Source organism: Pseudomonas urethralis, assembly GCF_021602465.1.
Lineage (GTDB): Bacteria > Pseudomonadota > Gammaproteobacteria > Pseudomonadales > Pseudomonadaceae > Aquipseudomonas > Aquipseudomonas vlassakiae.
Genome location: NZ_BQIJ01000011.1, coordinates 55,580 through 111,914, shown reverse-complemented (window position 1 = coordinate 111,914; position 56,335 = coordinate 55,580). Strand labels below are relative to the sequence as shown.

53 protein-coding genes and 2 tRNA genes (2 of these 55 cut by a window edge) are annotated in these 56,335 nt (G+C 63.3%); 28 read left to right on the top strand and 27 right to left on the bottom strand.

Annotation, left to right across the window (positions count from 1 at the left end):
* Both upp and L6D64_RS18410 read left to right on the top strand, forming a co-directional pair.
* Positions 1-524 carry the 3' portion of a uracil phosphoribosyltransferase gene (gene upp / locus L6D64_RS18415; protein ID WP_176506862.1) on the top strand. It extends 115 nt beyond the left edge of the window, so 524 of the gene's 639 nt are visible here — the last part of the coding sequence; its start codon lies off the left edge, out of view; it ends in the stop codon at positions 522-524.
* A gap of 2 nt (positions 525-526) precedes the next feature.
* Positions 527-1,792, top strand: a complete 1,266-nt coding sequence (locus L6D64_RS18410) for a uracil-xanthine permease family protein (protein ID WP_176506863.1) — start codon at positions 527-529, stop codon at positions 1,790-1,792.
* 45 nt (positions 1,793-1,837) lie between these two features.
* Here L6D64_RS18410 and hemH read toward each other — a convergent pair whose 3' ends face one another.
* Entirely contained in the window at positions 1,838-2,851 is a 1,014-nt protein-coding gene (hemH, locus tag L6D64_RS18405) for a ferrochelatase (RefSeq protein WP_176506864.1), read from the bottom strand.
* Positions 2,852-2,864: 13 nt separating this feature from the next.
* Entirely contained in the window at positions 2,865-3,770 is a 906-nt protein-coding gene (locus tag L6D64_RS18400) for a TIGR01777 family oxidoreductase (RefSeq protein WP_176506865.1), read from the bottom strand.
* Between the two features lie 187 nt (positions 3,771-3,957).
* On the opposite strand from L6D64_RS18400, the gene L6D64_RS18395 reads away from it, so the two are divergent.
* From L6D64_RS18395 to L6D64_RS18375, 5 genes are all read left to right on the top strand, one after another.
* Positions 3,958-4,944 carry an NAD(P)/FAD-dependent oxidoreductase gene (locus tag L6D64_RS18395; protein WP_176506866.1) on the top strand — a complete coding sequence of 329 codons (987 nt, stop codon included), beginning with the start codon at positions 3,958-3,960 and terminating at the stop codon, positions 4,942-4,944.
* Positions 4,945-5,051: 107 nt separating this feature from the next.
* Positions 5,052-6,020, top strand: coding sequence for a YbgA family protein (locus tag L6D64_RS18390; protein ID WP_176506867.1), 969 nt, complete (start codon positions 5,052-5,054; stop codon positions 6,018-6,020).
* Positions 6,010-6,909: a MerR family transcriptional regulator gene (locus L6D64_RS18385; RefSeq protein WP_176506868.1), complete on the top strand. Its 900-nt coding sequence runs from the start codon at positions 6,010-6,012 to the stop codon at positions 6,907-6,909. Before L6D64_RS18390 ends, L6D64_RS18385 begins: the two co-directional genes overlap by 11 nt.
* Positions 6,900-8,342 carry a deoxyribodipyrimidine photo-lyase gene (phrB, locus tag L6D64_RS18380; RefSeq protein WP_176506869.1) on the top strand — a complete coding sequence of 481 codons (1,443 nt, stop codon included), beginning with the start codon at positions 6,900-6,902 and terminating at the stop codon, positions 8,340-8,342. The genes L6D64_RS18385 and phrB overlap by 10 nt, the downstream gene beginning before the upstream one ends.
* Complete coding sequence (locus L6D64_RS18375; protein ID WP_176506870.1) at positions 8,339-9,037, top strand: SDR family oxidoreductase; 699 nt, start codon at positions 8,339-8,341, stop codon at positions 9,035-9,037. The genes phrB and L6D64_RS18375 overlap by 4 nt, the downstream gene beginning before the upstream one ends.
* Positions 9,038-9,100: 63 nt before the next feature.
* Here L6D64_RS18375 and L6D64_RS18370 read toward each other — a convergent pair whose 3' ends face one another.
* The 6 genes from L6D64_RS18370 to hemA form a co-directional block, all read right to left on the bottom strand.
* Entirely contained in the window at positions 9,101-9,619 is a 519-nt protein-coding gene (locus L6D64_RS18370) for an acyloxyacyl hydrolase (RefSeq protein ID WP_054887466.1), read from the bottom strand.
* A gap of 103 nt (positions 9,620-9,722) precedes the next feature.
* Positions 9,723-10,520 (bottom strand): glutamate racemase, encoded by a 798-nt coding sequence (gene murI, locus L6D64_RS18365; protein ID WP_176506871.1) that lies wholly within the window; start codon positions 10,518-10,520, stop codon positions 9,723-9,725.
* On the bottom strand, positions 10,513-11,268 hold the full coding sequence (locus L6D64_RS18360) for a molybdopterin-synthase adenylyltransferase MoeB (RefSeq protein WP_054887464.1): 756 nt from the start codon (positions 11,266-11,268) through the stop codon (positions 10,513-10,515). Before L6D64_RS18360 ends, murI begins: the two co-directional genes overlap by 8 nt.
* Positions 11,262-12,092 (bottom strand): peptide chain release factor N(5)-glutamine methyltransferase, encoded by an 831-nt coding sequence (prmC, locus tag L6D64_RS18355; protein WP_176506872.1) that lies wholly within the window; start codon positions 12,090-12,092, stop codon positions 11,262-11,264. The genes L6D64_RS18360 and prmC overlap by 7 nt, the downstream gene beginning before the upstream one ends.
* Positions 12,092-13,174: a peptide chain release factor 1 gene (gene prfA / locus L6D64_RS18350; RefSeq protein WP_054887462.1), complete on the bottom strand. Its 1,083-nt coding sequence runs from the start codon at positions 13,172-13,174 to the stop codon at positions 12,092-12,094. Before prfA ends, prmC begins: the two co-directional genes overlap by 1 nt.
* Positions 13,171-14,448, bottom strand: a complete 1,278-nt coding sequence (gene hemA, locus L6D64_RS18345; RefSeq protein ID WP_176506873.1) for a glutamyl-tRNA reductase — start codon at positions 14,446-14,448, stop codon at positions 13,171-13,173. The genes prfA and hemA overlap by 4 nt, the downstream gene beginning before the upstream one ends.
* A gap of 454 nt (positions 14,449-14,902) precedes the next feature.
* Between hemA and L6D64_RS18340 the strand changes: the two genes are divergently transcribed.
* The 10 genes from L6D64_RS18340 to ychF all read left to right on the top strand — a co-directional run bounded on the left by L6D64_RS18340 (position 14,903) and on the right by ychF (position 23,699).
* Entirely contained in the window at positions 14,903-15,391 is a 489-nt protein-coding gene (locus tag L6D64_RS18340; protein ID WP_176506874.1) for an Hcp family type VI secretion system effector, read from the top strand.
* Positions 15,392-15,401: 10 nt separating this feature from the next.
* Entirely contained in the window at positions 15,402-16,376 is a 975-nt protein-coding gene (locus tag L6D64_RS18335) for a hypothetical protein (RefSeq protein WP_176506875.1), read from the top strand.
* 530 nt (positions 16,377-16,906) lie between these two features.
* Positions 16,907-18,619 (top strand): tetratricopeptide repeat protein, encoded by a 1,713-nt coding sequence (locus L6D64_RS18330; protein WP_176506876.1) that lies wholly within the window; start codon positions 16,907-16,909, stop codon positions 18,617-18,619.
* Between the two features lie 4 nt (positions 18,620-18,623).
* Positions 18,624-19,241 carry a lipoprotein insertase outer membrane protein LolB gene (lolB, locus tag L6D64_RS18325; protein WP_176506877.1) on the top strand — a complete coding sequence of 206 codons (618 nt, stop codon included), beginning with the start codon at positions 18,624-18,626 and terminating at the stop codon, positions 19,239-19,241.
* Between the two features lie 3 nt (positions 19,242-19,244).
* Positions 19,245-20,105 (top strand): 4-(cytidine 5'-diphospho)-2-C-methyl-D-erythritol kinase, encoded by an 861-nt coding sequence (gene ispE / locus L6D64_RS18320; RefSeq protein WP_176506878.1) that lies wholly within the window; start codon positions 19,245-19,247, stop codon positions 20,103-20,105.
* A 20-nt stretch (positions 20,106-20,125) separates the two neighbouring features.
* A tRNA-Gln gene (locus tag L6D64_RS18315) sits at positions 20,126-20,200 on the top strand.
* Between the two features lie 48 nt (positions 20,201-20,248).
* Complete coding sequence (locus tag L6D64_RS18310) at positions 20,249-21,190, top strand: ribose-phosphate pyrophosphokinase (RefSeq protein ID WP_003247410.1); 942 nt, start codon at positions 20,249-20,251, stop codon at positions 21,188-21,190.
* A gap of 120 nt (positions 21,191-21,310) precedes the next feature.
* Positions 21,311-21,910 carry a 50S ribosomal protein L25/general stress protein Ctc gene (locus tag L6D64_RS18305; RefSeq protein WP_054887457.1) on the top strand — a complete coding sequence of 200 codons (600 nt, stop codon included), beginning with the start codon at positions 21,311-21,313 and terminating at the stop codon, positions 21,908-21,910.
* An 81-nt stretch (positions 21,911-21,991) separates the two neighbouring features.
* Positions 21,992-22,576 (top strand): aminoacyl-tRNA hydrolase, encoded by a 585-nt coding sequence (pth, locus tag L6D64_RS18300; RefSeq protein ID WP_009686183.1) that lies wholly within the window; start codon positions 21,992-21,994, stop codon positions 22,574-22,576.
* Positions 22,577-22,598: 22 nt separating this feature from the next.
* Positions 22,599-23,699, top strand: a complete 1,101-nt coding sequence (gene ychF, locus L6D64_RS18295) for a redox-regulated ATPase YchF (RefSeq protein WP_176506879.1) — start codon at positions 22,599-22,601, stop codon at positions 23,697-23,699.
* Positions 23,700-23,792: 93 nt separating this feature from the next.
* Here ychF and L6D64_RS18290 read toward each other — a convergent pair whose 3' ends face one another.
* A complete protein-coding gene (locus L6D64_RS18290) occupies positions 23,793-24,059 on the bottom strand; it encodes a hypothetical protein (RefSeq protein ID WP_176506880.1) in 267 nt (88 codons plus the stop codon).
* 390 nt (positions 24,060-24,449) lie between these two features.
* Here L6D64_RS18290 and L6D64_RS18285 point away from each other — a divergent pair, with 390 nt between their 5' ends.
* Positions 24,450-26,171, top strand: coding sequence for a SulP family inorganic anion transporter (locus tag L6D64_RS18285; protein WP_176506881.1), 1,722 nt, complete (start codon positions 24,450-24,452; stop codon positions 26,169-26,171).
* A 109-nt stretch (positions 26,172-26,280) separates the two neighbouring features.
* On the opposite strand, the gene L6D64_RS18280 is transcribed toward L6D64_RS18285, so the two are convergent.
* The 7 genes from L6D64_RS18280 to ycaC all read right to left on the bottom strand — a co-directional run bounded on the left by L6D64_RS18280 (position 26,281) and on the right by ycaC (position 33,784).
* Positions 26,281-27,291 carry a DUF2955 domain-containing protein gene (locus L6D64_RS18280; RefSeq protein WP_176506882.1) on the bottom strand — a complete coding sequence of 337 codons (1,011 nt, stop codon included), beginning with the start codon at positions 27,289-27,291 and terminating at the stop codon, positions 26,281-26,283.
* Entirely contained in the window at positions 27,281-28,372 is a 1,092-nt protein-coding gene (locus L6D64_RS18275) for an HlyD family secretion protein (protein WP_176506883.1), read from the bottom strand. The genes L6D64_RS18280 and L6D64_RS18275 overlap by 11 nt, the downstream gene beginning before the upstream one ends.
* Entirely contained in the window at positions 28,369-29,883 is a 1,515-nt protein-coding gene (locus tag L6D64_RS18270) for an efflux transporter outer membrane subunit (RefSeq protein WP_176506884.1), read from the bottom strand. Before L6D64_RS18270 ends, L6D64_RS18275 begins: the two co-directional genes overlap by 4 nt.
* A gap of 3 nt (positions 29,884-29,886) precedes the next feature.
* Positions 29,887-30,984, bottom strand: coding sequence for an AI-2E family transporter (locus L6D64_RS18265; RefSeq protein ID WP_176506885.1), 1,098 nt, complete (start codon positions 30,982-30,984; stop codon positions 29,887-29,889).
* 40 nt (positions 30,985-31,024) lie between these two features.
* Positions 31,025-32,215 carry a monovalent cation:proton antiporter-2 (CPA2) family protein gene (locus L6D64_RS18260; RefSeq protein WP_176506886.1) on the bottom strand — a complete coding sequence of 397 codons (1,191 nt, stop codon included), beginning with the start codon at positions 32,213-32,215 and terminating at the stop codon, positions 31,025-31,027.
* 34 nt (positions 32,216-32,249) lie between these two features.
* The gene (gene ppk2 / locus L6D64_RS18255) at positions 32,250-33,068 is read right to left on the bottom strand and encodes a polyphosphate kinase 2 (RefSeq protein ID WP_176506887.1); all 819 of its coding nucleotides are present in this window, start codon (positions 33,066-33,068) and stop codon (positions 32,250-32,252) included.
* Between the two features lie 95 nt (positions 33,069-33,163).
* Entirely contained in the window at positions 33,164-33,784 is a 621-nt protein-coding gene (ycaC, locus tag L6D64_RS18250; RefSeq protein WP_236192525.1) for an isochorismate family cysteine hydrolase YcaC, read from the bottom strand.
* Between the two features lie 237 nt (positions 33,785-34,021).
* Between ycaC and L6D64_RS18245 the strand changes: the two genes are divergently transcribed.
* The 3 genes from L6D64_RS18245 (at position 34,022) to L6D64_RS18235 (ending at position 37,449) form a co-directional block, all read left to right on the top strand.
* Positions 34,022-34,411, top strand: a complete 390-nt coding sequence (locus L6D64_RS18245; protein WP_176506889.1) for a YybH family protein — start codon at positions 34,022-34,024, stop codon at positions 34,409-34,411.
* 94 nt (positions 34,412-34,505) lie between these two features.
* A complete protein-coding gene (locus L6D64_RS18240; protein ID WP_176506890.1) occupies positions 34,506-36,005 on the top strand; it encodes a purine-cytosine permease family protein in 1,500 nt (499 codons plus the stop codon).
* Positions 36,006-36,018: 13 nt separating this feature from the next.
* Positions 36,019-37,449: an aldehyde dehydrogenase family protein gene (locus L6D64_RS18235; RefSeq protein ID WP_176506891.1), complete on the top strand. Its 1,431-nt coding sequence runs from the start codon at positions 36,019-36,021 to the stop codon at positions 37,447-37,449.
* A 1,143-nt stretch (positions 37,450-38,592) separates the two neighbouring features.
* Here L6D64_RS18235 and L6D64_RS18230 read toward each other — a convergent pair.
* On the bottom strand, positions 38,593-39,114 hold the full coding sequence (locus L6D64_RS18230) for a GNAT family N-acetyltransferase (protein WP_176506892.1): 522 nt from the start codon (positions 39,112-39,114) through the stop codon (positions 38,593-38,595).
* Complete coding sequence (locus L6D64_RS18225; RefSeq protein WP_176506893.1) at positions 39,072-39,362, bottom strand: type II toxin-antitoxin system TacA family antitoxin; 291 nt, start codon at positions 39,360-39,362, stop codon at positions 39,072-39,074. Before L6D64_RS18225 ends, L6D64_RS18230 begins: the two co-directional genes overlap by 43 nt.
* Before the next feature lie 209 nt (positions 39,363-39,571).
* Between L6D64_RS18225 and L6D64_RS18220 the strand changes: the two genes are divergently transcribed.
* On the top strand, positions 39,572-40,789 hold the full coding sequence (locus L6D64_RS18220) for a DUF3422 domain-containing protein (protein ID WP_176506894.1): 1,218 nt from the start codon (positions 39,572-39,574) through the stop codon (positions 40,787-40,789).
* 31 nt (positions 40,790-40,820) lie between these two features.
* Here the strand turns inward: L6D64_RS18220 and L6D64_RS18215 are convergent, their stop codons facing one another.
* The 6 genes from L6D64_RS18215 to L6D64_RS18190 all read right to left on the bottom strand — a co-directional run bounded on the left by L6D64_RS18215 (position 40,821) and on the right by L6D64_RS18190 (position 47,846).
* Positions 40,821-43,223, bottom strand: coding sequence for a DUF3772 domain-containing protein (locus tag L6D64_RS18215; RefSeq protein ID WP_176506895.1), 2,403 nt, complete (start codon positions 43,221-43,223; stop codon positions 40,821-40,823).
* A gap of 56 nt (positions 43,224-43,279) precedes the next feature.
* Entirely contained in the window at positions 43,280-44,332 is a 1,053-nt protein-coding gene (gene ada, locus L6D64_RS18210) for a bifunctional DNA-binding transcriptional regulator/O6-methylguanine-DNA methyltransferase Ada (protein ID WP_176506896.1), read from the bottom strand.
* A 98-nt stretch (positions 44,333-44,430) separates the two neighbouring features.
* Complete coding sequence (locus L6D64_RS18205; protein ID WP_176506897.1) at positions 44,431-45,057, bottom strand: DNA-3-methyladenine glycosylase family protein; 627 nt, start codon at positions 45,055-45,057, stop codon at positions 44,431-44,433.
* An 83-nt stretch (positions 45,058-45,140) separates the two neighbouring features.
* Positions 45,141-46,301 carry an MFS transporter gene (locus tag L6D64_RS18200; protein WP_176506898.1) on the bottom strand — a complete coding sequence of 387 codons (1,161 nt, stop codon included), beginning with the start codon at positions 46,299-46,301 and terminating at the stop codon, positions 45,141-45,143.
* An 88-nt stretch (positions 46,302-46,389) separates the two neighbouring features.
* On the bottom strand, positions 46,390-46,533 hold the full coding sequence (locus L6D64_RS18195) for a hypothetical protein (RefSeq protein ID WP_176506899.1): 144 nt from the start codon (positions 46,531-46,533) through the stop codon (positions 46,390-46,392).
* 101 nt (positions 46,534-46,634) lie between these two features.
* Positions 46,635-47,846, bottom strand: coding sequence for an MFS transporter (locus L6D64_RS18190; RefSeq protein ID WP_176506900.1), 1,212 nt, complete (start codon positions 47,844-47,846; stop codon positions 46,635-46,637).
* A gap of 188 nt (positions 47,847-48,034) precedes the next feature.
* Between L6D64_RS18190 and L6D64_RS18185 the strand changes: the two genes are divergently transcribed.
* Positions 48,035-48,958: a FecR family protein gene (locus L6D64_RS18185; protein WP_176506947.1), complete on the top strand. Its 924-nt coding sequence runs from the start codon at positions 48,035-48,037 to the stop codon at positions 48,956-48,958.
* 95 nt (positions 48,959-49,053) lie between these two features.
* Positions 49,054-49,130, top strand: a tRNA-Met gene (locus tag L6D64_RS18180).
* A 96-nt stretch (positions 49,131-49,226) separates the two neighbouring features.
* Here the strand turns inward: L6D64_RS18180 and L6D64_RS18175 are convergent.
* Positions 49,227-49,811, bottom strand: a complete 585-nt coding sequence (locus L6D64_RS18175) for a D-Ala-D-Ala carboxypeptidase family metallohydrolase (RefSeq protein WP_176506901.1) — start codon at positions 49,809-49,811, stop codon at positions 49,227-49,229.
* 67 nt (positions 49,812-49,878) lie between these two features.
* Here L6D64_RS18175 and L6D64_RS18170 point away from each other — a divergent pair, with 67 nt between their 5' ends.
* Positions 49,879-51,036, top strand: coding sequence for a hypothetical protein (locus tag L6D64_RS18170; protein WP_176506902.1), 1,158 nt, complete (start codon positions 49,879-49,881; stop codon positions 51,034-51,036).
* Between the two features lie 117 nt (positions 51,037-51,153).
* On the opposite strand, the gene rimI is transcribed toward L6D64_RS18170, so the two are convergent.
* Together rimI and L6D64_RS18160 are read right to left on the bottom strand one after the other, a co-directional pair.
* On the bottom strand, positions 51,154-51,609 hold the full coding sequence (rimI, locus tag L6D64_RS18165) for a ribosomal protein S18-alanine N-acetyltransferase (RefSeq protein WP_176506903.1): 456 nt from the start codon (positions 51,607-51,609) through the stop codon (positions 51,154-51,156).
* Entirely contained in the window at positions 51,606-52,394 is a 789-nt protein-coding gene (locus L6D64_RS18160) for an energy transducer TonB (RefSeq protein WP_176506904.1), read from the bottom strand. Before L6D64_RS18160 ends, rimI begins: the two co-directional genes overlap by 4 nt.
* Positions 52,395-52,668: 274 nt before the next feature.
* Between L6D64_RS18160 and mksB the strand changes: the two genes are divergently transcribed.
* The 3 genes in view from mksB to mksF are tightly spaced (each overlapping or abutting the next) and all read left to right on the top strand, a layout consistent with a single transcriptional unit that may run on beyond the window.
* Positions 52,669-53,946 carry an Mks condensin complex protein MksB gene (gene mksB, locus L6D64_RS18155; protein ID WP_176506905.1) on the top strand — a complete coding sequence of 426 codons (1,278 nt, stop codon included), beginning with the start codon at positions 52,669-52,671 and terminating at the stop codon, positions 53,944-53,946.
* The gene (gene mksE / locus L6D64_RS18150) at positions 53,936-54,643 is read left to right on the top strand and encodes an Mks condensin complex protein MksE (RefSeq protein ID WP_054887604.1); all 708 of its coding nucleotides are present in this window, start codon (positions 53,936-53,938) and stop codon (positions 54,641-54,643) included. The genes mksB and mksE overlap by 11 nt, the downstream gene beginning before the upstream one ends.
* Positions 54,640-56,335, top strand: partial view of an Mks condensin complex protein MksF gene (gene mksF, locus L6D64_RS18145; RefSeq protein WP_176506906.1) — the 5' portion only. Its footprint extends 1,136 nt past the window's final position; the window shows 1,696 of its 2,832 coding nt (coding positions 1-1,696); it begins with the start codon at positions 54,640-54,642; its stop codon lies beyond the right edge, outside the window. Before mksE ends, mksF begins: the two co-directional genes overlap by 4 nt.

Sequence of the window (56,335 nt, the reverse complement as noted above, 5' to 3'; positions counted from 1 at the left end):
TGACCTACGAAGCCACCCAGGACCTGCCCCTCGAAAGCTACGAGATCGAGGGCTGGTGCGGCAAGGTACAAGTTGAAAAAATCGCCGGCAAGAAGATCACCGTGGTACCGATCCTGCGCGCCGGCATCGGCATGCTCGACGGCGTACTCAGCCTGATCCCGGGCGCCAAGGTCAGCGCCGTGGGTGTCGCCCGCAACGAAGAAACCCTCGAAGCACACACCTACCTGGAAAAGCTCGCGCCAGACATCAACCAGCGCCTGGCCCTGATCATCGACCCGATGCTGGCGACCGGCGGTTCGATGGTGGCCACCATCGACCTGCTGAAAAAGGCCGGCTGCAAGGAGATCCGCGCCATGGTGCTGGTCGCCGCGCCGGAAGGTATCGAAGTGGTGGAGAAAGCCCACCCGGACGTGCAGATCTACACCGCTTCGATCGACCAGCGCCTGAACGAGCATGGTTACATCGTCCCAGGCCTGGGCGATGCCGGTGACAAGATCTTCGGCACCAAGCAGAAGGACGCCTGACCATGCAGGACGGCTTCAACGACCCGCTCTGGCGCCAGGTCGTCTCGGGCGCGCAGATGCTCTTCGTGGCATTCGGCGCGCTGGTGCTGATGCCGCTGATCACCGGCCTCGACCCCAACGTGGCATTGTTCACCGCCGGCATCGGTACCCTGCTGTTCCAACTGGTCACCGGCCGTCAGGTACCGGTATTCCTGGCATCGAGCTTTGCCTTCATCACCCCGATCATCCTCGCCAAGGGCCAGTTCGGCCTGGCCGAGACCATGGGCGGCGTGATGGCCGCAGGCTTCGTGTACACCTTCATGGGCTTGATGGTGAAGATCAAGGGCACCGGTTTCATCGACCGCATGCTGCCCCCTGTCGTCATCGGCCCGGTGATCATTTCCATCGGCCTGGCCATGGCCCCGATCGCCGCCAACATGGCGATGGGCAAGGCCGGTGACGGCAGCGTACTGCTGCCGTACAAGACCGCGATGCTGATCTCCATGCCTGCGCTGCTGACGACGCTGATCGTCGCGGTGTTCGGCAAGGGCATCTTCCGCCTGGTACCGATCATTGCCGGCGTGCTGGTGGGCTTTGCCCTGTCGTTCGCCTTTGGCGTGGTCGACACCGCCAGGATCGCCGCCGCGCCGTGGCTGGAAATCCCCAACTTCACCGCACCGGCCTTCAACTGGCAGGCAATTCTGTTCATCGTGCCGGTCGCCCTGGCGCCGGCGATCGAGCACATTGGCGGGGTGATCGCAGTCGGCAGTGTGACCGGCCGCGACTACCTGAAGAAACCCGGCCTGCACCGCACCCTGTTGGGTGACGGCCTGGCCACCACCGCAGCCGGCCTGTTCGGCGGCCCGCCCAACACCACCTACGCCGAAGTGACCGGTGCGGTGATGCTGACCAAGAACTACAACCCGAAGATCATGACCTGGGCGGCAGTCTTTGCCATCACCCTGGCTTTCATCGGCAAGTTCGGCGCGCTGCTGCAGAGCATCCCGGTGCCGGTAATGGGCGGCATTCTGTGCCTGCTGTTCGGTTCGATCGCGGCGGTGGGCATGAACACCATGATCCGCCACAAGATCGACCTGGCCGAAGCGCGCAACCTGGTGATCGTTTCAGTGACCCTGGTGTTCGGTATCGGCGGCGTGCTGATCGGCAGCGGCGACGGCCCGGATGACTGGGGCCTGAAGGGTATTGCGCTGTGTGCCCTCGTGGCCATCGCGCTGAACCTGATCCTGCCGGGCAATGACGGCTGGAAGCACAAGAAGCTGGATGTGTAGGGGCGCTCTTGTGCCACCAGGGGGCCGCAGGGCGGCCCCCCCGATTCAGGCCTTTTCGCACATCCCCGCCAACACCCTCACCCACTCCGGGTGATCATTCAGGCATGGCACCAGCACCAGCTCCTTGCCGCCCGCTTCGACAAACTGCTCGCTGCCACGCATGCCGATCTCTTCCAGCGTCTCGATGCAATCGGCAACGAACGCCGGGCACATCACCAGCAGCTTCTTCACCCCGGCTTTGGCCAGCTCGTCCAGGCGCGTCTCGGTGTAGGGCTCGATCCACTTGTCACGCCCCAACCGCGACTGGAACGACACCGACCACTTGCCATCCGGAATACCCATCTTCGCCGCGAAGGCCTTGGCCGTAGCCAGGCACTGCCCGCGGTAACACACGGCACGCACTTCGGCGCTGGCATCGCGGCAGCAGTCGGCTGAACGCAGATCGTGCTTGCCGGTCGGGTACAGCTTCTTCAGGTGCCGCTCCGGCAAGCCATGGAAACTCAGCAACAGATGATCGTAGTCCTGCTCGAGGTAAGGCCGGGCGCTGGCGACCAACGCGTTGATGTACTCAGGATGGTCATAGAACGGCTTCAGCACGCGCAACTGCAACGGCAACTGGCGCTCGGCCAACGTCTGCTTTGCCTGTTCCACCACGGTGGTGACCGTGCTGTCGGCGAACTGCGGATAAAGCGGCGCCAAGGTCACTTGGCGCACACCTTGTGCAGCCAGACGCGCCAGCACCTCCGGCAACGCCGGCTCACCGTAGCGCATGGCGATTTCCACCGGCCCGTGTGGCCAGTGTTCGACCATCGCCGCCTGCAAGCGACGGGTCAGGACCACCAGTGGCGAGCCTTCATCCCACCAGATCGAGGCGTAGGCGTGCGCCGACTGCTCCGGGCGCTTGATCAGGATCAGCGACACCAGCAGGCGTCGCACCGGCCAGGGCAAGTCGATCACGTAGGGGTCCATGAGGAACTGGTTGAGGTAGCGGCGCACATCGGCCACCGAGGTGGAGGCCGGCGAACCCAGGTTAACCAGCAGTAGAGCGTGATCGGTCATGCAGCGTCCTTTGTCAGAGGCGGCTGGACAAGTTGCCCAGGGCCGATTGCAGATCGTTGAAGCGGAACGTGAAGCCTGCCGCCAGCAAGCGCACCGGGCGCGCTCGCTGGCCGCCGAGCAGCAAGGTCGACAGCTCGCCGAGACCGGCCTTGAGCAGCAAGCCGGGCATCGGCATGAATGCAGGCCGATGCAGCGCACGCCCCAGCGCCTTGGCGAAATCGCGGTTGCGGACCGGCTCTGGCGCGCAGGCATTATAGGGACCGCTGGTATCCTTGTGCTGCAAGAGAAAATCTATCAGGGCGATCTGGTCGTCGATATGCACCCACGGCATCCACTGCCGGCCATTCCCCAACGGCCCGCCCAGCCCCAGCTTGAACGGCAAGCGCAAGCGCGACAGGAAACCACCGTCGCTGGCCAGTACCAGCCCGGTGCGCACCAGCACCACGCGAATGCCAAGCTGCTGTGCGCGCTGGGCGGTTTCTTCCCAGGCGATGCACAGCTGGCTGGCGAAGTCCTCGCGAACCGGCGGTGAGGCCTCGGTCAGTTCGCGTTCGCCGCCATCGCCGTACCAGCCTACGGCGGAACCGGAAATCAGCACCTCCGGGCGCTGTTCACGGTTGCCCAGCCAGGCCAGCAGCTGCTCGGTGAGGGTGATGCGACTGGCCCACAGCAGGTTGCGGCGCGCGGCCGACCAGGGCCAATCGGCGATCGGCGCACCGGCCAGATTGACCACTGCATCCACCTGCTCATCAGGGCCCAGATCCTCCAGCCGGCCAATGCCGCGCACCCCGCTGCCACACAATCGCGAGACGTGTTCAGGGCGCCGACTCCACACGGTCAGGCGATGCCCCTTGCCCAGCCAGTACTGGCAAAGGTGCTGGCCGATCAACCCGGTACCACCTGTCAGCAATATATGCATGGCTGTGTCCTCGCAGCGTGCGGCCATGGTCTATTTTTAAGAACAAGGCACTTTTCCAGACCTATCGCTCTCGGATAACCATAGGCCAAGTTGCCTATGAAGCGGAATAACCTTATACAAAGATTGTGCATTGTACAGGTTTACCTGACAGCGTAGTCTGCCTACAGCAAGGTTCGAAGAGGCCATCATGACAGTACCTATTGCCATCATCGGTGCCAGTATCGCCGGCCTGTCCGCCGCCCAGGCCCTGCAGAAGGCCGGGCAGTCCGTTCACTTGTTCGATAAAGGCCATGGCAGCGGCGGGCGCATGGCCAGCAAGCGCAGCGAAGCCGGCGCACTGGACCTGGGTGCGCAATATTTCACCGCCCGTGACCGGCGCTTCGTCGAGCAGGTGCAGCAGTGGGTCGCCGCCGGCTGGGCCGCGCAGTGGAAGCCTCAGCTGTACAACTACCGGGACGGTGAACTGACCCCGTCTCCCGACGAACAGACCCGTTGGGTGGGCGTGCCGCGCATGAGCGCCATCACCCGCGGCCTGCTCAAGGACGTCACGGTGAACTTCGGCTGCCGTATCGCCGAAGTGTTCCGCGGCAAGCAATTCTGGCACCTGCAGGACACCGAAGGGTGCAGCCATGGCCCGTTCAGCCGCGTGGTGATCGCCGTACCCGCGCCCCAGGCCACTCAATTGCTGGCCGCCACGCCGAAGCTCGCGGCCGTGGCAGCCGGGGTGCAGATGGAACCGACCTGGGCCGTCGCCCTGGCCTTCCAGGCACCACTGGAGACGCCGATGCAAGGCTGCTTCGTGCAAGGCAGCGCGCTCGACTGGCTGGCCCGCAACCGCAGCAAACCCGGCCGCGAAGAACACCTCGATACCTGGGTGCTGCATGCCACATCCGACTGGAGCAGGCAGCACATCGACCTGGCCAAGGAAGAAGTGATCGAGCACCTGTGGGGTGAATTCGCCGAGCTGATCGGCTGCGTGGTCCCGGCCCCGAGCTTCGCCCTGGCCCACCGCTGGCTGTATGCGCGGCCAACCAGCAATCACGAATGGGGGGCGCTGGCCGATGCCGACCAAGGCCTCTATGCCTGTGGCGACTGGTGCCTGTCAGGCCGTGTCGAAGGCGCCTGGCTCAGTGGCCAGGAAGCTGCGCGGCGGCTGTTGGAGCACCTGGATTAACGTCGCGCGGCAGCGCTATACAAAAATACTAGTTTGCATAACTTTCTGGCTGTGCTGGAATTAACTTGTACGTGATAGATTCCTTGTACAAGTTTTCGGAGACAGCCATGCCAGATCCTGCACCCGCACATAAGCCTCGTATCGCCATCAGCGCCTGCCTGACCGGCCATAGCGTGCGCTACAACGGCGGGCACAAGGCTTCCGACCTGTGCCGTGAACAACTGCAAGCGCACTTCGATTGGCTGCCGGTATGCCCTGAAGTCGCCATCGGCCTGGGCGTGCCACGCGACCCGATCCGCCTGGTCGGCGACCCCTCGCGACCCGCCGTGGTCGGCACGCGCAACCCGGAGACCGACCTGACCGCCCCCCTGCGCAACTACGGCGAACAGATGGCCGATGAGCTCGATGACATCTGTGGCTACATCTTCATGCAGAAGTCCCCCTCCTGCGGCCTGGAGCGGGTCAAGGTCTATCAGGAAAACGGTTATCCTGCGCCGCAAGGCGGCATGGGGGCCTATGCCGCTGCCTTCTGCGCCCGTCGCCCGGACTTGCCGGTCGAGGAGGAAGGACGCCTGCACGATCCGGTGCTGCGCGAAAATTTCATCAGCCGCGTCTACGCCTACGCCGACTGGCAGCAATTGCTGGCGCAAGGGTTGAGCCGTGGCGCCCTGGTGCGTTTCCATTCACGCTACAAGTACCTGCTGATGGCCAACAATCCCCAGGCCTATCGCCAGCTCGGCCGCCTGCTGGGCAGCATGAGTCGGGAGGATGACCCCGAGCAGATCGGGCCTCGCTACTTCAGCCAGCTGATGCAAGCGCTGCGGCGTTGCGCCAGCCGGGGTACCCACGGCAATGTCCTGCAGCACCTGAGCGGCTACTTCAAGGACTCGCTGACACAGCAGGACAAAGCCGAGCTGCAGCACCTCATCGGCCAGTACCAGCAAGGTGAAGTACCGCTGGTGGTGCCACTGACGCTGCTCAAGCATCACCTGCGCAAACATCCCGATCCTTACCTGCAACAACAGACATACCTGCAGCCCCACCCCGACAGCCTGGGGCTGCGCAATGCCGTCTGAAACGCTTGTGCCGATTGGCGAGCTGGCCCGGCGCACCGGCGTCAACCCGGTCACCTTGCGCGCCTGGGAGCGTCGCTATGGCTTGCTCAAGCCGCAACGCACCGCCAAAGGCCATCGTTTGTATGGGCAAGACCAGCTCGAACGGGTCCAGGCGATACTCGGCTGGCTTGAACGCGGTGCTTCGGTCGGCCAGGTTCGTGAGCTGCTCGATCAACCGGTGGAGCGTGCGCCGATGGGCGACTGGCAGCCGCGCCAGCTGCAGTTGATCGAAGCCATTGCCCACCTTTCCCAACGCAGTCTCGACCAGCAACTGAACCAGGTGATGGCGTTGTACCCTGCCGTGACGCTGTGCGAACAGTTGCTGCTGCCGCTGCTGGCATCCCTCGCGGTGCGCTGGCGCAGCCACTTCAACGCGCGCCTAGAACAGGTGTTTTTCCATACCTGGCTACGCAGCAAGCTAGGGGCTCGGGTGTATCACGACAATCAATCGTTGCAGGGGCCGGCCGTGCTGCTCTGCGAAGACAACGAGCGCCCGTTCGACCCAAGCCTGTGGCTATGCGCCTGGCTGCTAAGCAGCAACGGCATTCCCGTAGAGGTGTTTGAACAACCGGTGGGCGGCGCGCAGCTGCAACGGGCCGTGACCACCCTGCAACCTCGGGCCGTGCTGATGCACCTTGGCCCACGCATCGATGCCAGCACCTTGCAGCGGACCTTGCAGGGCATCGGCGTGACCAAGCTGCTGGGCGGCGCCACCCTCGCCCTGCACCAAGCCGAGCTGAACGCTTTCGATCTGCCCGACCTTTTCCTGTTCGATACCCCGCAGGCGGCATTGCGTGTGCTGCAAGGCAATGTGCGCCTGCCTGTAGAGACGAGTGTCCCATGCAACTGATCTGGCTGCGCAGCGACCTGCGCATCGACGACAACTCCGCCCTCAGCGTCGCCTGCGAACGCGGCCCGACCGTGGCCTTGTGGCTGGCCAGCCCCGGCCAATGGCAGGCCCACGACGACGCGGCCTGCAAGGTCGACTTCTGGCTGCGCAACCTGCGCCGGCTGCGCCAGGCACTGGAGCAACTGAACATTCCACTGCTGGTGCGCAAGATCGACACATGGGACCAGGCGCCGGCAACCCTGCTCGACGTGTGCCGGCGGCACAACATCGAAGCGGTGCACTGGAACGACGAATACGGCATCAACGAGGAGCGGCGTGATGCAGCCACGCGCAAACTGCTTGCGGATGCCGGCGTGCGCGCTCACAGCTACCTGGACCAGCTGTTCTTCCGCCCGGGCACCATCGTGACTCGCAACGGTGACTACTTCCAGGTCTTCTCCCAGTTCAAGAAGGTCTGCCTGGAACACCTGCACCGCAGCCTGCCGAAACTGGCCCCGCGGGTGAAGCGCCAGCAGCCACTGGATATCGCCAGCGACCCGATCCCACAGCATATCGATGGCTTCGACAAGCCCGCCGTTGCGCTGAGTGATTACTGGCCCGCCGGTGAAGACCAGGCGCAGGCGCGGCTTGCCCGCTTTATCGATGAAACGGTCGAAGACTATGCGCACCTGCGCGACCTCCCGGCCAAACCTGGCACCAGCCAACTTTCTGCCTACCTGGCTGCTGGCGTGATCTCGCCCCGCCAATGCCTGCACGCTGCCCTGGCCAGCAACCGCGGCGAGCTCGACAGTGGCAGCAGCGGCGTGCAGACGTGGATCAACGAATTACTCTGGCGCGAGTTCTACAAGCACATCCTGACGGGTTACCCACAGGTCTCCAGGCATCGTGCCTTCCGCCCCCAGACCGAAGCCCTGCCCTGGCGAGATGCGCCAGACGATTTCAAGGCCTGGCAGGAGGGGCGTACCGGCTTCCCGATCATTGACGCGGCCATGCGCCAACTGCTGCACACCGGCTGGATGCACAACCGCCTGCGCATGATCGTCGCGATGTTCCTGAGCAAGAACCTGCTGATCGACTGGCGCCTGGGCGAACGGCACTTCATGCGCCATCTGATAGACGGTGATCTGGCCGCCAACAATGGCGGCTGGCAATGGAGTGCCTCCACCGGCACCGACGCAGTGCCCTATTTCCGCATCTTCAACCCGGTTTCCCAGTCGCAGCGGTTCGACCCCGAAGGCCGCTTCATTCGCTACTGGCTCCCGGAATTGCGCGGGCTGGACGAAAAATCCATCCATCAGCCCGTGAAGTCAGCGGATCTTTTTGCTAATAATTCGTATCACAGTCCGATTGTCGATCTCGGCAGCAGTCGCCAGCGTGCACTGGAAGCCTTCAAGGGCCTACCACGCCGGCAGGATCAGAGGGCAGCATCTTGAATTACTCGCGTAGTTTCTGGGTTACGGGGGCCAGCAACGGACTGGGTCTGGCCTTGGTGGAGCGGTTGCTCGAGCAAGGGCACCGGGTTGCCGCAAGTGGCAAAGGCAGCGAGGAACTGGACGCACTGGCCGTGCGCCATGGTGGCCGGCTGTTGCGCCTGCCTTGGCAACTGCATGAAGACGGCACGGCCGCCAGGGCGGCAGAACAGATATGCCATGCCTGGTGTTCGCTGGACGTTTTGATCATCAACGGTGGGGCCAGTGATTACCTGGCCGATGACGTGGCGGACAGCGATGTATTCGAGGCCATAGTCACTGACAACCAGCTGGCTGTCGAACATTGCCTGGCCAGTGCACAGCCGTTGCTGGCAAAGGGGCATCAGCCGCAGGTCATGGCGATTTTCAATCGTTATTCGGCCTTGCAGCTCTACTCGCCGACCCAGGTTTCGGCGGGCTGGAACAATCTGCCACAGTGGTCGCGTGAGCAGCGCCAGGCGTTGAAAGGGCTGGGGGTTGACATGACCGTGGTGGCACCGCAGTCGCTGAAAACGCCGGTGACCTCCGTGCAGGCGGTTCCGGATGCCTGGACGCCGCACAGTGCGGCAGATGAACTGATCGCTCGTTTAGCGTTGCGGGAACCGGAGCTGGTGCTGGAAGTGCTGGATATCAGCAGCCTGTGGCCGTTATCCCGCTAAGGTGCGTTTTTCAGGCCCGGCCTCATCGCGGCCAAGCACGCGAAGAGGCCGGTACAGCAATCATCAGAGCGCCATGCGGTAATGCAGGCTGTAGCTCTCGACACCATCGTTAGGGGTCTGGATCCCCGCATTGGAATAGTGGATCGCCCTTACCCCGACCTCATGCCCACCGGCAAAACGCAGGCCGAAGCCAATTCGGTCTTCGAACTGGAACGCCGAACCTAACTTGTTGCTCTCGAGTTCGGTATGGGCAAATGCCGCCACACCAATCCCCGCTTCAATATACGGTTTCACCGAATTCCCGGCGAACTCGTAAACGAACACGGGGGCAAACGAAAGGCTATGGTTGCTCGACGTCTCGTCGCCCTCCCAGTAGGTGTACGCGCCGTCCCAATAGCCCGTCAGCCGGCCGACGCTGGTCTGCCACCAGCTCGCATCCCAGTTGGACTGCAGGCCCAGTCGGTAAACCATGGTGGAATCACCGGTCTGTCCCACCGAAAACGATACATCGGCTGCTTGCGCTGCCACCACATGCCCCAGGGTAAACGCGGCAGCGGCCGCCAAACCGATCAGCTTCCTCATGAAAAACATCCTTTCCTGATGCTGTTATTAGTGTTCGCCTTGTGTCAGGCAAATCGGTAGAAATCAGCAAGGCAACGATAGTTCAGCTGTTTTCACATTTTTTTTACAACTGAAAGCGTTGCACAACGTCCGACTTATGCCACAGCACTGGCAGGATGTTACTCAGGGCCTGCGGTTCGCCACTGGTCCAGAATGCCGCATCACGCGCCGGCCCCGCCGCCAGCAGATCGCGTGCGGCCAGCAGGCGTTGCAGTTGGCGCGCCACGGCGGCGCCGGTATCGATGATGGCCACATCGGCGGGCACCATCTGCGCCAGCAACGAACGCAGGAACGGGTAATGGGTGCAGCCGAGGATCAAGGTATCGCAGCCAGCGGCCAGCAGCGGCTGCACATACCCCAGCAGCAACTGGCGCAGCTGCGGGCTGCCGAGGTCACCGGTTTCGATCAGCTCGACCAGCCCCGGGCAGGGTTGGGTGACCACTTGCACGTCGTTGGCGAAACGATCGAGCAAGGCGGCAAACTTGGCGCTCTGCAAGGTGCCGGTGGTGGCCAGCACGCCGACCACGCCCGAGCGGGTGGCGGCGGCAGCAGGCTTGACCGCCGGCTCCATGCCGACCAAGGGCCAGTCGGGGTACAGCTCGCGCAGGTCGCCGACCGCAGCCACGGTCGCGGTATTGCAGGCCAGGACCATTGCCTTGGCACCTTGCGCCTGGAAGAACTCGGCGATGCGCCGGCAGCGCTGGCGGATGTAGTCCGCAGACTTTTCGCCATAAGGCACATGACCGCAATCGCCCACGTAGAGCAGCGACTCGTTGGGCAACAGGCGCTGGATTTCGGCGAGCACCGACAAACCGCCGACCCCCGAGTCCATCACGCCGACCGGCGCCGAGCGATCAGCCATCGCGCTTGCCACACACGGCACAAGCCGGGTCACGCTTGACCCGCAATTCACGCAGGCGCGTGCCGAGGGCATCGATCAACAGCAGGCGGCCTATCAGCGGTTCACCGAAGCCGGCCAGCAGTTTCATCGCTTCCAGCGCCTGCAGGCTACCTACCAGTCCCACCAGCGGGCCGATCACGCCGGCTTCGCTGCAGGTCAGCTCATCTTCGCTGCCGTGGCCGTACAGGCAGTGGTAGCAAGGGCTGTAGTCACGACGCGGGTCGAACACCGACAACTGGCCTTCCAGTCGGATCGCCGCGCCACTCACCAGGGGTTTACCCGCTGCGAAGCAGGCCGCATTGACCGCCTCGCGGGTGCCGAAGTTGTCGGAGCAGTCCAGCACCAGGTCGACCGCAGCCACCGCCGCGGCCAGGGAGTCTTGGTCCAGTGCCTGGCGGTGGGCGACCAGCGCGATCTCAGGGTTGATCGCCTGCAGCCGCTGCAGCGCCGAATCCACTTTGCTCATGCCGACGCTGTCGCTGTCATGGATGACCTGGCGTTGCAGGTTGGTCAGGTCGACGGTGTCGAAGTCGGCCAGGTGCAGCTCACCCACGCCCGCAGCCGCCAGGTACAACGCCACTGGCGAGCCGAGGCCACCGAGACCGACGATCAATGCCTTGCTGCGCTTGAGCCGCAGTTGGCCGTCGATGTCGACTTGGGCCAGCAGGATCTGCCGGCTGTAACGCAACAGTTCCTGATCGCTCAACATGCCAGACGCCCCAGTGAAATACGCTCATGGCCGCCCAGGTCCTTGCGGCTGGCCACCTCGGTGAAGCCTTGTGCGGTCAACAGGGCACGCACGTCCGTCGCTTGGTCGTAACCGTGCTCGAGCAGCAGCCAGCCACCCGGCACCAGGTGCTCAGGCGCCTGGGCGACGATCACCCGCAGGTCATCAAGGCCATCGCTACCGGCCACCAGCGCACTGCTGGGCTCGAAACGCACGTCGCCCTCGACCAGGTGCGGGTCTTCGGCACGGATGTAGGGCGGGTTGCTGAGAATCAGGTCGAAACGCTGCCCGGCGAGGCTGCCAAACCAGTGGCTGACCAGCACCCGGACGTTACCCAGGCCCAGCCGTTGGCGATTACGCTCGGCCAAGGCCACGGCCTCTTCGACGCGGTCCACCGCCGTAACCTGCCAGGCCGGGCAATCGCTGGCCAGGGCCAGGGCGATGGCGCCAGTGCCGGTGCCCAGGTCGAGGACCTTGGCAGGCGATGCGGGCTGCAGCTCCAGGGCGGTTTCGACCAGCAGCTCGGTATCCGGGCGCGGAATCAGCGTATGCGGTGCCACTTCCAGGTCGAGCTTCCAGAAGCCTTGCTGCCCGAGGATGTAGGCCACCGGCTCACCGGCCCGGCGGCGCTGCAGGTAGCTGGCGTAGGTCTCGGCATCTTCGCTGCTGACGATGCGCTCGGGCCAGGTGTGCAGGAAGCTGCGCGACTTGCCGATGGCAGCGGCGAGCAGCAGTTCGGCGTCCAGGCGTTCGCTGGGCGAGTCCGGCAGCTGCGCGTTGCGCAGGAGGCTGGCAATGATGGTCATCAGTCCCCCAGGGCAGCCAGCTGGTCGGCCTGGTACTCGGCCAACAGCGGTTCGATGACGGCCTCCACGCCACCGGCAAGGATGTCGTCGAGGGAGTACAGGGTCAGGTTGATGCGGTGATCGGTCACCCGCCCCTGTGGGTAATTGTAGGTACGGATGCGTTCGGAGCGGTCACCGGAGCCGACCAGCAGCTTGCGCTCGCTGGCGATGGCGTTCTGCGCGGCACTGGTCTGCATGTCATTGAGCTTGGCCGACAGCCAGGACATGGCGCGGGCGCGGTTCTTGTGTTGCGAACGCTCTTCCTGGCACTCGACCACGATGCCGGTGGGCAAGTGGGTGATGCGGATCGCCGAGTCGGTCTTGTTCACATGCTGACCACCGGCACCCGAGGCACGGTAGGTATCGACCCGCAGGTCGGCCGGGTTGATCTCGATCGCCGCTTGCTCGTCGGGCTCGGGCAGCACGGCCACGGTGCAGGCCGAGGTGTGGATACGGCCCTGGGATTCGGTTTCCGGCACCCGCTGGACACGGTGCGCGCCAGACTCGAACTTGAGCTTGCCGTACACGTTGTCGCCTTCGACACGGGCAATGATCTCTTTGTAACCGCCGTGCTCGCCTTCGTTCTCGGAGAGGATCTCCAGGCGCCAGCCGCGCTTCTCGGCGTAGCGCGAGTACATGCGGAACAGGTCGCCAGAGAAGATCGCCGCTTCGTCACCGCCCGTGCCGGCACGGATCTCGAGGAATACGTTGCGGCCATCGTTGGGGTCCTTGGGTAGCAGCATGCGCTGCAGGTTGGACTCCAGTTCGACCAGCTGCTCCTTGGCTTCGCGCACTTCTTCGACGGCCATCTCGCGCAGGTCGGGGTCAGCGTCCTTGAGCAGCGCCTGGGCGCCTTCAAGGTCGTCCTGCACCTTGCGCCATTCCTTGTAGGCGGCATGAACCGGCTCGACTTCGGCATATTCGCGGGAATAGGCGCGGAAGCGGGTCTGGTCGGAAATCACTTCGGCGTCACCGAGCAGCGCGGTGAGTTCCTCGAAGCGGTCCTGGAGAATCTCCAGTTTGTTCAGCAGCGACGCTTTCATTGCGGGGATTTGTCCGTCGAGCCCTCGTTGAGGGCAAAGAGTTCCTGGGCCATGGCCAGCGCATCGAGGCGGCCCTCGGCCGAGAGCTTTTTCAACTGCACGCTGGGGGCATGCAGGAGTTTGTTGGTCAGGCCCCGGGCCAGTTGCGCCAATACTTCTTCGGGGTTGCCGCCATTGGCCAGCAGGCGCTGGGCCTTTTGCAGTTCTTCGTCGCGCAGGCGCTCGCTTTGCTGGCGGTAGGCGCGCAGCACATCGACCGCGGCCAGTTCGCGCAGGCGCAGCATGAAGTCTTCTGCGCCCACCGAAACCAGCTCTTCGGCGGCCTGGGCTGCACCCTGGCGGCTCTTGAGGTTTTCCGCGACCACTTCGTGCAGGTCATCGACGGTGTACAGATAGACGTCGTCGAGTTCGCTCACTTGCGGCTCGATGTCACGCGGGACGGCGATATCGACCATGAAGATCGGTTTGTGCCGGCGCTGCTTCAGCGCGCTTTCCACCGCGCCCTTGCCGAGGATCGGCAACTGGCTGGCGGTGGAGCTGATGACGATATCGCTGTTGGCCAGCTCCTGCGGGATGTCGGCCAGCAGCACGGCATGGGCACCGAACTGCTCGGCGAGGATGCTGGCCCGCTCCAGGGTGCGGTTGGCCACGACGATGCGGCGCACACCTTGTTCATGCAGGTGACGGGCGACCAGGGTGATGGTTTCGCCGGCACCGATCAGCAGGGCCTGGCTGCGGCCCAGGTCGCTGAAGATCTGCTTGGCCAGGCTGACCGCAGCGAATGCCACGGAAACCGGGTTTTCGCCGATCGCGGTGTCGGTGCGCACCTGCTTGGCGGCGCTGAAGGTGGCCTGGAACAGGCGCCCGAGCAACGGGCCGATGGTGCCGGCCTCACGCGCCACCGCATAGGCAGACTTCATCTGGCCGAGGATCTGCGGTTCGCCGAGCACCAGCGAATCGAGCCCGGAGGCGACCCGCATCATGTGCCTTACCGCATCGTGTTCTTCGTGGACGTAGGCGCTGGCGCGCAGTTCGTCCAGGCTCAGCCGGTGATACTCGGCCAGCCATTGCAGCACGGCATCGGCGGACAGGTGGTCCTGCTCTATATAAAGCTCGCTACGGTTGCAGGTCGACAGGATCGCCGCCTCACGGCTGGCGGTCAGTCGGCAGAGCTGCTGCAGGGCGTCTACCAGCTGCTCCGGGGTAAACGCCACGCGCTCGCGTACGTCTACCGAGGCAGTCTTATGGTTGATACCAAGTGCAAGAAAGGCCATGCAAGATCGCTGGTTGTGACGAGAAGCCGATAATTGTCCTCTTTCGCAGGTTCTAGAACAACCACCGTTCGCTATTGTCGTGATAGGCCTGGCCCCGAGGAGCCCCTGCCGACGGCCGAGGCAAGCACGAAACCTGTGGGAGCGGCGGTGCGGCGACCCGACATGCCCGCGAAGAGGCCGGAGCAGGCAAAGCCGATTTCTCAAGCCCCCTCACCAGGCTGCTCACCCGAGCGACTGCACAGTCGACGGGTAATAATTCCTACAAAAAACACTTTTCAATAAAACTTCTCGACACTTTCAGACCGAAGTTATCCACAATTTTGTAGTCCTTTTCCCAAATAGATGTCCCTCTGTTGCCTTCCCCGATATTGCTGCCTAGCCTTGCCAATCACTGACCGGGCAAGTTCCCAGCCAGTCATTCATTCCCCTGACTGATTGCCAAGGAGAGGTAAGCATGGCATTTGACGCATATATACAAATCGACAAAATCCCAGGTGAAGCCCTGGATGAAAAATACAACAAATGGATTGAAGTCACCGGCTACGACTTTGGCGTCAGCCAAAGCACCTCAGCCACTGCCAGTTCCGCCGGCGGCGCTACCTCGGGCCGCACCGCCGTCAGCAACTTCAGATTCACCAAACTTCTCGACAGTGCCAGCTGCAAATTGATGGAGGCCAGTTGTGCAGGCTTGCATCTCAAGGAAGTAAAACTCGCACTGTGTCGCGCGGGCGGCGACAAGCTCAAGTACTACGAAATCATTCTCGAAGAAGTGATCATTGCCGATTACACACAAAGCGCTGCCGATGGCGTACCGATCGAAGTAGTGCAACTCGACTACGGCCGAATCAAGACCACCTATACCCAGCAGAAACGCATCGACGGATCCGGCGGCGGCAACATCGCTGGCGGCTGGGACCGCATCGGCAACAAGAAACACGCATAAGGAAGATGCCATGACCGAAGCCCGCGCGTTCATCAACCCCAAAATGCAGAACTACCACACACTCAAGGCAGGCCTTGCGCTTAGCGGGCATTCGGCTAGCAAGTTCGATGTTCTGAATGCTCACATCTACAACAATGTGGTCAGGAGCGGAGAACTGGTCATTGTCAGCGACTGGTCGACGCCTTCGTGTACCAGCCAGGAGGCGTATCTGATGGCGAAGGCTACCCAGACGCATATGGGGCTGATGCGCAGCGGGCAAGGTGCCGATGAGTTTTTTCTGGATAATTTCGAATTACTCAAAAGTCTGCTCACCCATGCCGCCACGGGCGCAGGCGTGGTCAGCGATGGCTGGAGCAGGCACCTGGAGGCTATTCAGGGCACATTACTGGAAATTGAAATGCTGTATCAGGCGCACATGAGTTCAGGGACGCTCAAGGCTCGCGATCAGTTCTATGCCAAGCGTGCGACACTCTTCGCCAGGCTGGATGAGCAGTTGAACAAAATGGCGGCGTTTGGTGCCAGCTTGCGAAACAAAGGGTCTATCAAGAGAACGCTTGGTATCTCCACGAAAAGCTACTTGAACTCAGGGGAAATTGCGGGGTATGCGGATAAGGTTGCCGGGGTGGGCAAAGCTGCGCGCCTGATCAAGAATGGCAGCTATATCGGCGTAGCACTCGGAGTGGGAGCTACGGGACTCGAGATTCAGAAAGCCTGTACCGTCGGAAGAGAGGACGAATGCAGCAGAGCGCAGTTCGTCGAGACTGCATCTTTGGTTGGTGGTTTAGTAGGCGCTAGCGCTGGAGGTTATGCAGGTGCTTATATTGGCCCTGCGGTGTGCGCAGCTCTGGGCATTGCCAGTGGCGGGACAGGTGCACTTACTTGTGCGGTTGTGGGAGGTGCCATAGGAGGAAAATATGCAGGTGATTACGCTGGAGAAAAGGGCAAATCCTTCGGCGATTTCCTATATCGAGAAAGCCTGAAGTGAACACCACCATTGATCCAGGAATAGTAGGAGCTTTAATAATTATGCCCATGGCACTCACACTCTTAGCACAGTGCTACGTTGCTCATAAGCACACCGAGTTTTTTGAGTCGCTTCTACCAAATTGCAAATACGTCATAGACAACAGAAACATCTACAAGCACGCTGGCCTGCCAGGAAAGTTAATCCGCACTGGCTCCATATCAGTAGTATTGGCAATCCCCAAACTGTTCATATGGCGAGGACTCGTTAACGCGGAGGACGTCAAGGCTTTCCCCCCAAAGCATCGACGCATTCTTCATTCCCTGCTGGCCTTGCATCTGACGCTGCTCTCTGCGCTCGTGCTTTCCCACTTCCTGTTTCCAACTCAATAACCGACTCAACGGGGCGATCTGCCCCATCGAACCTCTCACCTACCCCCGCTGTCCGACCTAGCGCCACCCAAGCTGTAAACCACGACCTTCGCAGGTGGGTTTGCCCTCGCGCTTGTGTCATCATGCTCCGACCGCCGGTTAGTCTTTTTAAGCCTCTCTATGAACAGACCCTACGCACTGCTGCTTGCCTTCGCCCTGCTCCAGGGCTGCCAGAGCCTGGCCCCGCAAAAGGCCGAGCCTCCCGCCGCCGAGGCCGAGGCGAAGAAGCCCGTGGTGTATGGGTCGTTCACGCAAGACACCCTTTATAGCCTGCTGGTGGCCGAACTTGCCGGGCAGCGCAACCGCTTCGACATCGCCCTGGCCAACTACGCCGACCAGGCCGAGAAGACCCAGGACCCGGGCGTTTCCGAGCGCGCCTACCGGATTGCCGAATACCTCGGCGCCGACGAACCGGCGTTGGACAGCGCACTGATCTGGGCCAAGAACGACCCTGAGAACCTCGACGCCCAGCGCGCCGCCGCCATTCAGCTGGCCCGCGCTGGCCGCTACGACGACTCCATGACCTATATGGAGAAGGTGCTGCAAGGCCAGGGTGACACCCACTTCGACTTCCTCGCCCTGTCCGCCGCCGAAACCGACCAGAGCACCCGCGACGGCCTGATGCAGAGCTTCGACCGCCTGCTGGTCAAATACCCGGACAACAGCCAGTTGGTATTCGGCAAGGCGCTGCTGCTGAACCAGGACGGCAAGGCCCAGCAAGCCCTCGACCTGCTCGAAGCGCACCCGGCGCAGAATGGCGAAATCGCCCCGATCCTGTTGCGCGCCCGCCTGCTCCAGGCCCTGGACCGTGGGCCGGAGGCGCTGCCGTTGCTGCGCGGGGCAATTCGTGACAACCCCGATGACAAGCGCCTGCGCCTGACCTATGCGCGCACCTTGGTCGAACAGGACCGCATGGCCGACGCCAAGGCCGAATTCCTCAGCCTGGTCCAGCAGTATCCGGATGATGACGAAGCGCGTTACTCCCTGGCCTTGGTGTGCCTGGAAATGAAGGACTGGGACGAGGCCGAGGTCTACCTGCGCGAGCTGATCGAGCGCGACAGCAACGTCGACGCCGCCCGCCTCAACCTGGGCCGCATCGCCGAAGAGCGCCATGACCCGGCCGGCGCCCTGCGCGAATACGCCCTGGTCGGCAACGGCCCGGATTACCTGCCGGCGCAACTGCGCCAGGCCGACATCCTGATCGCCAACGGCCGCGGCACCGAGGCTTCGCGCCTGCTCGCCGAGGCCCGCGAAGCGCAGCCGGACTACGCGGTGCAGCTGTACCTGATCGAATCGGAAAGCTACAGCAACAACAACAAGGACGCCCAGGCCGACCAGGTGCTGCAGCAAGCCCTCAAGCGCTACCCGGACGACCTCAACCTCCTTTATACCCGCGCCATGCTCGCCGAAAAGCGCAATGACCTGCCGCTGATGGAAAAGGACCTGCGCGCCATCATCGCCCGCGAGCCGGATAACGCCATGGCGCTGAACGCCCTCGGCTACACCCTGGCCGACCGCACCACCCGCTACGACGAAGCGAAGGCACTGATCGACAAGGCCCACCAGCTGACCCCGGACGACCCGGCCGTGCTCGACAGCATGGGCTGGATCAACTATCGCCTGGGCCACCTCGAAGAGGCTGAAAACTACCTGCGCCAGGCCTTTGCCCGCTTCCCCGACCACGAAGTGGCCGCTCACCTGGGCGAAGTCCTGTGGACCAACGGCAAGCGCCGCGAAGCCCGCCAGGTCTGGGCCAAGGGCTTCGAAGCCCAGGCCGACAGCCCCATCCTGCGCAAGACCCTCCTGCGCCTGACCGGATCCGAGACTCTTTAACGCCATGTTTCTGCGCCATTGCATCACCTTCACCCTGATCGCCCTGCTGGCCGGCTGTGCCGGCTTCGGTAGCCGTGAGGCCTTGCAGGGCCACGGCGACCCACAGCAGTGGCGCGCCCATAAAGAGCAGCTGAGCAGCCTCGACGGCTGGCAGATCAACGGCAAGGTCGGCATCCGCGCCCCGCGCGACTCCGGCAGCGGCACGCTGTTCTGGCTGCAACGCCAGGATTATTACGACATCCGCCTGGCCGGCCCGCTCGGCCGCGGCGCGGCTCGCCTGACTGGCCGCCCGGGTGGCGTGGTGCTGGAAGTGGCCAATCAGGGCCGCTATGAAGCCCCCAGCCCCGAAGCCCTGCTGGAAGAACAACTTGGCTGGCAGCTGCCGGTCTCGCACCTGGTCTGGTGGGTACGCGGCCTGCCCGCCCCCGACAGCAAGAGCAAGCTGACCCTGGATGGCGACAGCCGCCTGGCCAGCCTCGACCAGGATGGTTGGCAGGTGCAGTACCTGAGCTATACCGAGCAGAACGGCTACTGGCTGCCGGAACGCATGAAGCTGCATGGCAAAGACCTCGACGTGACCCTGTTGGTCAAGGACTGGCAACCGCGCCAGCTGGGGCACTGATCCATGCACACGCTCACCCTGCCCGCCCCGGCCAAGCTCAACCTGTGGCTGCACATCATCGGTCGCCGCCCCGACGGCTACCACGAGCTGGAAACCGTGTTCCAGTTTCTCGACCATGGCGACGAGCTGAGCTTCGCCCTGCGCGAAGACGGCGTGATCCGCCTGCATACCGAAATCGAAGCCGTGCCCCACGACAGCAACCTGATCGTGCGCGCCGCGCGTAAATTGCAGGAACAGTCCGGCAGCCGGCTGGGTGCCGATATCTGGCTGACCAAGGTACTGCCCATGGGCGGCGGTATCGGCGGCGGCAGCTCGGATGCGGCGACCACGCTGCTGGCGCTGGCCCACCTGTGGCAGCTGGACTGGGACGAAGACCGCCTGGCCACGCTGGGCTTGAGCCTGGGCGCCGATGTGCCGGTGTTCGTCCGTGGCCATGCCGCCTTTGCCCAGGGCGTCGGTGAGCAACTGACCCCGGTCGACCCGGAAGAGCCGTGGTATGTCGTCCTGGTGCCGCAAGTGTCTGTCAGCACAGTAGAAATTTTTTCACATCCACAGTTGACACGTGATTCCCTCCCCCTTAAGATGCGCCCCGTTCCCAAGGGAAACAGTCGAAATGACTGCCAACCGGTGGTAGAGCAGAATTATCCAGAAGTTCGCAACGCGCTGAATTCACTGGGTAAATTCACAGAGGCTCGACTAACCGGCACTGGAAGTTGTGTGTTTGGGGCCTTCCCAAGCAAAGCCGAAGCTGATAAAGTTCTGGCCCTTCTTTCAGCGACCCAAACAGGGTTTGTGGCGAAAGGAAGCAATATTTCGATGTTGCATCGCAAGCTGCAAAGTCTGGTCAAGAAGTCGAGCGCATAAGCGTTCGCAGCAACAGATACAGGGGCGTCGCCAAGCGGTAAGGCAGCAGGTTTTGATCCTGCCATGCGTTGGTTCGAATCCAGCCGCCCCTGCCATTTTCCTTATACTCATCCAGGTATACCCTCAGCCTTCAGGTACTGCGCGTGTCCAAGATGATGGTCTTTACGGGGAACGCTAACCCCGATCTGGCTCGGCGTGTCGTACGTCAGCTGCATATCCCTCTCGGTGACGTCTCTGTCGGTAAATTCTCCGACGGTGAGATCAGTACTGAGATCAATGAAAATGTCCGCGGTAAAGACGTCTTCATTATTCAGCCGACCTGTGCCCCGACCAACGATAACCTGATGGAACTGGTAGTGATGGCCGACGCCTTCCGCCGCTCCTCAGCATCCCGAATCACCGCCGTGATTCCCTACTTCGGATATGCCCGCCAGGACCGCCGTCCGCGTTCGGCACGTGTAGCCATCAGCGCCAAAGTCGTTGCTGACATGCTCACTGTCGTGGGTATCGACCGTGTTCTCACCGTCGACCTGCACGCTGACCAGATCCAAGGCTTCTTCGATATCCCGGTCGACAACATCTACGGCTCGCCCGTACTGGTCGACGACATCGAAGACCAGCGTTTCGAGAACCTGATGATCGTTTCCCCGGACATCGGTGGCGTTGTGCGCGCACGCGCCGTTGCCAAGTCCCTGGGCGTCGATCTGGGTATCATCGACAAACGCCGCGAAAAAGCTAACCACTCCGAGGTGATGCACATCATCGGCGACGTCGAAGGGCGCACCTGCATCCTGGTAGACGACATGGTCGACACCGCCGGCACCCTGTGCCACGCGGCCAAAGCCCTGAAAGAGCACGGCGCTGCCAAGGTTTACGCCTACTGCACGCACCCTGTCCTGTCGGGCCGCGCGATCGAGAACATCGAGAAGTCGGTACTGGACGAGCTGGTGGTGACCAACACCGTTCCGCTGTCTGCCGCTGCTCAAGCCTGTGACCGTATCCGCCAGCTGGATATCGCACCGGTTGTCGCTGAAGCGGTCCGCCGCATCAGCAACGAAGAATCGATCAGCGCGATGTTCCGCTAAGCGGAACACGTGTTGATATGAAGCGCCCCGCCCCAGCATTTGTTGGGGCGGGGCTTTTTCGCCATCCCCGTCTGGCGCTGGTCGCAAACGCCATTCGGGAGGCTATTTTGGAGAAGCAAAATGACTGATTTCATCCTGAACGCCCAAGCGCGTACTGACCTGGGGAAAGGTGCGAGCCGCCGCCTGCGTCACTCCGCCAGCATCCCTGCCGTTGTATACGGTGGCGATAAAGAAGCTCAATCCCTGACCATCGTGGCCAAGGAAATCGCCAAGCTGTTCGAAAACGAAGCTGCCTTCAGCCACGTTATCGAACTGAACGTCGACGGCACCAAGCAGAACGTCATCGTCAAGGCCATGCAGCGCCACCCAGCCAAAGGCTTCATCATGCACGCCGACTTCGTTCGCGTCGTTGCTGGCCAGAAGCTGACCGCTGTTGTTCCAGTGCACTTCATCAACGAAGAAGCACCGGTCAAGAAAGGCGGCGAGATCTCGCACGTTGAATCGCAGATCGAAGTTTCCTGCGAAGCCAAGGACCTGCCAGAGTTCATCGAAGTCGACCTGGCTAACGCCGAAATCGGCACCATCATCCACCTGTCGGACCTGAAAGCTCCGAAAGGCGTAGAGTTCGTCGCTCTGGCCCACGGTGATGACAAAGCTGTTGCCAACGTTCACGCTCCGCGCGTTTCCGCCGAAGCTGCTGAAGAAGGCGCTGCCGAGTAATCCACTCGCGCGCCGGTGTTGATCGGGTTACAGTGCGCCCCGCGCCCTCTAACCCACCAACTCCAAGGAAGAGCCCCTGACGTGACCGCCATCCAGTTGATCGTTGGCCTGGGTAACCCCGGCCCCGAATACGAACAGACCCGGCATAACGCAGGGGCTCTTTTCGTTGAACGCATTGCCAGTGCCCAGCGTGTATCGCTGACTGCTGACAAGAAGTATTTCGGCCTGACGGCTAAGTTCAGCCATCAAGGCAACGACGTTCGTTTGTTGATCCCCACCACCTACATGAACCGCAGCGGCCAGGCCGTGGCGGCATTGGCCAATTTCTTCCGCATCAAGCCGGAAGCGATCCTGGTGGCACACGACGAACTCGACCTGCCTCCGGGCGTTGCCAAGCTCAAGCGCGGCGGCGGCCATGGGGGGCACAACGGTCTGCGCGACATCATCGCGCAGCTCGGCAACCAGAACGACTTCCACCGCCTGCGGCTTGGCATTGGCCACCCGGGCGACGCCAAACTGGTCTCCAACTTCGTCCTGGGCCGCGCGCCGCGCGCCGAGCAGGAGAAGCTCGACGCCAGCATCGATTTTGCCCTCGGCGTGCTGCCGGACGTGCTGGCTGGCGACTTCGCCAAGGCCATGCGCGAGCTGCACAGCCAGAAGGCCTGATTTCCTAGAGAGGGGAATACCCATGGGTTTCAATTGCGGCATCGTCGGCCTGCCCAACGTCGGCAAGTCCACCCTGTTCAACGCCCTGACCAAGTCTGGCATCGCGGCGGAGAACTTCCCTTTCTGCACCATCGAGCCGAACAGCGGCATCGTGCCGATGCCCGATGCGCGCCTGGCGGCGCTGGCGGAAATCGTCAAGCCTAACCGCATCCTGCCGACCACCATGGAATTCGTCGACATCGCAGGCCTGGTGGCCGGTGCGTCGAAAGGTGAAGGCCTGGGCAACAAGTTCCTCGCCAACATCCGCGAGACCGACGCCATCGCCCACGTGGTGCGCTGCTTCGAAGACGAGAACGTGATCCACGTTTCCAACAGCGTCGACCCCAAGCGCGACATCGAGATCATCGACCTCGAGCTGATCTTCGCCGACCTCGACAGCTGCGAGAAGCAACTGCAGAAGGTTGCCCGTAACGCCAAGGGCGGCGACAAGGATGCGCTGGCGCAAAAGGCGATCCTGGAGAAGCTGATCCCGCACTTCACCGAAGGCAAGCCAGCGCGCAGCCTGATGAAGAACATGGCTGACGACGAGAAGGCCATGATCCGTGGCTTCCACCTGCTGACCAGCAAGCCGGTGATGTACATCGCCAACGTCGCCGAAGACGGCTTCGAGAACAACCCGCATCTGGACGTGGTCAAGGCCATCGCCGAGGAAGAAGGCGCGGTCGTGGTGCCGGTGTGCAACAAGATCGAGGCGGAAATCGCCGAGCTGGAAGACGGCGAAGAGAAAGACATGTTCCTCGAGGCCCTGGGCCTGGAAGAGCCTGGCCTGAACCGCGTGATTCGCGCCGGTTACGAACTGCTCAACCTGCAGACCTACTTCACTGCCGGCGTGCAGGAAGTGCGCGCCTGGACGGTACGCGTCGGCGCCACCGCCCCGCAGGCCGCTGGCGTGATCCACACCGACTTCGAAAAAGGCTTCATCCGCGCCGAAGTGGTCGCCTATGACGACTTCATCCAGTTCAAGGGTGAAGGCGGTGCCAAGGAAGCCGGTAAGTGGCGCCTGGAAGGCAAGGACTACATCGTCAAGGACGGTGACGTGATGCACTTCCGCTTCAACGTCTAAGCGGCAGCCTGCAGCACTGACAAACCCCTTGAGGCCCATGGCTTCAAGGGGTTTTGTTTTGTGGGGCAACATGCTTTTCCACAGCGTCCGGCATTAATGCCAGGTGATCTCCCCCGCCTCCCGGGTCAGTACCAACTCAGCCAACGCCCTCCCCATCTGCACGTTGTGCACGCTGTTGACCAGCATGCCGATACCCGGCTCGCCGGCATTGCCGCAGATGTATTCATCGAGGGTGTCTTCAATTCCGCGTAGTAACTGAATGACATAGAGCAATGCCTCGGGTGAGGGCATGTCTTTGTTGATGGTGTAGAACGAGTGGGAGGCAACTTTGACGGGTGGATCGGGAACAAGCTTCTTCATGATGATTTCTACGAGTTCAGTATGCGGAGCTATCACCCAGTTCCTCTCACAGAATCAGGGTGGCAGCCGAACGCGGGGTGAGAGACCGGCGAACATCGGAATTCCGGCCAGGCCGAAGCCTGCCCACGAACGGCTGCCATGACACTGGCACGATGCGCTGCCGGGCTCTCACACCCGGTCGTCTAACTTCGACGACCCGGGGAAATTAGCCCTGATGCTCTACATCCACAACAGAGAAACGGCAGCGGCGTGCGTAGGATAATTCCCAAGCTATCTTGAACTGAAGCATTTGGTTTCAAGTTCGGAATTTCCTTACTTCAGTGAGATTGCCGAGGTTGTTTAGTAGCCATTTACACCCCCGTCAGGCGCCTCCTTTCTGGAGCTTCGTTCATGCACGACACGCCGCCCCCTCCCCGCTTCGACTGGCAACGCTGGCTCCCGGGCCTTGCCACCCTGCTGCACTACCAGCCCGCCTGGCTGCCCAAGGACATTGCGGCCGGCCTGGTGCTCACCACCATGCTGGTGCCGGTCGGCATTGCCTACGCCGAAGCCTCCGGAGTGCCAGGCATCTACGGCCTGTACGCCACGATCATCCCGCTGCTAGCCTATGCCCTGTTCGGCCCCAGCCGCATTCTGGTGCTTGGCCCGGATTCGGCACTGGCCGCGCCGATCCTGGCAGTGGTGGTGCAGTACGCCGCCAGCGACCCGCAGCGCGCCATCGCCATCGCCAGCATGATGGCTTTGGTGGCCGGCGCCTTCTGCGTGATCGCCGGGCTGCTGCGCCTGGGCTTCATCACCGAGCTGCTGTCCAAGCCGATCCGCTATGGCTACATGAACGGCATCGCCCTCACTGTGCTGATCAGCCAGTTGCCCAAGCTGTTCGGCATCAAAGTCGACAGCCAGGGGCCGCTGCGCGACGTCTGGAACTTGATCCAGGCGCTGTTGGCTGGCAATGGGCACTGGCCAAGCTTCATCGTCGGGGCCAGCAGCCTGGTGCTGATCCTGCTGCTCAAACCTTTCAAGCGCATCCCGGGCATCCTGATCGCCGTGGTGCTGGCAACCCTGGCGGTGAGCCTGTTCAACCTTGATCAGATGGGCGTCAAGGTGCTCGGCCAGTTACCCCAAGGCCTGCCCAGCTTCGTCTTCCCATGGGTGAGCGACATCGACCTGATCGAAGTGGTGCTGGGCGGGATCGCCGTGGCCCTGGTGTCGTTTGCCGACACCAGCGTGCTGTCGCGCTCCTATGCCGCGCGGCTGAAGACCCCGGTCAACCCCAACCAGGAGATGTTCGGCCTGGGCGTGGCCAACCTGGCCTCCGGCCTGTTTCAGGGCATCCCGATCAGCAGCAGCTCGTCGCGCACGCCAGTGGCCGAAGCGGCCGGCTCGAAAACCCAGTTGACCGGCATCATCGGCGCGCTGGCGGTGACGCTGTTGCTGCTGGTCGCCCCCAACCTGATGCAGCACCTGCCCAACAGCGCATTGGCTGCGGTGGTGATCGCCGCAGCCTTGGGGTTGTTCGAGTTCGCCGACCTCAAGCGCATCTTCCACATGCAGCAATGGGAGTTCTGGCTGTCGTTCACCTGCTTCGTCGGCGTCGCCGTGTTCGGCGCCATCCCGGGTATCTGCATTGCCGTGGCGATCTCGGTAATCGAATTCCTGTGGGACGGCTGGCGGCCGCACTACGCCGTACTCGGGCGGGTCGATGGCACCCGTGGTTACCATGACGTGAAACGTTATCCACAGGCCCGGCGGATTCCGGGGCTGGTGTTGCTGCGCTGGGATGCGCCGCTGTTTTTCGCCAACGCCGAACAGTTCCAGAACACGGTGCTGGCGGCGGTAGATGAATCACCGACCCCGGTGCAGCGGCTGGTGATTGCGGCGGAGCCTGTGACCAGCATCGATATCACTTCGGCAGACATGCTCGCCGAACTGGATCGGGCGCTGGAGGCTCGGGGGGTGGAGCTGCAGTTTGCCGAGATGAAAGACCCGGTGAAGGATAAGATGAAGCGCTTCGAATTGTTCGAGCATATGGGCGAGAAGGCGTTTCACCCGACTGTCGGGGCGGCAGTGGATGCCTATCTGGCGGATACCGGGATTGACTGGAAACCTTGAGTTGCCTGAGCGGGTCTCTTCGCGGGTAAACCCGCTCCCACAGGTACTCCACAGGATTCAAGGAATGTGGTGATCCTGTGGGAGCGGGTTCACTCGCGAAAGAGGGGGACTAGGCAGCCCGAACCCGGCGCCGGTCGATCCAGATCAACATGGCACTGGCATACAAAGAAACCGCCAAAAACAGCGCCATGCGCACGGCAAAGGCCTTGTACACATCCTGCCCGCCGGCACTGTCCTGCACCGACTGCCCGAGCAGGATCAGCAGGGTGGTCAGGCAACTCACCCAATAGGCCGGGCTCTGCTTCGTGTCCACCGAGCGGTAGAGCCTGCGCGCCTGCCAGAGCACCACCAGCAGCACCCACAGGAAGAACATCCACAGGTGAACGAACAGGCTCAACGCGCCCCACACCAGCATTGCCAGTACCCCAGCCAGCAAGGTCGAGCCGATCAGCTCGCGGCTGGCATGCCGCGCCCGTGTCTCCCCGGCCTGCTGCCCCAGGCTCACCGCCTTCATGATCAGCGGCATGAACTGGTCCGGGGCGATCAGCGCCAGCAGAAATGCCGGCATCACGATAAGCGTGGCACGCAGGGCAACCCAGCCGACATCCGCGCTGTCCAGCAAGGGCGGCGACGGCTGCGCAGGCGCGCCGGCCGGTTCGGGAAACAGCACATGGGCCAGCGCCGTACCCAGCACCGCCAATAGCATGCCCTTGGACAAGGCTTCGACCACCGACAGCGCCAGGGTGAAATCGCTGGTGCCGGCCGCTGCGATCATGGTCAGGCCAATCACCAGCAGGTTGGCCAGCAGGCCATTGCCGCCCTTGAGCGCATAGCGCAAGACCAGGAACACGCCCACGCCGACCAGCAGCACCCCGCTCACCGGAGCATGGCGCAGCAGCGGAATCAGCAGCAGGCCGCTGCCGCAACTGAGCAATACCAGGATCGCCAGTGCCGGCGCTGCCTTGACCGGCAGCGGCTCGCTGCGCATGGCCAGCAACAGCACCGCGAATACCGGCGCCAGAATCGGCACCGGCAAGCCCAGGCCAAAGCTGGTCGCCAGGCACAGCGCCACGCCCCAGGCCAGGCGCAGCGCGCGCAGGCGGCGCAGCTCAATAGGCATACGACAGCCAGCTCATCAGCCACATGAACACGCGACCCAGCAGGTTCAACGGGTTGCCTTCGCTGGGCAGGGCCATGACTTCGGCCTGGCCGCCCACACGCAATCCGGATTTGTCTTTGAGCTGATCACGGTCGAGTTCGACGATCACCGGGAAGCGCTGCGCCGAACGCAGCCAGTCGCGGCTGTTCTGCACGGTTGGCAAGGTCCCAGGGGGCGCAGGCTGGCCGACGCTCACGCCATAGCCGATGCTGCGGATCTGCCCCTTCAGCACGGTGCCGGGCAAGGCATCGAGCACCACCAGCACCGGCGCGCCGGGGCGCAGGCGGCCGAGGTTGTTCTCGGTCATGTCGGCACTGATCCACACGTCGTGGATGGCGATCAGGGTCATCATCGGGCTGCCGGCACCTACGTAGTGGCCCACGTCGGTGCGCAGGTCGGTAATCAAGCCGTTGGCGTCGGCGCGCACCACGGTGCGGGCCAGGTCCAGGCGCGCCTTTTCCACGTTGGCCGCGGCGCTGCGCAGTTGAGCGTTATCGGCGTCGGCCCCGCCCTGCTGCTCGCGGGCCCGTTCGACCTCGGCGCGGGCGGCTGCCACCTGGCTGACGGCCTGGTCCCGGGTGGCCTGCGCCCCTTCGAGGCGGCGCACCGATACCGTGCCCGGGTCTTCATCGATCAAGCGCTTGAGCCGCTCGGCATCCTGGCGCGCCTTGCGTTCATTGGCCTGGGCCGCCACCAGCGCGGCCTGGGCCGAGTCGATGCCGGCGGTACTGGCGCCGATCTGCCGGCGCACGGTGTCCAGGTCGGCTTCGGCGCGGGCCAGGGCGATGCGGTACTGTTCCTGGTCGAGTTCGAACAGCACATCGCCCTGGCGCACTTCCTGGTTGTTGCCCACCGCCACGCGCTTGATCTGCCCGGCCACTTCGGCGGCCACCGGTACCACGTAGGCCTGCAGCCGGGCTTGTTGGGTGTAGGGCGTGAAACGGTCGGCCAGCAGGTACCAGACCAGGCTGACAGCGATCAGGATCAACACCCAGCGCATGCCGCGATCGGGGGCTGGCGGCTTCTGCGCAGCATCACTCATTTCGGTTCACCTTGTGCGGGGTCGGTGGCGGCCGGATCGTCGAGCAGGTCGCCCCAATCGGTACGGCTTTGCATCCTCTGGCGGGTGCCAGCGTCGATCGGTTTGCGGTTGTTGTCCCAGCCGCCGCCCAGCGCCTTGTACAAGCTCACCAGGCTGCTCACCGCATTGCCCCGGCTGACCAGGTAGCCGTCCTGCTGCTGCAACAGCAGCTGCTGGGCGTCGAGCACGCGCTGGAAGTCGGCAAAGCCTTCCTGGTATTGCGAACTGGCCAGGGTCAGCGAACGCTGGGCGGCCTGCGAGGCATCCTGGCGAATGCTGGCGCTTTGCAGCGAGCGCACCAGGCCGCTGGCAGCATCGTCGGCCTCGTGCGCCGCTTCGCGCACGCTCTGGTGATACAGCTCGATCAATTGCTGCAGGCGAGCGTCTTCGACCCGCACGGCATTCTTGCGCCGGCCATAGTCGAACGGGTTCCAGATCAGGCTCGGCCCCGCCGCCAGGTCGAAGGTGTTGGGCAGGTGGCTGGTCGACAGGAAGGTCCAGCCAATGCTGCCCAGCAGGCTCAGCTGTGGATAAAGGTCTGCTTCGGCCACGCCCACCAACGCCGATTGCGCCGCCACTGCCTGTTCAGCGACGCGGATGTCCGGGCGCCGCTGCAGCAGGCTGGCCGGCACGTCCTGCAGCACCGCGCGGTCCGGCAGCGGCAACTGCCCGTGGCGCGCCTGCAGCTCGGGCAGCGGGCCCGGTGGCCGGCCGAGCAGCGAACAGAGCACGTTGCGCAAGGCGTTGAGCTGGTTCTCGAACTCGGGAATGGTGGCCAGGGTCGCCAGGTACTGGGTACGCGCCTGCTGCCAGTCGAGTTCGTCGTTCTCGCCGTGGCGGAACAGCCGCTCGGTGATCTGCAGGCTGCGTTCCTGGCGCTTGGCGTTTTCCTGAGCAATATCCAGCCGCGCCTCGGCGGTACGCAGGGCAAAGTAGGTATCGGCCACCTGCGCACGCATCAGCAGCATGGCATCGGCGTAGTTGGCCTGGGAGGCGAAGTAGACCGCATCGGCACTCTCGATGGCGCGGCTGAAACGGCCCCAGAAGTCGATCTCCCAGCCGATGTCGAAGCCCACGCTGGACTGCCAGAACACCGAGTCACGGGCGGTGGAGGTGCCGGACTGGTCTTGCTTCAGGTACAGGCTCTGCGCGTTCAATTGCTGCAACTGTGGATAACGCCCGGTCTGCACGATGGCCAGCTGCGCCCGCGCCTCGGCAATGCGCAAGCCAGCCACCCGCAGGTTGGTATTGTTGGCGTCGGCTTCGGCGATCAGCCCTTCGAGTGTCGGGTCGGCGAACACCCGCCACCACTGGCGCAGGTCCGGTGCTGGCGCAAAGCGCCCGGCCTGCTCCAGCAGGGGCGTGTTCCAGCTGTCCAGCCATGGGTCCTGGGGCTTTTCGAAGTCCGGGCCGACCTGGGTACAGCCAGCCAGAATCATCAGCAGCCCCAGGCCATAGCAGCGGTTGGGCATGGCTCAGTCCGCAGGCGGGGTCGGTTGCTCCGGCACCTGCAGCGCAACCCATTGCCAGAACAGCACATAGGTCACGCCGAGGATCACCGGGCCGATGAACAGGCCGATGATGCCCTTGACCACCATGCCGCCCAGGGCACCGATCAGCACCACAGGCATCGGCACGTCGACACCGCGCCCGAGCAGCAACGGTTTGAGCACGTTATCGGCAAGCCCGGCGACGAAGGTGTAGACGGCGAAGATGAGGGTCGCCAAGGTGAAGCCCTCGGCATTGAACACGTACAGGATCACCGGCACGGTGATCAAGGTCGCCGGCGCCTGGGCAATCCCCAGCATGAGGATGACGATGGCCAGCATGCCGGCGCCAGGTACCCCCTTGACGACGAAACCAACGCCGATCAGCAGCATCTGGATGAAGGCAATACCGATCACACCCTGGGCCACTGCACGGATGGTGGCGGTGCACAGCTTGGCCAGCGGTTTGCCGCGGTCCTCGCCGGACACGCGCATGGCGATACGCTGCGCGGCAATCTCGCCGCGTTCACCAAAGGCCATGATGATGCCTGAGACGACGATCGCTGCAACAAACATCAGGAACGCACCACCGGCACTGGCCGCTGCGCCCAGCACTGTGCGCCCGGCGTCCTTGAGCTGTGGCATCCACTGGTTGAGCACATGGGCCATGTTTTCCGAGGCCGCAAGCCACACCGCATGCACTTTCGGCCCGATCAGCGGCCAGTTCGCCACCGACTCCGGCGGCGGCGGCACGCTCCAGGCGCCGCTCTTGAGTACTGTCACCAGGTTGTCGACCGATTCGCCAATGGACATCACCACCAGGTAGATCGGCACGATCAGCACCACCAGCACCAGCAGCACCACCAAGGTCGCCGCATAGCCCTGCTTCAGGCCGGTCCGCCTGTGAATACGGCAATGCAACGGATACAGGGTCACCGCGAGGATGACCGCCCACAGCATCAGCTCCAGGAACGGCTGGAAAACCTGGAAGGAGAACATCACCAGGGCGGCCACCAGGCCCGCCTTGATCAGCACGTCGAGCAGGCCCCGCGACAGGGCGCTGTCCAGCTTCAGACTCGGCTGCATGTTTGACCTCCGAACAGTAGGTGCGCCCGCGAGGCGCGATTCAGTGGCCCGTCTCGCCGACCGGGCTGTCCCCGTCAGGCAACCGCCGCACCAGGGCCATCATCACCAGGGGCACAACCGCCATCGACAGCGTGATGGCAAGCACCAGCAAGTCGTGTACCTGTTGTGTCAGTACTTGATGCTCCAGCGCCAGCTTGAACACCACGAAGGCAAACTCACCGCCAGACGCCAGCACGATCGCCAGGCACAACGCCTCGGCGCGGCTGAGGCCGCCCGCCGTTTGCCCGAGGGCGAGCAGCACGGGCAACTTGATCGCCACCAGCAGCAATGTCAGCCCCAGGACGATCAGGGGCATGCCGAACAGCAGGCGCAAGTCGGCGCTCATGCCGACGCCGACGAAGAACAGCCCCAGCAGCAGGCCCTTGAGCGGCTCGATCTGGGTTTCCAATTCTTGGCGAAAGGGCGACTCGGCCATGATCACGCCGGCCAGGAAAGCCCCCAGGGCCATGGAGACCCCTACGTGCTCCATCAACCAGGCCGTGCCCAGCACCACCAGCAACGCGGTGGCGGTAGACAGTTCGGGCAAGCCAGAACCGACCGTCCATCTGAAGACGGGGGTCAACAGATAGCGGCCGAAGACGATGAGCACGCCAATGCCTGCCGCCACGGCCAGCAGCTGCCAGCAACCTTCGTCGGCAGTGCTGACATCACCACCGAGCAAAGGCACCACGGCAATCAGGGGAATGGCGGCGATGTCCTGGAACAGCAGGATCGCGACGGCCAGGCGACCGTGCGGCTTGCCCAGGTCCTTGCGCTCGGCCAGCACCTGCAGGCCAAACGCCGTCGATGACAGCGCCAGCCCCAGACCGAGCACGATCGCAGCCGCTTTCGATTGCGCAAACAGGAAGTACGCCAGCAGGCCAAGGGCTACTGCTGTCAGCCCTACTTGCAACGAGCCGACACCGACCAACGCCTTGCGCATGGTCCACAGGCGGCGCGGCGACAGCTCCAGGCCAATCACGAACAGCAGCATCACCACGCCCATCTCCGACAGGCGGGCGACGTTGTCGGGGTTGCCCAGCAGGCCCAGCACCGACGGCCCGATCAGGATGCCCGCCAGCAAATAGCCGGGCACCGCCCCCATTTTCAAACGCTGCGCCAGTGGTACCAGAAGCACCACGGCGAGCAGAAACACTACCGTTGCCTGCAGCAGGCTGCCGTCATGTGGCATGGATGCGTACCCTTGCTAACTCCTGCGGGAGGGTTCAGAAACGCTCTTCGACCACTTTGAAGGGATAGGGCACGGCCTTGTATTTGCCGATCTTGCCGCGCTTGGGCAGCTTCACGACCTCATCGCGGGTGATGTCCTTGTAGGGGATGCGCGTGAGCATGTGACTGATGATGTTCAGCCGGGCGCGGCGCTTGTCGTTGGAATGGGCCATGAACCACGGCGCCCAGGATGAATCGGAGGCCGCGAACATGTCGTCGCGTGCGCGGGTGTAATCGTCCCAGCGGGTGTAAGACTTGAGGTCCATGGGCGACAGCTTCCACAGCTTGCGCCCGTCATTGATGCGGTCCTGTAGACGCCGGGTCTGCTCCTCGGCGCTGACTTCGAGCCAGTACTTGATGAGGATGATCCCCGATTCGACCATCATCTTCTCGAACAGCGGCACCACGCTGAGGAACTTGGTGCTCTGCTCTTCGCTGCAGAACCCCATCACCCGTTCGACACCGGCGCGGTTGTACCAGCTGCGGTCGAAAATCACCACCTCACCGGCGGCCGGCAGGTGGCGCAGGTAGCGCTGCACATACATCTGGGTCTTTTCCCGCTCGGTCGGTGCCGGCAGCGCCACCACACGGAACACCCGCGGACTGACCCGTTCGGTGATGGCCTTGATGGTGCCGCCTTTGCCAGCACCATCACGGCCCTCGAACACGATGCATACCTTCAGGCCCTTGGCCACCACCCACTCCTGCAGTTTCACCAGCTCCACGTGCAGTTTCTTGAGTTCCTGCTCATAGGCCTTGCCGCCCAGCTTTTCTGGCTGCTCTTTCGAATCTTTCTTCCTGGACGGCTTGGCCATGGCGCTCTCCTTAGGGCGAATGAAGAGTCAGTATGGTCGATTCATGACATTTTGCCGTTTCGCTTGTTAGGCAATTCGCCGCAGCCTGACAGCCCTTATTTCGCCAGCTTGTTGTAGCTGGTCATCAGGTTGCGATAGTCCGGAATATGGTTGGAGAACAACGTGCCCAAGCCTTCGATATCGTTGCGCCAGTCACGGTGCAGCTCGCAGGCGACGCCGAACCAGGTCATCAGCTGGGCACCGGCGGCCTCCATGCGTCGCCAGGCCGAATCACGGGTCAGCTCGTTGAAAGTGCCGGAAGCATCGGTGACCACGAACACCTCGAAGCCCTCCTCCAGCGCCGACAATGCCGGGAATGCTACACAGACCTCAGTCACCACCCCGGCGATCAGCAGCTGCTTCTTGCCGGTGGCTTTCACGGCCTTGACGAAGTCTTCGTTGTCCCAGGCGTTGATGTTGCCGGGGCGGGCGATATAGGGGGCGTCGGGGAATTGCTCCTTGAGCTCGGGCACCAGCGGGCCGTTGGGGCCGGTTTCGAAGCTGGTGGTGAGAATGGTCGGCAGTTTGAAGTACTTGGCCAGGTCGGCAAGGGCCAGCACGTTGTTCTTGAAGCGGTCTGGCTCGATGTCGCGCACCAGTGAAAGCAGGCCGGCCTGGTGATCGACCAGCAGGACGGCGGCGCTGTTCTTGTCCAGACGCTTGTATTGGAAGGCCATGACAGAACTCCTTGCAACGTAGGTTGGGAATTTCAGCGTAGGCAAGGATGGGCTGCCGGAGGGACCGTCAGTCGGTTCGCTGGGGGACTACTTGATCGGTCACTTGATCGGTCACTTGATCGGTAGACATCACTTCACAAATTCCTGAACTAATTATTTCTCCGCCGCGATTTTTCCCCTCGCCCGCCCCCACCAGAATCGCTTCACCACAATCACAATAACCGTGAGGCCACTCCCGTGGACCAGACACTCCAGGTACGGCAAGCTGCCGCCGACCTCGTCGCGGCCTTCGCCAGCAACGACACCGCCCGCTACTTCGCCTGTTTCAGCGAAGACGCCACCTTCCTCTTCCACACCTTGCCGCAACCGCTGCTGTCACGCCGTGCCTATGAAGACCTCTGGGCCCAGTGGCAGGCCGAGGGTTTTGCCGTGCTCGGCTGTGAGTCGAGCAACGTGCAGGTGAGCCTGCAAGGCGACGTGGCAATCTTCATGCATGACGTGGCCACGCACATCCGTGTTGCCGGTGAAGAGCACCAGCTGGCCGAGCGCGAGACCATCGTCTTCCGCCGTCACGGCGAGCAATGGCTGGCGTGCCACGAACACCTGTCGGTCGTGACCGCCGCCTGATCAGCACTTACGCGGCCTTGCCGCACTGCCATCGCACCCACAAGAGGGCCCGCGCACCGCGACGGGCCTACAACAACCGCGCTGGAGCATCACCATGAGCCACTCGACCGGTATCGAGACCAACGGCGTCGAGCAGATCCCCGACGATCAACGCGACGCCTCCCCGCTGGACCTGTTCCGCCTGATCTTCGGCGGTGCCAATACCTTCGCGACTGCCGTACTGGGCAGCTTCCCGGTGCTGTTCGGGCTATCGTTCCAGGCCGGCGTCTGGGCGATCCTGCTCGGCGTCGGCGTCGGTGCGCTGATCCTCGCGCCGATGGGCCTGTTCGGTGCCCTCAACGGCACCAACAACGCGGTGTCGTCGGGCGCGCACTTTGGCGTGCACGGGCGCATCGTCGGCTCGTTCCTGTCACTGCTCACCGCCGTGGCGTTCTTTTCGCTGTCGGTGTGGAGCTCGGGTGATGCCTTGGTTGGCGGCGCCAAACGCCTGGCCGGGCTGCCGGAGACCGACCTGACCCTGGGCCTGGCCTATGGCCTGTTCGCGGTGCTGGTGCTGGTGGTGTGCATCTTTGGCTTCCGCTTCATGCTGTGGGTCAACAAGATTGCCGTGTGGGCTTCGAGCCTGCTGTTCCTGCTGGGCATCTTCGCCTTCGCCGGGCCGTTCGACGCGGGCTTCGCCGGTAGCGTCAGCCTCAGCCAGCCGGGCTTTTGGGCGGCATTCGTCGGCGCGGCGATCCTGGCCATGAGCAACCCGGTGTCGTTCGGTGCCTTCCTCGGTGACTGGTCGCGCTACATCCCGCGGCAGACGCCAAAGTCACGCATCATGCTGGCCGTTATCGCCGCCCAGGTGGCCACGCTGATCCCGTTCCTGTTCGGCCTGTGCACCGCCACCCTGGTGGCCACCCAGGCGCCTGACTACATCGCCGCCAACAACTACGTCGGCGGCCTGCTGGCCGTGGCGCCGAGCTGGTTCTTCCTGCCGGTGTGCCTGATTGCGGTGATCGGCGGCATGTCCACCGGCACCACCGCGCTATATGGCACCGGCTTGGACATGTCCAGCGTGTTCCCACGCCTGCTCAGCCGCGCCGGCGCCACCTTGTTGATTGGCGTACTGGCCATCGCGTTCATCTTCATCGGCCGCTTCACGTTCAACCTGGTGCAAAGCGTGTCGACCTTCGCCGTGCTGATCATCACCTGCACCAGCCCATGGATGGTGATCATGATCCTCGGCCTGATCACCCGCCGCGGCTTCTACCACGCAGACGACCTGCAGGTGTTCACCCGCGGCCAGCGTGGCGGCCACTACTGGTTCCTGCATGGCTGGAACTGGCGCGGCATGGGCGCCTGGATCCCCAGCGCGGTGGTCGGCCTGTGCTTCGTCAACTTGCCAGGGCAGTTCGTCGGCCCGCTCGGCGACCTGGCCGGTGGCATCGACCTGAGCCTGCCGGTCACCCTGGGCCTGGCCGGCGTGCTGTACCTGCTGCTGCTCAACCTGTTCCCTGAACCTGCTGGCGTGTATGGCCCCAACGGCCCGCGCTGGGTGCGCTGCAAAAGCGCCCCGCACACGCCGGTGACCACTGCCGAAATGGCCTGACTGGATACCGACCATGACCACTTCCCACTACATTGCCGGCCGCTGGGTCGAAGGCCACGGCAGCGACTGCATCAGCGTCAGCGAGCCTGCGCTGGGCTTGCCCTTCGCCGAACTGATGGCCGCCAGCGTGGCCCAGGTCGACCAGGCCGTGGCCGCCGCCCGTGACGCCCTGCCTGCCTGGAAAAAGGTCAGCGCCAGCACGCGTGCGGCCTTCCTGCGCGGCTTTGCCGAACAGCTCGGCCAGCGCCGCGAAGCACTGATCACCTTGCAGATGCGCAACAACGGTAAGCCGCGGCACGAGGCCGAGATCGACCTGGATGATGCGATCGCCACCTTCGCCTACTACGCCGAGTTGGCCGAACAACTGCCCTCGAAGAACCGTGACGTGCCATTGGCGGCAGCGGGCTACACCGCCCGCACCCGCCTGGAGCCGGTCGGCGTGGTCGGCCTGATCGTGCCGTGGAACTTCCCGTTGGTGACCAGCGCCTGGAAGCTCGCCCCGGCCCTGGCAGCCGGTTGCACCGTGGTGCTCAAGCCGTCGGAAGTGACCCCGCTGATCGAGCAGACCTACGGCCAGATCGCCGACGCCCTGGGCCTGCCAGCCGGCGTGCTGAACATCGTCAACGGCAAGGCCGAGACCGGCGCTGCGCTGAGCAGCCACAACGGCCTCGACAAGCTGTCGTTCACCGGCAGCAACAGCGTCGGCAGCCAGGTGATGCGCAGCGCTTCGGCACAGTGCCGGCCGGTGACCCTGGAGCTCGGTGGCAAGTCGGCAATCGTGGTGTTCGACGATTGCGACCCGGACCAGGCGGTGGAATGGATTGTTGCCGGTATCACCTGGAACGCCGGACAAATGTGCTCGGCCACCTCGCGCCTGCTGGTGCAGGACGGCATTGCCGACACGCTGCTGCCGCGCCTGCAGGTTGCGCTGCAAAAGCTGCGGGTCGGTAACCCGCTGGCCGAAGAAGTCGACATGGGGCCGCTGACCAGCCAGGCACAGTGGCTGAAGGTTGCCAGCTACTTCGCGACGGCGCGTGAAGAGGGTTTGCAATGCCTGGCCGGCGGGCAGGCGCTGGATCGTGAAGGTTGGTTCGTGAGCCCTACGCTTTACACCGATGTGCCGAAGGACAGCCGCCTGTGGACCGAGGAGATCTTTGGCCCGGTACTGTGCGCGCGTCGCTTCGCCACTGAAGAGCAAGCGATTGCCGAGGCCAACGACAGCCGCTTCGGGCTGGTCGCCACGGTCTGCTGCGCCGACCTGGAACGCGCCGAGCGCGTGGCCAATGCGCTGGAAGTCGGGCATGTGTGGATCAACTCGGTGCAGGCGGTGTTTGTCGAGACATCGTGGGGTGGCACCAAGGGCAGCGGGATTGGGCGGGAACTGGGGCCTTGGGGGTTGTCGGGGTACCAGTCGGTGAAGCATGTGACTCAGTGTTTGGGGTGATGGCCTAGAAGTGTCCGCCACAGCATCTTTGCCGCTTATGAGATCGAGCGCCGCCCGCGCGGCGCTTCGCGGGTGAACCCGCTCCCACAGTCTGTTTCGGGCCAATCCCTTCTGTGAGGTCTTCACTGTCCGCCTAGTTTGTTCCCTTCGATTTCGAGGTGGGCACAACTGCTTTTCATCGGTCTTCAGTCATGCACCAAGGCGGGCAGCATAATTGGCATAGGACAGACTGGCCCGAAACAGACTGTGGGAGCGGGTTCACCCGCGAAGCGCCGCGCGGGCGGCGCTCGATCTCATAGGCGCTGAACTTCTCATGCCGAACACATGGTGGCCCTCCCCCAGTCCCCAGCCATGCATCCCCAAGCATTCCTCCGTAAGAAAATTCCCAACCTGAAACCAAATGCTTCAAGAGCAACCTGCTTGGGAATTATCCTACGCACTGCGCTGCCGTTTCTCTGTTGTTGATGATCAGCATCAGGGCTAATTTCCCTAGGTCGCCAAATTCGGCGTCCGGGTGTGAGAGCCCGTGTTGATCTAGCTGCAACCTCAGCGGTAGCTGTGCGCGGGCAGGATTCGTCCTGGCCGGTTTCCTAGATCACCGGTCCCTCACCCCGCGTACAGCTGCCACCCAAACCTGTGAGAGGGAATGGGCATCAGCTCCTGACTGATCTAGGAGTAAACAATGAAAAAGTAGTCCCCGATCCACCCACCAAAACCTCTCCCCGCGCGTTCTACTCCATCAACAACGACATGCCCTCGCCCGAGGCCCTGCTGTACGTTTCCCAACTGCTGCGCGGCATCGAAGACACACTGGACGAATATACTGCGGCAATGCCGGCGGGCCTGGCATAGGGATGCTGGTCAACACCGTACACAACGTGCAGATGGCCAGGGCGTTGAATGAGCTAGTCCTATTGCGGGATGTAGGGGAAATCAACCTGGCATTGAAGCTAGGATCACGGGTCCCTTCGCAAACCGGCGCGAGGGGACTCGTTCTGCCTACTTCCTTAGCTCTACTCTGCAAACAGGAAATGTCGCAAAAAAGCGTTTTCGAGTACGCGTTTCGCAAACATGTCGCTGACGGCGACATATTGAAAAAACGTGTCGCAGAAACCGTTAAATAGCGACACGTCCTCTAAGAAATCACTGCAGCGACATCATCATCGTCTTGGGAGACAGTTCAGGACAGAGCTTAAACCCGGCATATTTCGCGTAGAACTGTTCAAGTCGCTCGGTAAGTGGATGCACAATCATTGCGACGCAGCCCACGACCTCCGAAGCAGCCAGCGCTCTTTCAATCGCATCCTGCAAAAGATCGGTTGCCAAGCCTTGCCCTGCCGCTTGGCGGGTTACACCCATGCGTCCCAGAACGACGACCGGCAAATGCTCAGGTGCATTACGGCGAAGTCGGGCCGATGCGGCATTTCCCCGCGCAACTGACCCATTCGATAACGTGTAAAAGCCAGCAACGGCGTTCGTACCTGCAAAGCAGGTGACATAGACCACAGCGTGCTTGGCATGCTGGGCCTTCAGTGCCTTTTCCAACAAATAGCTGTTGATCGAAGCTTCTCCACAATCGAACTGGCTCAGATCATGAAACTTGTTCAGTACCTGTGGAGCACTCAGCGCCAGCGCTTCGGCCTTGCCAGCAGCTTCTTCACGCATTCATTACTCCTGATAGTGTGGTCTTCCAATGCCTGTGTGAACGCATCAAACGCTTCGTCATCAAGCAGGAACAAGCGTTGCTCCATGAGCACTTCTTCGGCTCGCTTGCATGCAGCTTCCAGAACGAAGCTGGTGCGATCACCGCCGACAATTTCCACTGCTGCGTCGATCAGGTCGCGGCGGTGCTCGGCGACTCTCATGTTCAACGGCACCGCTTTGCTGCGGTCCCGCGTGTGTAATTCACCCATTGATGACTCCTTGCCCGTCCCACACGAGCAGCCAGATCGACCGACTGTGTCGACACACCAAAGCCTATTAAAATGTAACGCAAATGTATAGCTGTAAATCCAAGTGCGTTACGAACGGTCATTCTCGGCTCCTACAGGTGACTTTCCCTCCCCCTCCCGAAGTCCCACTCCCTGGTACCCCCACAATCACAACACCAGGCCGGACCACCATGCACCCTCAACGCACCGCCTTGCACAACGAGTTGCACGCCCGCCCGTCGCTGTATTTCGACGGCCCGGCGCATGTCTTCCACCTGGCACTGCTCGGCGGCGATGCCGCTTGCGCCGCGCTGCTGCAACGCTGCTGCCCGGATGCGATCGACGCCGAGGCCGCCCAGGGCATCACCCGCCTGGATGGCCACCCGTTCAAGTGGGAACGGCACACCGAGTTCTTCACCCTGACCCTGGTGGTGCCTTGTTCTGCCGACGACAGCGAATGGCAGGCACTGCCGCCAGTGCTGGCCGAGGCCATCGCGCCGCAGGCGGCACAAGTGATCAATGCCGTGCAGGTGCTGGTGCGCGACGAGCTGGGCCTCGACCTGCGCCACTACGGTTTCAAGGACCCGTGCGGCTCTTGCGTCGGCGGTGGCGATGCGGTGGTGTGGAGCGATTTTCGCCTCACCGCGGATGGCACCAACCGCTTCCTGTTCATCAACCGGCGCCTCAATGCCTACCGCCAAGGCCGTATGATCCGCCGGCTGCTGGAGATCGAGACCTACCGCATGATGGCCTCGCTGACCCTGACCACGGCCAAGGCCCTGAGCCAGGAACTGGATGGCTTCGACAAGACCCTGATGCAACTGTCGGAGCGCAGCGCTGGCGGCGATGGCCATGACTCCAAGGCCCTGCTCGAAGCCATCGCCCACCTGTCACGCCAGGTGGTCAGCCGCACGGTGAAGACCCGTCATCGCTTCGGTGCCACCCAGGCCTATGCGCAGCTGGTGTTCGAACGGCTGGGCGAACTGCGCGAGAGCCATGTCGGTGATTGCCAGCGTCTGGGGGTGTTCATCGAGCGCCGGTTCAAGCCGACTGTGCGCTATTGCGCGGCGACCGAACAGCGGCTGGAGCAACTGGCGAAGAACGTCGCTAACCTGGGCGACCTGCTGCAGGCGCGGGTGCAGGTGGAGATGGAAGAGCAGAATGCCGGGATCTTGCGCAGCCTCAATGCCCGTGCCGATGCCCAAGTGAAGATTCAGCGGGCGGTGGAGGGGCTGTCGATCATCGCCATCACCTATTACCTGCTGAACCTGTTCAAGCTGCTGTATGGCGGGCTGAATGTGCTGGGGATGGGGTTGACGGCACGGGATGCGCTAATGGGAATGGCTCCCCCGGTGCTGCTGGTACTGCTGGTGATTCTGATGCGAATCAGGCAGGCCAAGCAGCACTGAATCCGGGGGCGCGCTGTGCGCCCCCGACTATTCACACCGACGCGTCAGCCGGGCGCGAGCCTTCCTGCACCAGCACCATGCTCTGCGGCGAAGACAGGGCAATGCCTTCATCGCGCAACCGGCCAAGAATGGTGAACAGCAAGTCGCTACGGGCGCCCGACACCTGCCGCGGCCCTGCCACATAACCACTCACACCAATGACCATGCCTGCGGAAGTCAGGTCCTTGAAGGTCACCGAGCAAGCCGGCGCATCGAGGATTGCCTCATGCTCGCGATAGGCTGCCAACAGCAGATCACGTACAAGGTTGGCATCGGTCTCCAATGGCAAGGTCAGGGTGATACCCACCACGCCCAGGGCATTGCCCATGGTCACGTTACGCACGTTCTGCGAGATGAATTGCGAGTTGGGCACGATCACCGTGGAGCGGTCGGACATCTGGATCTCGGTGGCGCGCACGTTGATCCGGCGGATATCGCCTTCGACCCCGGCCAGGCTCACCCAGTCGCCCACCTTGACCGGACGTTCGGTGAGCAGGATCAGGCCCGAGATGAAGTTCTGCACGATCTGCTGCAAGCCGAAACCGATACCGACCGACAGCGCACTGACCACCCAGGTCAGGCTGGTCAGGTTGATGCGCAGGGTCGACATCACCAGTATGGCCAGGAATATGAAGCCGAGGTAACCGACCAAGGTCACCAGCGAGGCGCGCATGCCCGCGTCCATGTCGGTTTCCGGCAGCAGTCGCTCGCTCAGCCAGCGCTTCACCACGCGGATGGCGAACAGGCCACCGAACAAGATCAGCACCGCCAGCAGGATGTCCTGCGGCACGATGTTGAGGTTGCCGAGCAACTTGCCACCGGTGCCGTCCCAGTCACCCAGGCTCAGCAGCAGCTCGCCGGGGCTGGTGCCCGACGGCATCAGCGCCAGCAAGATGGCCAGGAACAGCAGCACCGTGCGGCTGATACCAATCAGGATGGTGCTGGCCTGGGCCTGGTGGCGTGGCGCCAGGCCCAGGGTCGAGGCGAGTGCCAGACCGCCCGGTTGGCGAGGCGACAGCAGGGCTTCGCAGAGGTCGCTGAGGAACGTGGTGAGCAGGTAGGCACACACCGCCACCACGCTGATCCACAACAGCTTGGCCGTGAGGAAGTAGGCCAGGGTCAGGTAGCCAGCGAGCAGTGCCAGCACGATCAGCCCGACCCACACCACGGTCACGAACGGGATCAGCCCGGCCCAGCCAGCCGGGCGCTCCAGGTTGTGCTTTCTCAGGGTGCGGCGGTAGCGCAGCAGTGCCACCGTGAAGATCGCAGCCACCACCAGCGCGGTCAGGCCATTGGTGGCCACGGTCAGCGCCAGGCTGGTGCCGATCACGCTGTTGATGCGCTCCATGGTCAGCATGACCATCAGCGCCAGCGCCAACAGCTTGGGGAACCAGCCCAGCGCGCTGGCCACTTCGTCGTGAATCGGCGGCAGGCGCCAGGACGGACGCTGCAGCATCAGCATGGCGCGGCCCAGGCCAGTGATGAAGGCGCTGAACACCACCAGGGTGAGGAAGTGATTGGTCAGGCTGGCGACGTCGGAGCCAAGCTCCGAGCTGCTTTCCAGGCCCCAGCGCAGCAGCGAAACGGAACCGGAGATGGTGCCCAGGGTAGCCAGGCTCACGCTCAGGGCCAGGGCGCTGCGCCGCAAGCGGCCTTCTGGCAGGCGGTGCACCATGATGCTGGCCAGCATACGCTCCAACAGCCCGCGCACCACAGTCCATACCAAGATTGCCGCCACCAGGCTGGTGATGAAGAACCAGCGATGTTCGGCACTCAAGGCACTGCCGACAGCATCGGTGGCCTCCTCGCGCAGGTCGCGCAAGCGCGCTACGTCGTCCGAGGTGGGGCGGATCAGGCTCTGCCAGAACGCCGGGCTCAACGGCGTCGTGGCTCGGCTGAGGATTTGCGAGTTGAACTGGCTACGGCGCAGGTTGACGATTTGCGTGGACAGGTCGCGGGCCGATTGAGTCAACTTGGCTGCCTGTTCCTGCTCGGCAACCAACGCCTTTTTCTCGTCAGCCAGCTGCTGGCGCTGACGGGTCAGCACTTCGGCTTCTTCCGGCTGCACCGGGCCGAGCACCTTGAGCTTGTCGTCGAGCTTTTCAACATCTGCGCTGCGCAAGGCACTCAACGCTTCGGCCTGGCGTTGTACCTGCACGGCGGACAGGCGCAACTGCGACAGCAGGTCGTCGTTGGCATTGCTGGTAACGCCCTGGCGGATCTGGTCGAGCCGATCGCTCAGTTGCTCGTAGCTGGCATTTTCGTCCAGCACCGGTACTTCCGCCGCTGCCAGGCTGGAAACCGGCGTGGCCGGTGCCGACCAGGCCGGCGTGGTCAGCGACAGCAGCAGGGCCATGACGCCCAGGTAGAATCGGGCAAGGCTGACACGCCTCATCGAATGTTCCTCTTTACACATCGAACTGGCGGGGGATTCTACGCGGCTTCCGGCAATCAGGAGAGTGCCGTTTCTCGCGCCAGCAGTTGCCGTTTGCGCTCAACCCCCCAACGATAGCCGCTGATGTCGCCGTCACGGCGCACCACACGGTGGCAAGGAATGGCCACGGCGATGTGATTGGCCGCGCAGGCCATGGCCACGGCCCGCACCGCCTTGGGGGCGCCGATGCGTTCGGCGATCTCGGTATAGCTGACCCGGCCGCCCACCGGCACCTCGCGCAAGGCCTGCCAGACCCGCTCCTGAAAGGCGGTACCTTGCACATCCAGTGGCAGGCTCAGCCCCAGTGCCGGCGCTTCGACAAAGCCGACCACTTCGGCGACCAGCCGCTCGTAGCCGGCATCGCCACCGATGAGGCGGGCTTTGGGGAACTGATTTTCCAACTGCTCAAGCAACGCCTCGGGGTCATCACCCAGCAGGATCGCGCAAATGCCCTTCTCGCTCTGGGCCACCAGAATCGCCCCGAGGGAGCACTGACCGATGGCGAAGTGGATGGTCGCTCCGGCGCCGCCTGCGCGGTACTCGCGGGGGCGCATGCCCAGGCGCTGGTCTGCGCTTTGGTAGAAACGGCTGTTGGAGTTGTAGCCGGCGTCGTAGATCGCATCGGTCACCGTACGTTGCCCGTCGCCCAGCCGCTCGCGCAGGCGCCTGGCGCGGAAGGCGCTGGCATAGGCCTTGGGGGTGAGGCCGGTTTCGGCCTTGAACAAGCGGTGCAGATGAAAGGGGCTTACGGCCAGTTGCGCGCCGAGCTGGTCGAGGCCGGGCGGGGTGTCGCTGCTTTCCAACAGGCGGCAGGCGCGGGCAATCAGGTCAGCGCGACGGCTTTCGCCCGGCTTGGCCATGCAGCGCCGGCAGGCACGGTAGCCGGCGGCTTCGGCGCTGGCGGCGTCATTGAAGAACTCGACGTTGTCGCGCTTGGCCATGCGCGATTTGCAGCCGGGGTGGCAGTACACGCCAGTGGTGCGCACGGCGTAGACGAAGTGGCCGGCGGCAGAGGTGTCACGGGACTCGACGGCTTGCCAGCGCTGGGTTTCAGTGGTGAAGGCGTTCATCCGGTCAACCTCGGCTATCTGTTTCATCGGTTACGGCCGCTTCGCGGGCATGCCTGCGCAACCGCCGCGAAAGGGCCGGCAAAGCCAAGGCAAAGTGATCAGGCCCGCCACAGGTACCAGGCCGCCACTGTCCGATACGGGCTCCAGCCGCCCCCCAGCGAGCGCATCTGCGCCGGGGTTGGAGCCTTTTCCAGCCCCTTGAGCCGACGATACCCCTCGCGCACGCCAAAATCGTCCACCGGCAGGATATCCGAGCGCTCCAGGCTGTAGATCAGCAGCATCTCCACGGTCCAGCGCCCGACGCCACGCAAGGCGATCAGACGCTGGATCAATGCATCGTCCGATAAGCCCAAGGCCTCCTCACGACTGGGTACCACACCCTCCAGGCTGGCCTTGGCGATACCCTGGATGGTCACCAGCTTGCTCGCCGAAAAGCCGCAACCGCGCATCACCTCGGGGCTGACCGCCAACAGTTGTTCTGGCGTCGGAAACGCCTGCCCAGGGAACAGCGCCAGCAACCTCCCGAGGATCGCCTCGGCCGCCCGCGCATGCAACTGCTGATAGGCAATCGCCCGCACCAACGCTTCATAAGGCTCGCGCCCTGGCGTCGCCTGGTGCAGGCAGGGCCCGGTCACCTCGATATGCCGCGCCCAGTCAGGGTCCAGCGCTGCCAGGTAGTCGGCGGCTTCACGGTAGGCGGCGGGAGAAAGGTCGGCGAGAATCATCCGTGGCTCCTGTGGCTTCAATGCAGGTCCAGCTTAGCCCAGCCACTGATCGGGCAAACGCCGGATCTTGCGCCACCAATTCCTCAGTCGGCAACGGCGCGCAACTTCCCCACCCGGCGGTACGATTGCCGGGCACAGCACACGAACAGCCCTGCCATCAGCGCCAGCGCCATCGGCAGCCCATGCGGCGCCACATCCATCGCCGCCCCGCTCACCAGCGGCCCGACCAGGCTGCCGACGCCCCACAACAGCCCCACGCTGGCATTTGCCGTGACAAGGTCCTGCCCTTTGAAGCGTTGCCCGATCAGCACCAGCGCCAGGGTGTAGATACCGCCCGCCACCGCGCCCAGCAGCACCAGCATCGGCCACAGTAGCCAGGTCACCTGCAGCAGCCATGGCAGGGCGATGCCGATCGCCATCGCCACCAGCCCGCACACCAGGTGCAGCCCGGTGCGCTCGACGCGGTCGGCCAGCCAGCCCAACGGCAGCTGGAACAGCATGTCGCCGGCAAACACCACGGTCACCATCAGCGCCGCCACGGCCACGGCAAAACCATGGCTGCTGGCGTACACCGGCAGCAGCGACAGCACCACGGCATCGAAGAACGAGAAGAACAGCACCGCCACGCACAGCGCCGGCGCCACACGGAAGAAGCCGGCCAGGCCGAAGCTCTTCTCGCCCTCGTCGCCATGTTCGACATGGTCATTGGGCACGGTCAGCAGAATGCACAGCAAGGCCAGGCCATAGCCAAGGGTAACCACGCCAATGATCCAGGGGCTATCGGCGCCAATCAACGCGATCAGTGCCGGGCCAAGTACCTGGAAACCGGTGAAGCTGGTGGCGTACAGGGCCATGATCTTGCCGCGGTTGTGGTCCGGGCACAGCTCGTTGACCCAGGACTCGCCGAGGATGATCGCGATGCCCATGCCAATGCCCAGGCCCATGCGCAGCACGGCCAGCAGCCACAGCGTATCGAACGCCGAATCAAGCAAGGCGATGCTCACGGTGCACAGGCTGAAGCACAGCAGGTAGATGGTGCGCCGGGTCAGGTGCCGGCAGCAGGCATCGACCATGAACGCCGAAAGCATCATGCCCGCAGCCGGGATGGCCGAGATGATGCCGATTTCCAAGGTTCCGGCCCCGGCCTCGTGCAGGCGCAACGACACCAGCGGCAGGCTGGCCCCCAGGCTGAAGCCCACTACCGATACGGCGAACAGAAGGCCCGCCAGCAAACGCATGTTCATGTACCACTCCAGGCAAAACTGAAAAGACGTGCAGATACAGGCGCCCATACGCTCGCCGGGAAGGCGGGCGACGCAGAGGCGCTGGGTGTCAGTTCAGGGCTGGGTGTGGCGAGAAGGTGAAGGCGAACAGCACACTGCGGCGACGCTTGAGCACCGTATCGCTCGGCCACGCACGACGCATGGCCTGCAGAGCAGGCTGGCGGGTGTGTGGGAGGGATTGGCTACGGCGCATTGCTGTGGCTACTACGCAGGTGTGAAAAAGAGAGGCGGCACTCTAGGCCAAGCCTGACCAAGTCGTCAATTGCCCGGGGCTGCTCGCAGCCCCCGGCCATGTCAGCGCTTACCCGTATTTGGCAGAAACACCGCCAACAGGCCGAACAAAGGCAGGAACGAGCACAGCCCGTACACATACTCGATGCCACGCAGGTCAGCCAGGTACCCCAGCAGCGCCGCACCAATCCCGCCAAAGCCGAACATCAGGCCGAAGAAGATACCGGCAATCATGCCCACACTGCCGGGCACCAACTCCTGGGCATACACCACGATCGCGGAAAACGCCGAGGCCAGAATGAAACCGATCACCACGCTGAGCACGGTCGTCCAGAACAGGTCGGCATACGGCAATGCCAGGGTGAACGGCGCCACTCCGAGGATCGAGAACCAGATCACCGCCTTGCGCCCAATGCGGTCACCGATCGGCCCGCCAAAGAAGGTACCCGCCGCCACCGCGCCGAGGAACAGGAACAAGTGCAGCTGCGAGCTGGCTACCGACAGGTCGAACTTCTCGATCAGGTAGAAAGTGAAGTAGCTGGTGAAGCTGGCCATGTAGAAGTACTTGGAGAACACCAGCAGCCCGAGCACGATCAGCGCCGCGATCACCCGCCCGCGCGAGATGCCGTGGCTGGCCTGCAGCGCCTTGCGTGCCTTGGCCTGGTCAAGGTGTTGCTTGTACCAGCGGCGCAGCATCAGGGTCACGGCAAAGAAGAACAGCGCCGCCACGCCAAACCAGGCTACGTGAGTCTGGCCGAATGGAATCACGATGGCCGCCGCCAGCAACGGGCCGAAGGCAGAACCGGTGTTGCCGCCAACCTGGAATGTCGACTGCGCCAGGCCAAAACGGCCACCCGAGGCCAGCCGCGCGATCCGCGAGGTCTCCGGGTGGAAGGTCGACGAACCGATGCCGACAAGTGCCGAAGCCAGCAAGATCATCGGGAAGCTGCCAACGAAGGCCAGCATGACGATCCCCACCAGGGTGCACAGGGTACCCAGCGGCAACAGGTTGGGCGTAGGTCTGCGATCGGTGAAAAAGCCCACCCAGGGTTGCAGCAACGAGGCGGTGATCTGGAAGGTCAGGGTGATCATGCCGATCTGGGCGAAGCTCAGGTCGTAGTTGGCCTTGAGCATCGGGTAGATCGCCGGCAACACCGACTGGATCAGGTCGTTGATCAGGTGCGCCAGGGCGCAGAAAGCGATGATGCGCATTACCAGCGGATTGGCTTGGGTCGCCGAACCGGTGCTGGCAGTGGGAGTGCTGCTGATGGCCATGAGCGTGAATTCCGTCCGCAGGTTTGGCATCCGATTATCAGGAAACAAATAGATACATAGCTAGCTTTTTTATTTACCGGACAGGCGCACTTGTAAATGGTTCTCAATATATTTAGCATCTTCGACTTATCCTCCCCGTAATCGTTGGGCGTAACAGCCCTCACGCGAGCACCCCGATCATGAGCCCGATGCCCGCCACGCCGCTTCAGGCCGATCCTCAGCAGGAAGCGCTGGAGTGGTTTTCCCGCCTGCGCCAGCCCGGCTGCGATGAAGGCGAACGCCAGGCATTCGGCCGCTGGTGCCAGGAGCCCCAAAACGCGCATGCTTATGCCGAACTGGAAGCGTGCTGGCAGCAACTTCAGGTGCCCGCTGCCCGGCCACGACCACGTTTGCTCACGGTCCGCCGCAGTTACATGGGCACGGTATTCGGCGTGCTGTTCCTGCTGTTGCTCAGCGCTTTCGCCTATCTTTACTGGCCACTGATGCAACGCTTGGCCAGCGAACTGGCCACTGACGTGGGCGAGCGCCGCAGCGTGCGCCTGGCCGACGGTTCGGCGTTGCACCTGGACAGCGCCAGCGCAGTCAATGTCGACCTGCGCGGGCGCACGCGCCAACTGCACCTGGTACAAGGCCAGGTGTATCTGGAGCTGGTACTCGATGGCCGCGCCATGGAAGTTCAGGTCGACGATGCCCGTATCCAGGTGTACGGCACCCGCCTGATGGTGGCGCGGCATGCCGATCAAGATGAACTGGTGGTGCTCAATGGCAAAGCGCTGGTCACCCAGGGCGGTGAGCAGCGCATGGTGTCAGCGGGCGAACGGGTAACCTTCACCGATGCGCGGATCCACCCCGTGCAGAAAGTCGACGAGAAGACCGTGGATGCGTGGCGCTCTGGCCGCATCGAGGCCATCGACATGCCTCTGGGGCAAGTTATCGAGCGCCTGGCCAGCTATCAGGGCCGGCGGGTCTGGCTGATGGATGAACAGGCGGCCCATCGACGCGTGACGGGCAACTTCAATCTCGATCGCCCAGGCGAAACCCTCGCGGGACTGGCTGCTGAGGAGGATTTGCAGCTGTACGGCGTGCTTGGGCAGTGGCTGATCGTCCGCTGAAACCGAGGTCGGTCGCTAAGTTTTTGAAAGCGTGCAATTTTTTTTTGAAATGAGTGTTGACACAGGTCCATCACAAGGGAATAATGCGCCCCATCGGCTACATAGCTCAGTTGGTTAGAGCATAGCATTCATAATGCTGGGGTCCGGGGTTCAAGTCCCTGTGTAGCCACCAAACCTGAAAAGGGCTTACCGCAAGGTAAGCCCTTTTCTTTTGCCTGTAGAAAAGTCCAGCCCATCAGCGCCCCCCGCGATCGCCACACCCAATCTGTCACCTGGGCTTGCTGCAGAACGACGAGCCTGGTCCGCCATCACCACCCCAGGTGCGATACCCCGCAGTATCGATGTGGATGCGCCCGCTGGGATAGCGCCCCAGCCCCATGTTCCAGGCTTGGCCATGCTGCTGCCAGAAGTGGCACAGCGGATTGGGGTCGGCCCAGGCCGGCAGCAGGATATCGACCGCGAAAGCGCGGGTATGGGCACTGCCCACAGCACCGCCCGCGCAGCGATTGAGATCGGCATTGCGATAGCCCGACACCACTTCGAACTGGCGCAAGATACCTTGCCCGCCGAGGGTATTGACCAACGACAACGTGGAACGCACTGCCGGCCAGTTGCTGGCCGGCGGCACCGCAAACGGCGCGGCATGGCACAGCTTCCAGTCCGACGCCGTTCGTAGCAGCTGATGAATCGGGACCACACCATAGAGGCGCGCATCCACCAGCATCTCGCGAAACGGCCGGGTTTGATGATCACCAGCCCATTGCGCGAACATCCACACGTCGCGCTCGTCTGCCAGCAGCCCTGTGCTCGACAGCACACCTGCAACCAATAGCAGCCTGCTCGCTCTTCTCATCCCCATGCTCCCTGCCCCAGTATGAGCGCGGCCGTCAAATCGGGCGGCCACTGACAAGGAGTTAAGCATGCACAAGACTGCCGCAACGAGCCTCGCCGCCCTCGCCTTCAGCGGCCTGGCCATGGCGGATGCGCGCATCGACCTGGGCGATGCCCAGCGCGTTACCCGCCTGTTCGCCTTCCCCAACAATTGCCACGTGATCTGCTACCGCGACTGGACGCTGGAACAGACGGTCGAGCACTACCTGACCCAGAGCGTACGCCGTGACGGCCACGCCAACGCCCAGGTGCACGTCAGCCGTGACCACGACCGGCTGCACGCCACCATCAGCGACGTGCCCGCCAACTATGCCGAGCCCCTGCGCAAGCTGCTCGACAGTGGCGAACTGGCCTACAACGGTGCCACCCAGCTGAACAAGGACGGCAAATGGTCTTACGACTGGTACCTGTTCCTGCCGCTGGGCATGGCCCTGCAGAATCGCCGCAGCATCGAGCTGCTGCACTTCCCGCCAGATTATTCACTGACCCAGGCACAGGACTACCTGCGTTCCAACACGACCGACCGCTGGGCCGAACTGCTGACCTTCAACGGCGTCGACGCCAGCCAGACCCCGGCCTACCAGACCATCATCGACATCGCCCCGATCGCCGCGCCGGCCAGCGCGGGAGCAGCCCTGACGGACACCTATGGTTACTTCAAGGACTACCAGTTGCGCATGGTCAAGGAAATGACCCTGCAACAGCGCACCCGGCCACTGCCCATGGTCGCCTTCGGCGCACCAGTGCGCAGCTGGGTCCAGCAGCAATACGGGCCGCAGGTGGATGTACTGGGCCTGGTCAGCATCAGCCCTCAGCCCGGCGCGCACGTGCCGGTACTGGGAGCCAACCACCCAAGCGCGATCTGGTACGCGGCAAACAAGGACAGCCATGGCGGCAATCAGGATGCGGCCGATGCCGCAGGGCTGAAGATGATGGGCCAGGATTTGACGGCGGCCTGCTGGCAGGCCGGGATGGGCCGTAACCCCACGGCTGAACCGAAGATGACCCTGGATGCCTGCGCGACCAAGTGGCAGGTAACGCAGAAAAAGCAGACCTGTGAGCTGTTCTTCCGCACCGTGCGCAAGTACACACCAGAGCAGGCAGCCGCAAAGTGCAATACCGGGGAGATGACCAGAAGCCTGCGGGACCTGCGCAAGCCGGTCGAGGTTGTGCCGCGGGAACTGTGATCGACTGACTGGCCCCTTCGCGGGTGAACCCGCTCCCACAGGATCTTTGTAGATTCCGAAGGTTGCACAATACCTGTAGGAGCGGGTTTACCCGCGATGAGGCCAGTACAGGCTTGCTCAGTCTTCAAGCAACGTACAGGCCATCACCAACGCATCTTCACGCCCACCCGCGATCGGGTAGTAATCGCGGCGACGGCCGATCTCATTGAAGCCATAGCGCTCGTACAAGCGATAGGCCGACTGATTACTCGCTCGTACCTCAAGGAAGCACTCACGACCATTGAGCTGGTAGGCCCGCGCCATCAGGTGTTCAAGCAGCCTCAGCCCCAGCCCACGCCCCTGGTTCTCGGGTTTGACAGTAATGTTGAGCAGATGCGCCTCATCAATGATCACATTGATCACCCCATGCCCTACCTGCTGCTGCCCGTCGAACATCAGCCACACTTCGTAGGACTTGAGTGCGTCCTGGAAAATCCCGCGGGTCCAGGGATGACTGAACGCGGCATATTCGATCTTAAGCACGGCATCCAGATCCGCCTCGGTCATCAGGCGGAAACTGATCGAGTCACTCATTCAACGCTCTTCCAGCGCGCCATCAGCTGGCGCATCGCTTGCCAGACGTCCGCCTTGCGCTGCGGCTCGTCCATCAACAGTTCAAGGCCTGGCAACGCCCACGCATCACCCAGGCCATCGACCTTCAGCACTTGGTAATAAGCCGCCTCGTCGGCGCTGGCCGCGTAACGCATGGCCGGCAAGCCGATCAGCCACAGCACGCTGCAGGGGCTTTGCTCCAGGCGCGCCTGAATGAAGCCCCTGACGAAATCCCTTGCGGCATCCGGGCCCTGGTCCATGTTGCCGCGCACCAGCAGCGGCCAGCGCACCGGCTCGCCGATGATCTGCGGCGCATCGGGCAGGCCGGCGGCACGCAGCATGTCCTTGAGCAACAGATAGGATGGGTCGCGACTCTGGAAAGGCTGACCGGTAGCCAGTTCGACCAGCAGCAGGCAGTTGCCGGCACGCAGCAACTGCAGCGAGAAGCGCGGTGGTGGCACCGGGGCCGGTCGTGGCGCCGGGGCCTCTTCCTCGGCTTCGACTGGCTTGGCAGCGGCCTTGGGCATGCTGCCCGGGCGCGGAATCTCGATTTTCGGGCGCTCGCCGGAACGGGCCTGGGGTGTGGCCGGGGCCTCGCTGGAGGCCGGCGCAGAGGGCCGAACCTCGAAGTCGATTTCTTCTACCGGCGCCTGCGGCAACAGCAGCTCGGCGCGCGACGGCGCGGCGAACGGCAATTCGGCACGCGGCAGCCAATGCACCACTTGCATGGCGGAAAGGTAGGCGCGGCGGCGGGGTTCGGTCAGCAAGGCTCGGGGATCCGGGGTTCGAAACGTCGCACATTCTAACGTTGTTGGCCGGGCTGTGCTGCAACTGGTCGGCGGAAATTTGTTGCCCATGCCGGTCTCTTCGCGGGTAAACCCGCTCCTACAGGTTCACCACCGGAGCGGGTTTACCCGCGAGGAGGCCAGCAAATCCCCTACAACGGTCAAGGTTATCGCTCATTACAGACCAAGGGGTGAAATCCTCCCCCTCGGATGAAGTACAATCGCCCCCTTTTTACTTGGCAACGAGTAGACGCCAATGATCGAACCCAAGCGCGTCCTGCGCGCCCTAGCCGAACACTGGGCCCTGATCGAGCCGCTGTGCGAGCGTTTCGACCAGGGCACCCTGAGCCTGGTGGAGCTGCGCCAGCAACTGAGCCGCCAGCAGGTGGAAAGCACGCCGCAGGACATCACCCAGCTGCTCGACGTGTGGATCCGCCTGGACATCCTGGTGCCCGTGGCCAAAAGCCCGAACCGCTTCGAGCTCAATGCCCAGATCCACGACTTCCTTGCCTACCTGCGCCGCGAGCACCGGCTGGGCCTGTGCCTGGAGATCGAGGCCTACCTGCGTCACCTGGAGCGCCTGGCCGGGCATATCCAGGATGCCTTCGACAACCGCGACAGCGACGACCTGGCGCGCCAGCTGCGCCTGCTCGACATGCGCGTGCGCGACGTGCTGAAGAAGCTCGACAACGACGAGCAGGCGCTGGTCGCCGTGGCCGAACGGGCCAAGACCAGCAATCGCCAGATCCCGCTACGCCAGCGCTACGCCGAAGTTCTGGCGACCTGGGACGAATACGTTGAGCCGATGATCCAGCTGGTGAACGCCGACGGCGCGTTCGAGCAAGGCGTACGCAAGGTCGAAACCGTGCTGCTGAAGCTGCTCGGCGAGCAGGCGCGCCTGGGCCACCTGGTCGACGATGACATGCTGCTGCGCACCCACGCGCGCATCCTGGAAATGCAGACCAGCGCCCAGCTGACCCTGCGCCACGCCCGCGAACTGCTGCTGCCGCTGCGTGAAGAAGCACGCCGGCACAACGCTGTGACCCGCGGTGCCGCACTGGCGCTGTCGGTGATCCGGCGCAAGGGCATCGATGCCGTGCCGCAAGCCGCCATGCCACTGTTCACCCGCCCGCAGAGCACCTTCCTCGGCAGCGCCAGCCAGGTCGAGGCCTACGTCTATGCCCTGGCGCGCTTCGAGCCGAAGCCGGCCAAGTTCCCCAAGGCGCACAAGACCCAGAAAGGCCCGCTGCCGCGTGCGCCACGCACGGTCAAAGAGATGCTCGAGCGCTGCGAAGACGCCCTGCCGCTGCCAGACCTGATGGTCTGGCTGCTGGACCAGGAACCCGAAGGCGCCACCGACGAACTGCTGTACTGGTTCTCGCGCCTGTCACGGGAGAAGCGCTTCAAGCGCGAACGCCTGGAACGGCGCGAGTACACCACCCACGAACACCTGGTCAGCCTGCGCTCGTTCGCCCTGACATCCAGCCGCGAAGCGCAACCTGAAACCCACTTGAGCCCAGCCAATGCATCTTGATCTTTCCGAACTGTCCCAGCTCGCGCCGATCTTCCGCGAGCTGTTCAAGGGCTTCCACGTCAGCCGCCGCGACCCTGAAATGTACGCCCAGCTGTCGAACTTCCAGGACCAGTACCGCACCCTGTTCAAGGCCCTGGGCTTCGAGCTGGTGTGCGATACTCGCGGCTTCTACTACTTCGTCCCCGAGCAGGCCGCTGCGCAGGTCAACAAGACTGCCCAGCGCCTGTCGCTGTTCACCTTCATCATCGTCGAGCACCTGGCCGACCAGGGCCGCGACCCGATGGCCGTGCTCGACGGCGGCAGCATCGGCCGCGACGAGCTGCCCTCGCTGCTGGACAAGTACCGCGACCTGTTCCTGCAGGCCGAAGTGCAGACCGTCGACGAGCTGGAAGAAAAGATCATGCGCCGCATGACCCAGCTCGGCTTCGCCCATGAAGAAGGCGGCATCTACCGCTTCCTGCCGCCGATGCACCGCTTCCTCGACGTCTGCCTGTCAGTGCAGCAGGACCGCGACCTGGCCGCCAGCCTGCACAGCGACCTGCCCTTGCCGGTGCCGGTACTGGTCGAGGAAGAAAGCCCGGAACAACTCAACCGCACCGACGACCCGCTCGACCTCACCCCGTTCGATGGCGAGGAAAGCGAAGAGGACGCCCTGGCCCGGGCCATCCGCGAAGAGCAACAGGAGATTGACGCATGAGCCAGGAACGCTACGGCATCCGCCGCTTTGCACTGCTCAACACCGCCGGCTACAGCCTCGGGCTGTTCCCGCTGGAGCACCCGCTGTCGGTGTATGGTGCCAACAACCTGGGTAAATCGGCGTCGATCAACGCCTTGCAGTTCCCGATCCTGGCACGCATGTCCGACATGAGCTTCGGCAAGTACAGCCTGGAGCAGTCGCGTCGGTTCTACTTCGCCAGCGACACCTCGTACATCCTCTGCGAACTGAACCTGCCCCACGGCACGCATGTGATCGGCGTGGTCGGCCGCGGCCCGGGCGGCGGTTTCGGCCACCAGTTCTTTGCCTACAAGGGCGAGCTGGACCTGGCTCACTACCAGAAGAACGACACCTGCCTGCGCCAGAAGGAGCTGTTCACCAACCTCGAGCGCCTGGGCCTGAAGGCCTATGAGCTCAAGCCCGATGAACTGCGCCGGCTGCTGGTCGGCGGCCACACTTCGTGCCCGCTGGACCTGACCCTGATCCCGCTGCGCTCCACCAGCGAGCAGAGCCTGAAAACCTTCCGCGCACTGTTCATCAACCTGCTGCACATGCGCGAGATCACAGCGGCCAAGCTCAAGCAGCTGTTCCTCGACGCCTTCGAGCACAGCCTGCGCTCGGGCAGCGTCGACTATATCGCCGCCTGTGAAGAAGCCTTCCGCGACGTGCGCCGCATGGAACAGGACTACAACGCCCTGGTCGCTGCGGGCCCGCTGGTCGAGGCCCTGGCCGGCGGCGTAGCCCAGCGCGACATCCTGCGTGGCAAGCTGCACCGCCTGTCGCCACTGCTCGACAACCTGCTGGGCACCTGGCAGGAATACGCCATGGCACGCAAGGAAGAGCTGGTGATCCAGGCCGAGCACTACCGTGGCGAACAGGATCGCCTGCAAAACGACCAGCGTGGCGGCACCCAGGAGCTGATGCGCCTGGAGCGTGAAATCACCGGCATCCAGCGCTGGCTCGGCGAGCTGTCGGTGCTCAAGCACCGCTTCGCCCTGGTCGATGACGTCAAGGTGCTGGAACAGGGCCTGTTGGCCGCCAAGGACGCCCACGACGAACTGGCCGGCGCCCTGGCGCAGTCGCGCCAATTCAGCGCCGAAGACCTCGACGAGCGCGTGCGCGACCTGGAAAAACGCCTCAAGCAGGTCAAGCAGCAGCTCGACCACGCCGACAACAACAGCTACGCCCGCCTGCGCGAAGAATTCTCGCAGCAGGATGTCGACCGCCTGATGCGCCTGTTCAACGGCGCGCTGTTCAGCCTGCCGCTGGGCGAGCGCGGCATCGAGCTGGACGACAGCGAGCTGTGGGTGAAGTCCCTGGAAGCCGTGCTCGACAGCTTCAAGGGCGAGCGCTTCGAGGCCCCTGGCCTGTCCATCGACCTCTCCAACATCGACCCGCCTGCCTTGCAGGCCCTGGCCGACCGCGCCGCCCTGCGCGACCAGAAGGAGCGCCTGGAAAAGGAGCTCAAGCAGCTCAAGACCCAGCAGCAGGTCGCCGCCGACCGCACGGCCTCCAAGGCGCAGACAGAAGCCCTGTACCAGGAAGTGCTGGACGCCCAGAAGGCCCTGGAAGACTACCGCCGCAGCGAAACCCTGAGTGCCGAAGAGCCCGAGAAGCTGGAGCAACTGGCGCAGCTGGAAGCCGCCCAGGACGAGCTCAAGCGCTCCAGCGACG

What these genes read in the sequence shown, in the direction of transcription:
- L6D64_RS18410 (WP_176506863.1), top strand. Translation starts at nt 527, where the DNA reads ATGCAGGACGGCTTCAACGACCCGCTCTGGCGCCAGGTCGTCTCGGGC.
- hemH (WP_176506864.1), bottom strand. Translation starts at nt 2,851, where the DNA reads ATGACCGATCACGCTCTACTGCTGGTTAACCTGGGTTCGCCGGCCTCC.
- L6D64_RS18400 (WP_176506865.1), bottom strand. Translation starts at nt 3,770, where the DNA reads ATGCATATATTGCTGACAGGTGGTACCGGGTTGATCGGCCAGCACCTT.
- L6D64_RS18395 (WP_176506866.1), top strand. Translation starts at nt 3,958, where the DNA reads ATGACAGTACCTATTGCCATCATCGGTGCCAGTATCGCCGGCCTGTCC.
- L6D64_RS18390 (WP_176506867.1), top strand. Translation starts at nt 5,052, where the DNA reads ATGCCAGATCCTGCACCCGCACATAAGCCTCGTATCGCCATCAGCGCC.
- L6D64_RS18385 (WP_176506868.1), top strand. Translation starts at nt 6,010, where the DNA reads ATGCCGTCTGAAACGCTTGTGCCGATTGGCGAGCTGGCCCGGCGCACC.
- phrB (WP_176506869.1), top strand. Translation starts at nt 6,900, where the DNA reads ATGCAACTGATCTGGCTGCGCAGCGACCTGCGCATCGACGACAACTCC.
- L6D64_RS18370 (WP_054887466.1), bottom strand. Translation starts at nt 9,619, where the DNA reads ATGAGGAAGCTGATCGGTTTGGCGGCCGCTGCCGCGTTTACCCTGGGG.
- murI (WP_176506871.1), bottom strand. Translation starts at nt 10,520, where the DNA reads ATGGCTGATCGCTCGGCGCCGGTCGGCGTGATGGACTCGGGGGTCGGC.
- L6D64_RS18360 (WP_054887464.1), bottom strand. Translation starts at nt 11,268, where the DNA reads ATGTTGAGCGATCAGGAACTGTTGCGTTACAGCCGGCAGATCCTGCTG.
- prmC (WP_176506872.1), bottom strand. Translation starts at nt 12,092, where the DNA reads ATGACCATCATTGCCAGCCTCCTGCGCAACGCGCAGCTGCCGGACTCG.
- prfA (WP_054887462.1), bottom strand. Translation starts at nt 13,174, where the DNA reads ATGAAAGCGTCGCTGCTGAACAAACTGGAGATTCTCCAGGACCGCTTC.
- hemA (WP_176506873.1), bottom strand. Translation starts at nt 14,448, where the DNA reads ATGGCCTTTCTTGCACTTGGTATCAACCATAAGACTGCCTCGGTAGAC.
- L6D64_RS18340 (WP_176506874.1), top strand. Translation starts at nt 14,903, where the DNA reads ATGGCATTTGACGCATATATACAAATCGACAAAATCCCAGGTGAAGCC.
- L6D64_RS18335 (WP_176506875.1), top strand. Translation starts at nt 15,402, where the DNA reads ATGACCGAAGCCCGCGCGTTCATCAACCCCAAAATGCAGAACTACCAC.
- L6D64_RS18330 (WP_176506876.1), top strand. Translation starts at nt 16,907, where the DNA reads ATGAACAGACCCTACGCACTGCTGCTTGCCTTCGCCCTGCTCCAGGGC.
- lolB (WP_176506877.1), top strand. Translation starts at nt 18,624, where the DNA reads ATGTTTCTGCGCCATTGCATCACCTTCACCCTGATCGCCCTGCTGGCC.
- ispE (WP_176506878.1), top strand. Translation starts at nt 19,245, where the DNA reads ATGCACACGCTCACCCTGCCCGCCCCGGCCAAGCTCAACCTGTGGCTG.
- L6D64_RS18305 (WP_054887457.1), top strand. Translation starts at nt 21,311, where the DNA reads ATGACTGATTTCATCCTGAACGCCCAAGCGCGTACTGACCTGGGGAAA.
- ychF (WP_176506879.1), top strand. Translation starts at nt 22,599, where the DNA reads ATGGGTTTCAATTGCGGCATCGTCGGCCTGCCCAACGTCGGCAAGTCC.
- L6D64_RS18290 (WP_176506880.1), bottom strand. Translation starts at nt 24,059, where the DNA reads ATGAAGAAGCTTGTTCCCGATCCACCCGTCAAAGTTGCCTCCCACTCG.
- L6D64_RS18285 (WP_176506881.1), top strand. Translation starts at nt 24,450, where the DNA reads ATGCACGACACGCCGCCCCCTCCCCGCTTCGACTGGCAACGCTGGCTC.
- L6D64_RS18280 (WP_176506882.1), bottom strand. Translation starts at nt 27,291, where the DNA reads ATGCCTATTGAGCTGCGCCGCCTGCGCGCGCTGCGCCTGGCCTGGGGC.
- L6D64_RS18275 (WP_176506883.1), bottom strand. Translation starts at nt 28,372, where the DNA reads ATGAGTGATGCTGCGCAGAAGCCGCCAGCCCCCGATCGCGGCATGCGC.
- L6D64_RS18270 (WP_176506884.1), bottom strand. Translation starts at nt 29,883, where the DNA reads ATGCCCAACCGCTGCTATGGCCTGGGGCTGCTGATGATTCTGGCTGGC.
- L6D64_RS18265 (WP_176506885.1), bottom strand. Translation starts at nt 30,984, where the DNA reads ATGCAGCCGAGTCTGAAGCTGGACAGCGCCCTGTCGCGGGGCCTGCTC.
- L6D64_RS18260 (WP_176506886.1), bottom strand. Translation starts at nt 32,215, where the DNA reads ATGCCACATGACGGCAGCCTGCTGCAGGCAACGGTAGTGTTTCTGCTC.
- ppk2 (WP_176506887.1), bottom strand. Translation starts at nt 33,068, where the DNA reads ATGGCCAAGCCGTCCAGGAAGAAAGATTCGAAAGAGCAGCCAGAAAAG.
- ycaC (WP_236192525.1), bottom strand. Translation starts at nt 33,784, where the DNA reads ATGGCCTTCCAATACAAGCGTCTGGACAAGAACAGCGCCGCCGTCCTG.
- L6D64_RS18240 (WP_176506890.1), top strand. Translation starts at nt 34,506, where the DNA reads ATGAGCCACTCGACCGGTATCGAGACCAACGGCGTCGAGCAGATCCCC.
- L6D64_RS18235 (WP_176506891.1), top strand. Translation starts at nt 36,019, where the DNA reads ATGACCACTTCCCACTACATTGCCGGCCGCTGGGTCGAAGGCCACGGC.
- L6D64_RS18230 (WP_176506892.1), bottom strand. Translation starts at nt 39,114, where the DNA reads ATGCGTGAAGAAGCTGCTGGCAAGGCCGAAGCGCTGGCGCTGAGTGCT.
- L6D64_RS18225 (WP_176506893.1), bottom strand. Translation starts at nt 39,362, where the DNA reads ATGGGTGAATTACACACGCGGGACCGCAGCAAAGCGGTGCCGTTGAAC.
- L6D64_RS18220 (WP_176506894.1), top strand. Translation starts at nt 39,572, where the DNA reads ATGCACCCTCAACGCACCGCCTTGCACAACGAGTTGCACGCCCGCCCG.
- L6D64_RS18215 (WP_176506895.1), bottom strand. Translation starts at nt 43,223, where the DNA reads ATGAGGCGTGTCAGCCTTGCCCGATTCTACCTGGGCGTCATGGCCCTG.
- ada (WP_176506896.1), bottom strand. Translation starts at nt 44,332, where the DNA reads ATGAACGCCTTCACCACTGAAACCCAGCGCTGGCAAGCCGTCGAGTCC.
- L6D64_RS18205 (WP_176506897.1), bottom strand. Translation starts at nt 45,057, where the DNA reads ATGATTCTCGCCGACCTTTCTCCCGCCGCCTACCGTGAAGCCGCCGAC.
- L6D64_RS18200 (WP_176506898.1), bottom strand. Translation starts at nt 46,301, where the DNA reads ATGAACATGCGTTTGCTGGCGGGCCTTCTGTTCGCCGTATCGGTAGTG.
- L6D64_RS18195 (WP_176506899.1), bottom strand. Translation starts at nt 46,533, where the DNA reads ATGCGCCGTAGCCAATCCCTCCCACACACCCGCCAGCCTGCTCTGCAG.
- L6D64_RS18190 (WP_176506900.1), bottom strand. Translation starts at nt 47,846, where the DNA reads ATGGCCATCAGCAGCACTCCCACTGCCAGCACCGGTTCGGCGACCCAA.
- L6D64_RS18185 (WP_176506947.1), top strand. Translation starts at nt 48,035, where the DNA reads ATGCCCGCCACGCCGCTTCAGGCCGATCCTCAGCAGGAAGCGCTGGAG.
- L6D64_RS18175 (WP_176506901.1), bottom strand. Translation starts at nt 49,811, where the DNA reads ATGAGAAGAGCGAGCAGGCTGCTATTGGTTGCAGGTGTGCTGTCGAGC.
- L6D64_RS18170 (WP_176506902.1), top strand. Translation starts at nt 49,879, where the DNA reads ATGCACAAGACTGCCGCAACGAGCCTCGCCGCCCTCGCCTTCAGCGGC.
- rimI (WP_176506903.1), bottom strand. Translation starts at nt 51,609, where the DNA reads ATGAGTGACTCGATCAGTTTCCGCCTGATGACCGAGGCGGATCTGGAT.
- mksB (WP_176506905.1), top strand. Translation starts at nt 52,669, where the DNA reads ATGATCGAACCCAAGCGCGTCCTGCGCGCCCTAGCCGAACACTGGGCC.
- mksE (WP_054887604.1), top strand. Translation starts at nt 53,936, where the DNA reads ATGCATCTTGATCTTTCCGAACTGTCCCAGCTCGCGCCGATCTTCCGC.